Genomic DNA, 51661 nt, shown 5'->3' with positions numbered 1-51661 from the left:
CCCACTATACGAAAATCAGGGAGTAGTGTAAGAGGTCGAAGTAGAATAAGTAAAGTAGGCAACAAGAAACTAAGGAATCTATTGTTTTTATGTTCTTTTTCAGCGTGTAAGCACAATAAGGCTTGTAAAGAGATTTATGAACGATTAGTCGCTAAAGGAAAAAGTAAGAAGCTGGCATTAATAGCAGTAGGTAATAAGTTATTAAAACAGGCTTTTGCTATTGCTAAAAGTGGGAAACCTTATGATGAAAATTTTGTTTCAAGATTAGCTTAAAATGGCTTGTTTTTTAACTCAGTTCTTTGTTGTGCATAGTATTTTTTATTTTTCCCATTTGTCAGTTCTATTTCTCTGGTCATTTATGGTTAGGAAATGAATAGCTATTAATAACTGAATATTCTGATTATCTAAATCAAATTTAGATGGGTTTAAGTAAATTCTATTTTGTAACCAACCCATTGATTCAAAATCTCCAGCACCAATTACTCTATCTGCATATTCTTTTAATTCATTATTAGTTCTTCCAAGTTCAGTTAAAAACTTTTGGTACTTGCCATTATATTTTGAGGAAAGACTTTTTAATTCTAATCCAGTATCTCGATAAGTTTCTTTTCCGAAACCCCAAATTTCATTAAATGTAGATTCGGAAATCGAATCATAAAGTTCCTTTTGATTTTGATAATCAATTCTTTCTAAAAGTGAAAACAAACCATTTTCTAATAATTCTGGCAATATTTTATTAAAACACGTTTTGAAATCAGAGTTTTTATTTTCACAGATTTGGTTTTTAAAAAAATCCGTTATTTTATTCAAGTCAGAGATTTGGTCAGTTGAAAAGTTGTTTTTTAATTCAGTCGTAGAATATTGAGTTTTACAAGAGAAATTCAACTGTAAAATTGTAACTCCAAATATCAATATTAGCGTTTTTCTCATATTATGTACAACGTCTCGTATATGAAAAGTAGCGCTGAATATAAGCGGTTACTTTTTGGATTAACACAAGCTGAATTTTTAAATTTTACTATTTATATTTTTATTGTAAATCGTCAAATTTAAAAATTTGGCAACTTTCCAAAAATGCCCAAACCTTCCTGTTAGTAAAGACTTGCGCTATTTTTTATATACATTGTTGTACCACGTTTAACTTGTTTATTTCTTCATAGAACTTCCTGAATGAACGACTATTCTGTTGAGCAATTTCAGGACGTAATTTATTCGAAATTAATTTTCTGTTGGCTTTAGATTTTAAATCAACATTTTCTTTTAATTTGCTATTCAACCATTTATTTGGGTTTGGAATATCTAAATCAACATTTTGGTACTCTTCGGTAATTAAAGTTTCATCAACAATCTCGCAAGTTTTAAGTGATTCATAATCTGCACAGAGCCAGCTTTCATAAGTCTTATCTGCTACTATAACTACAATTTCATCAGGTAGAGTTAATGTTCCATTTGCTTGACTTTCTATAAATTGGTTACAGTTTTCAATTACCAATTCTTTTAATTCAATACAATTTTGAACTAAACCTTCTCTAATTGCTTCTCTATAGTCTAATGTTATAATTATTTTGTGAGGTTTACATAACTTGATTAATCTTAGTAATTCTTCCCCTGTGTTTTTAGTGATATTTCCAATTCCTTTTGCATTAGAAATTGGATAATAGGAAGGACCTAAAATTTTGCTAATTATTGCTGGATAAGTATCATATTCACAATGACCTTCTACTATTAGTGCTAATGGAACTCTCATATACTTTGTTTAAAAGGTTGTTGGTACACCTTTTAAAAGGCCTCTTGTCCATAATTCTCCAATTTCTCCCATTGAAATTTCTGCATTAGGAATAATTGAATCGATATTTGAATAATGTGTTCCTGTTTCGTCTCTTTCAGTTATGAGTAGTTCAGACTTTTCAATATTTTCTAGAACCTGTTGAGAATGTGTTGTAAGTATAACTTGTAAATTATTTAATTGTACAACTTCTCTGATATGTGAAATTAGTTCCTTAACTGCCCAAGGGTGAAGTCCGTGTTCTGGTTCTTCAATTAATATAGTTGAACCACTTTTATGAGCTTCAAGAGAAATAAGAATTGCTAAAGCTCTTAATGTTCCATCTGATGATTCCCAAGCTTCAATATTTCTACCACCAAAAACTTCCTTAAATAATAAATATTCTTTTCCTGCTCTTAGACTTTCTGAATATACATTTGAGAAATACGGTGAAATATTTGACATAGTTGTTATTACTCTTTTCCAACCTAATTTATTATCCTTTGCAAATCTTTTTACAACTGAAGGCATATTATTACCAGTCACTGAAACTTTATCCTCGGAAGAAATAGATTGTTCTTGTCTTAACTCATTAATTAATAAGTCATATCTACCATAAGAGGTTATTTCGTTTAATATTTTTCTTAAATGGGAATTAAAATTTATAATTCCTCTATCTGAAGATAGAATTGGTAGTTCAGATTTCTTTTCGTCTGATTTTAAATTATTTAATAATGATTTTATTATTTTTTTGATTTCAGTGCTGGTGAACGCTTTATCATTTCTTTGAAAAAAGCTTCTAAAACCAAGCCAACCCATAAAAAGAGAATTATTACTTTTTGTTAGTTTGAAATTAACATCATACTGAATATTATTTTTCTTATCTCTTGTAAAAACAACTTTACTATCATAATATTTAGCTAGCGTTTCGCTATCAATAGTGAGTTTTTCATCAACTTTATCTTCATTATCTAATTCTTTATCTAAATAATGACTCAATAACAATATTGAATTAGCTGTCAGTGATTCTCTTGTGATTTTTAAAGGATTTCTTTTAGTTCTAATAAACCCAATTTCATATTCTGCTGAAAGTGGTAATAAATTATGTTTTAGCCAATTTTTGGGCGGTTCCAACTCGAAATTTAATTTAATAAAGATTTCTTGGTCATAAATTGTATTGTGTTGCTTAGGTAAAATTTCTCCAAAACCACCTCTCTTATAGACCGTTTCTTGAAGGCCATATTCGGCAAGGTCAGAAATGAAATCTACTGCTTTAATAAGGTTACTTTTTCCTGTAGCATTTGCTCCAACTATGACTGTTAATTTTTGTAAATCAACAGAAGATTTAAGGATACTTCTAAAATTTCTTATTTCAATCTTCTTTATCATTTCTCAATTGGTTTTCAAAATGTGGTACAACAATTAAATAAAATGCCTATAAACCATTAATACAATAAAAAATAGCTATTATACTACTTCTCTAGGCGTTCACGCTCTCTTAGCGATTTAGTACGCTCGTTTGTTTGTAACGTAGTGTTTCCAAACTTGTAACTAAAGCCTAATTTAACGTAACGGTTATCTATGTTATGATAACTGTAATTGTTTTGGTTAGCAAATTTAGATCTTGCCCCAAGGTCTTGCTGGTTAAATAAATCGGCAAACATTAAACTAATTACTGCTTTGTTTTTTAAGGCCTTTTTACTTAAACTTAAATTAGAATATGTTATTGACTCTCCTAATAAAGTACCTTGTAAAAATTGACTATAATAAGCTACGGAAAGGTTAACAGATAGGCTGTTATCTTTTAGCATATTAAACCCAGCATTAATTTCGGAGTAGTTTGACCACTGATTAAAATTAGACGTTTGATTATTAAAATCGATATCAAAATCGTGATTAAATAGACTAGTCAAAAAGAAGACTGAATACTTGTTTGAGATATATAAATCTGCCATAAAATCAAGTCCATATTCTCTAACATTTTGAATATTGGTCGGCGAATAAATCAAAAAATTATTGGCGTTATCTTGTATAGGTAATTCGTTAATTTGATTGGATACTGTTTTGTAAAACGCCTCTATAGTAAAGGTGTTGTTAATAGACGTCCCAATGGTAGAGTATGTTGTAAACGATGGTTGTAAGTTAGGATTACCTGAAACTATAATGTTATCGTTTAAAAAGAAGTTAAACGGATTTAAACTTGTATAATTAGGGCGTTGTATATATCTTTTATACGACACATAAAGGTTAGCTTTTTCAAACGCTTGCCAAGTTACATTTAGTGTTGGAAACAACTCCAAGTAGTCTTGTGTTTGACTTAAATTAGTTGCAGGAGAAAATCCCTCTAGATTAGTATGTTCTAATCTTAAACCTGCAGACATACTCCATTTATCCCAACTTTTATCGTAATTTAAATATCCTGCATAAACAGACTCGTCATAACTAAACGCATTTGTATTAGCTGTATTTAATACTTGGTTACCTGTGGCTTGGTCTATGTCAAACTGTACAATGTCGCTGTCTGTATTTATGTTAGAGGATTTAACACCAAAGGATAGGTTAGAACTATCATTGATTGGTAGTTCGTAATCTAATTTTAAAGAAAAAATATCTGTAGATTGATTATTTCTGGTATTAAAAGCAGTACTAAAGTTTGAAGCGTTATTCTGGAAAAAATAGTCAGAATTAACATGTTGACTTCTATTAAAATCATAGGTCGTATAATGTGCATTTGCTAAAAATTTAGCTCCATTTTTTAAATTAAGCTTATAGTCTAAATCTGTACCAATATTGTACTTATCATCTTTAGATGAGTTATAAGAATTAAAATTGTAGTCATTTAACCCTTGTAAGTCGTTTACAAAAGTGCTTCCGTTTGTTTGATAATCAAAATATGGTAAATACAATACGTTTGAAGACAAGCTAAGGGTATTATTATCGTTAATATAATAATCAAAATTTAGATTTGCATTGTGTGTTTTAGACGTTGTGTTTCGGTCCAAATCTGTTCTCCAAAATTCTGTTGCAGTATTGTTTTCTTGGTAATTAATTTCGTCTAAATTATGTCTATTTATCTTATTATGATTGTAGCTGTAATTAAGATTAACGTTTATTTTATCCGTTTTATAAAACTGATTTATTCCGCCATCATATCTAGGATATACACCTTGTGTGTAATGCGTTGTAAGGCTTCCTCTGTAACCCATAATTAGGTTTTTACTCATCACAATTTTTAAGACAACACCACTAGAGGCATCGTATTTAGCAGATGGACTGGTAATAACTTCTATTTTTTGGATAGCATTTGCTGAAGACGCATTTAACAACATAGCTAACTCTGACGCTGATAAGTTTACTTTTTTATCATTTATATAAATTGTTGGGCTACTATTTTTAACCAAAATATTATCCTCTAAAACTAAAACACCTGGTGTACTTTTTAAAACATCAAGCATTGTACCTTCCACTAAAGCAGTGTTTGCAACGTTAAATATCATGCGATCCGCTTGTTTTGTAAACGTTGGTTTTTTTGCATTAACGGTTACTTCGCCTAAAGTTTCTGGTAGTGTTTTTAATATTATGGTACCTAAATTAACATCATTAGCCAATGTTATATTTTTAGTTTCGGTTTCAAAACCTAAAAACGAGATTTTTAAAACATACTCTCCAGAGGTTAATTTGTCAATATTAAATTGACCATCTTCATTAGTACTTGATCCTGATATAACTTGCGATTGATCAGAAGAATACATGATTGCGTTAGCAAATAAAATGGGTTGATTTGCATCATCTACAACATTCCCAGAAATGGTTAAATCCTGAGCATAAGTAGTCATAGATAAACAAAAAACGATAATAAAATTAAAGCGATTCATTTATAATAAGTTAAGCCTGCAATATAATAATTGTAATTAACATTAAAGTGTGGGAAAAACCGCAAATTTATATGAATTTGTATTCCTAAGAAAAAAGAAAAAAAGCCCAATAATTACTATATATTTGCAATATCTTTATTTATAAAGAGATTTGACTATGAAGAACATCAGAAATTTTTGCATAATTGCACATATTGATCACGGAAAAAGTACACTTGCCGATAGGTTACTAGACGCTACTGGCTCTGTAACAGCAAGAGAACAACAAGCCCAATTATTAGATAGTATGGATTTAGAACGCGAACGTGGTATTACCATTAAGTCGCATGCCATCCAAATGGACTACATTTATGAAGGCGAAAAATTTGTTTTAAACTTAATTGACACACCTGGTCACGTAGATTTTTCTTATGAAGTATCAAGATCAATTGCAGCTTGTGAAGGTGCTTTACTAATTGTAGATGCTGCCCAAAGCATACAAGCACAAACTATTTCTAACCTATATTTAGCATTAGAGAATGATTTAGAGATTATTCCTGTTTTAAATAAAGTAGATTTACCAAGTGCAAATCCAGAAGAAGTTACAGATGATATTGTAGATTTATTAGGTTGCAAACCAGAAGATGTTATTCATGCAAGTGGTAAAACAGGTTTTGGAGTAGAAAACATTTTAAAAGCAATTATTGAGCGTATTCCTGCACCAAAAGGTGATCCTGATGCGCCTTTACAAGCCTTAATATTTGACTCAGTTTACAATACTTTTAGAGGTATTGAAACTTATTTTAGAGTCTTTAATGGTGAAATTAAAAAAGGACAAAAAATTAAATTTGTCGCTACAGATAAAGAGTATAATGCAGACGAAGTTGGTACTTTAAAACTAACTCAGGTTGCAAAACAAAGTGTTAAAACAGGAGATGTAGGTTACCTAATTACAGGTATTAAAACTGCCAAAGAAGTAAAAGTAGGAGATACTATTACGGACTTTGCTAATCCAACAACTAATATTGTCGAAGGTTTTGAGGACGTAAAACCAATGGTTTTTGCTGGTATTTATCCAGTAGATACAGAGGATTATGAAGAGCTGAGAAACAGTATGGAAAAGCTACAACTTAATGATGCATCCTTAGTGTTTCAGGCAGAAAGCTCTGCAGCTTTAGGTTTTGGTTTCCGTTGTGGATTTTTAGGAATGTTACACATGGAAATTATCCAAGAGCGTTTAGAGCGTGAGTTTGACATGACGGTTATTACTACTGTACCTAACGTATCCTACCATGCCTACACAAATAAAAATCCTGAAGATGCATTTATAGTTAATAACCCTTCGGATTTACCAGATCCTTCAACAGTAAATCGTGTTGAAGAACCTTATATTAAAGCAACGATAATTACAAAATCAGACTTTGTTGGTAATGTAATGAGCTTATGTATTGAAAAACGAGGGATGATTATTAATCAAACCTATTTAACACCAGAACGTGTAGAATTAACTTTTGAAATGCCTCTTGCTGAAATTGTATTTGACTTTTATGACCGATTAAAAACAGTGTCTAAAGGTTACGCGTCTTTTGACTACCATCCAATAGGTATGAAGGTGTCTAAATTAGTACGATTAGACGTATTATTAAACGCACAGCCTGTAGATGCCTTGTCTGCTTTAATACACGCAGATAACGCACATAACATAGGTAAAAAGATGTGTGAGAAGTTAAAGGAATTAATTCCGCGTCAACAATTTGATATTCCTATTCAAGCTGCAATTGGAGCAAAAATCATAGCTAGAGAAACCGTTAAGGCTTTACGTAAGGATGTTACCGCAAAATGTTATGGTGGTGATATTTCGCGTAAGCGTAAACTTTTAGAGAAACAGAAAAAAGGTAAAAAACGTATGCGTCAAGTAGGTAATGTAGAAATACCTCAACAAGCATTTATGGCTGTTTTAAAGCTTAACGATTAAGTTAACTATTAGATATAAAAAAAAACCTTCATTATTAAAATGAAGGTTTTTTTATGCCTTATACTTTTAGTTAGACTGTGTCTACTTTTTCTACATCTAAAGGTTTTCCTAAATAGACTAGATAATAACCTTCACTTACGTCTTCAAAATTAGTGTTGTAAGACGATATTATGTGTAACTCTCCTTCGTCATCCTTTATAAATAATGGGACTATTTCACGGTCTTCATTTGTGGTTTTAATTAAATCCATTAGATGTGCTTTATCTATAATTTCAATTTCTTGAATACTTGGAAATTTTCTAGTCACATCTGAAAGTGTGTTAAAGTCATCTGTATGAGAAAATAAACCTTCATGTGGATTATTATTTTCATCTAACATCTCTTCTGTAGACACTAATCTAAACGCACCATTTTCTCCAAATTGCTTTGAAAATTTATTGATAGCATATTTATTAATTTCGTTGTTTCCTGTTAAAGCCATTAAATATCCAACATCATTAAGCTCGATATTATCAGTTAATGTTTCAGAATAGATATTGGTATTTATAGCTTCCAAACCAAGCTCTTTAGCTTTATTAATGTTATTTTGATTACTATCAATTAGGACCACATGTCTACCATGTGACTCTAAATAGTGCCCAATTAACCTAGATACTTTTGATGCACCTACTATTAGTATTCCGTTAGATTGCGTTAAAAACACACCAACTAACTTAGCAAAAAGTCTAGCTGTTGTTGCATTTAAAAGTACAGTACCTAAAACAATTACAAATACTAAAGGTGTAATATACTCGGCTCCTTCAACACCTTTACTAGCTAATTTTAAACCAAAAAGCGAAGCGATACCTGCAGCTACAATACCACGTGGTCCAACCCAACTAATAAACAGTTTTTCGTTTAATTTAAGCTTAGATCCATACGTACTTAAAAAGACACCAATTGGTCTAATAACTAATATTATTATAGCAAAAAGCGCTACTGTATTCCAATTATAAATTAGTAATAGCTCGCTGTAATTAATATTAGCTGCTAGTAAAATAAATAATATTGAAATTAATAATACGCTTAAAGATTCTTTAAAATATAATAAGTCTTTTAGGTATGGAGAGTTTGAGTTACCTAACACCATTCCCATGACCACTACCGCAAGTAATCCAGACTCGTGCGCAAAGACATCAGACAATACAAAAACACCTAAAACAGCTGCTAATGCAAAGACATTTAATAAATAATGAGGTACCCACTTTTTATTAATAATAAAATTTAAAGCATGTGCAAAAGTAAATCCAAAGGTAGCTCCAAATAACACAATTTTACCAAACTCTATTAATGCGGTTTTAGTAAACTCTCCACCTGCATCAACACTAATAAATTCAAATACTAATACTGCTACTAATGCTCCGATTGGATCAATTAAAATCCCTTCCCATTTTAAAACTGCAGAGATGTCTTTTTTAAGCGGAATGTTTCTTAAAATAGGTGTAATTACTGTTGGTCCTGTAACAATAATTAATCCTGAAAATAAATATGAAATCTCCCATGTTAACCCAAAAACGTAATGTGCTGCAATACCAGCACCAAAAAAGGTAACCAAAGACCCTACAGATATTAACTTGGTAATTACAGGTCCAACATTTTTAATTTCGCTCATTTTTAAGGTTAAACCTCCTTCAAAAAGAATAATACTAATGGCTAAGGATACAAAATAAAACAAACTTTCGCCAGGAAATAAACCTTCGTCACCATTCCATATTGGTTCTATCCATTTAGTTCCATCTTCACTTAAAAACTCGGCTGCAATTGGACCAACCAACAAACCAATTAATATTAAAGGTAAAATTGCTGGTATTTTTAATTTCCAAGCAACCCATTGTGCAAGTATTCCTAAAATAATGATTCCTCCTAATTCTATCATTCAATTATCGTTTTGGTGAAAATACTAATTCTAAAATTCTACTTCTATAATTTAACCCAAATTTAGAGTAAAAAGTTAAATTTTTAAGCCTAGACCACTATCTAACTCAATTTTTTTAAACTTAAAAAAATGGTATCTTACAATTTTTCATCAAAAAACTACTAACCTAATTGACAATAAAGCCCTTTAAAACCATAGGAATTGGTATCGCGTTTTCGCCCAACCTTAAAGCTAATATTTTTGAAGCTGCTAGACTCGCTTTATTTTTTGATGCTAAACTTATTATGGTTCATATTGGAGCACAATCTGATGATAAGTCAAAAACCATATATAGTATATTAAGTAGCTTTAAAAAAGATAATTTAAAGTATGAAGTCGTCTTTAAATCAGGAAACCCAGTTGCTGCTATATTAGACACTACAAATAAAAAAGATATAGACCTTTTAATTATTGGAGCTGCTAAACGTGAAAATTTATTAAAATACTATGTTGGTTCTATTGCTAGGAAAATAACTAGACAAGCCAAGTGTAGTCTACTATTATTAATTAATCCATCTATTGACAGAATTGTCTGTAGACACATAGTTGTTAATGGATTAGAAGATCCAAAAACCGAACAAACCATAGCGACTGCCTTTTATGTTGCATCAAAACTTAAAGCCGAAAAAATAACAATAGTAGAAGAAATCAAGCCCAATGAAATTGCAGTTAATGTAGATGATGATAAATCTTTAAGACATGCTAATATTGTCAGAGAACGTATTAGTAATCGTGAAACCTCAAGAATTAATCATATAATTGAAGATTTACCACAAGAACATACTAATACTATTGCCATAAAATCTCAACCTATTTTTGGAACCCAAGGGTATTCCATTGGTCATTATGCCCAAATATCTCGAGCAGATTTGTTAGTCATGAATGCGCCAACAAAAATGACGTTTTGGGATCGTTTATTTCCGCATGATATTGAACATATTTTAACTGAGCTACCAACCGATGTTTTAATTATTCAATGAGTCCAAAACAAAATAATACAACCGTCTTTTTTAAAGCATTACCTAAAAATATATTTTCTGGTTTTGTGGTAAGTCTTATTGCTTTACCTTTAGGTTTAGGCTTGGCTATGGCTAGTGATGCACCTCCAATTTCTGGCGTAATTGCTGCTGTAATTGGTGGAATTTTAGTCTCTATTTTAGGTGGTAGTCACGTTACTATCTCTGGTCCAGGTAACGGATTAGTTGGTGTGCTTTTAGGTACTATTTTAACCTTGGGTATAGAAAGTGCTTATGCTGCCATTATTTGCTCTGGAGCCTTACTATTACTTTTAGGCTTTTTAAGATTAGGCAAATTAGCAGATTTTTTTCCATCCTCTGCTATTCAAGGTATGCTAGCTGCTATTGGTCTTATTATACTAGGAAAACAGTTTCATATTATGTTAGCGCATAGGATTAAAAGGGAAGATACGGTTGATTATTTATTCGAAATCCCATTTACTATAAACGATGCTATACATTACGATAATACAGGGTTAATTTATGCTGCATTAGCTGGAGTTATTAGTTTTTTAATTATGATATTTTATTCTAAACTAAGAAACAAATACTTACAACTTATACCTGCTCCAATGTGGATTGTTATACTTTCTATTGGATTTAGTTATTACTTTGAGTTGGTTGCGCATAAAGCCAACCCAATTGCAATAAATTACATGATTTCTGGCATACCAAAATTTTCAGAAATTATATCGCAAATACCAACTGTGGATTTTAGTAAAATCGGGACATTTCCGTTTTGGACTAGTGTATTAGCTTTAACATTAATTGCTAGTATAGAGTCCTTATTAAGCATCAAAGCTGTAGATAAATTAGATCCAGAAAAAAGAAGAAGTAATGTAAACAGAGATCTTAAAGCCTTAGGATTAGCAACTATAGGAAGTGGATTTTTAGGTGGTCTTAATGTCGTAACTGTAATTGCAAGAAGCTCAGTTAACGTTAACAATGGAGGTAGTAATAGGTCTTCCAACTTTTTTCATGCTTTCTTTTTAGTTATTTTTATTGTCTTATTTAGTACGCAATTAGCACGTATACCATTACCAGCTTTAATGGCAATTTTAGTTTACACAGGATATAAACTAGCGTCTCCAGAAAATATTAAAAAAATTTTTAGAATTGGAAAAGAACAATTAATCATCTTTTTTGTTACCCTAATTGTTACATTAAAAATTGGTTTAATTTCAGGTATTTTATCAGGTGTATTAATCACGTTTATTATACATATTGTCTTAAATAAAAGTATATCACTTTTTGCCAGAAATTGGCTTAAACCAAACGTTTTAATGTTTCAAGAAGATGGTCATTATTATATTAGTGTTAAGCATTTTTGTAGCTTTTTAAATTTCTATAAATTAAAAGCTAAATTAAACGCAGTACCAGAAAACGAAGACGTTATTATTGATTTTTCGCTATGCCAATTTGTGGACCATACCGTTATGGAAAACCTTAATAACTATCAAGAGCTATTTGCAAAACGTGGTGGAAATTTTGAAGTTTTAGGCTTAGATTTACACGATACAGACTCAGAACATCCATTTGCATTGCGTCGCTTACTTCCTGTACCAAATGTTATTAAAAATAGCTTGACGCGTCGACAAACCACCATGGAGGAGTTAGCAAACGATTATAACTTAGACTACAATGCTAAAAAAGAAAAACAAACGGGCTTTTTAAACAATTTCTTATTTTTCAGGGTAAAACAAATCAACTACATCTATAACCAAACCATTAATAAAAACAATGGTTTAAAATTATTTGATATCGAGTTTTCTGAAGGAGAATTTATTGCTAAAGAAGTCGTGCGTAGTACAATGCTTCATATTAAACTAAACAAACAAATTCCAGAGTTTACTCTAGACAGAGAAGGGTTTTTAGAAAAAGTCTATGCTTTTGCAGGTTTTAAAGATATTCCTATTAAAAACCACACAGATTTTTCCAATCGCTTTTATTTATTAGGTGAAGATACGCAAGCTATACAACAGTTTTTTACAGATGAAATCACACACTTTTTTGAAAGTAATCCCTACTACCATATCGAGTCTAATGGTCAAGATTTGTTGGTCTTTGGACGCGAACGATTAGCTAGTATAAAAGAAATTAAAGCACTTTACGATTTTGGTAAACGTCTAAAAGCGGTTATTTCTTAATAAAACCTTAATATTTTAAGTGTTTAACACTTATTTAGTAATTTGCAGGTAGTTTTAATACTAATACTTTATAATGAAATTACACCCAATACAAGCTGGTCATTTTAAACTAGATGGAGGTGCCATGTTTGGTGTTGTCCCAAAATCATTATGGACCAGAACCAATCCAGCAGATGCTAATAATTTAATAGATATCGCTGCACGTTGTTTATTAATTGAAGACGGAAACCGTTTGACACTAATTGACACAGGAATGGGAACCAAACAAAGCGAAAAGTTTTATGGTCATTACAACTTATATGGAGATGATACTATTGAAAAATCTTTAAAAGCAGTAGGTTTCTCTACAGACGATATTACAGATGTGTTTTTAACGCACTTACATTTTGACCATTCTGGAGGTGCTTTTAATTATAATAAAGACCGTACAAAATTAGAATCTGCCTTTAAAAATGCTCACTTTTGGAGCAATAAAGACCATTGGAAATGGGCAACAGAACCTAACAGACGTGAAGTTGCTTCGTTTTTAAAAGAAAACATATTGCCAATGGAACAAAGTGGACGACTAAAATTTACAGACCTTCCGCAGGATGATATTTTAAAAAATTCAGCTTTAGGTTTCGATATATTTTATGCCAATGGACATACAGACAAACAAATGATACCAATGATTAATTACAAAGGTAAAACCATTTGTTTTATGGCAGACTTATTACCAACCGTTGGACATTTACCTTTACCCTTTGTAATGGGTTATGATACAAGACCATTGTTGACGTTAGACGAAAAAGAAAAATTCCTGAATCTAGCAGCAGATAACAATTATTACTTATTTTTGGAACACGATGCACACAACGAAATAATGACTGTGCAACACACAGAAAAGGGCGTGCGATTAAAAGACACCTTTACTTGTAACGATATTTTTAATTAACAATTCAAAACAATTTATAATGAAGATTACCTATAAACCAATTTTATTTTCGGCTTTTGCTGCGATAGTTTTATCTAGTTGCGGTGGAAGTGCTCCAATATTATCTACACCTATAGAAAATATTGATAACACACCAATGAAAGAGTCTGCTTTAACAGACGCAGAAGCACACAATTGGGGACACTTAGATTTAGTAAAAGATACAATTCCTGGTATGAGTGTTGATAAGGCTTACGCCGAAATTATTAAAGGTAAAAAAGGACAGCAAATAATTGTTGCTGTTATTGATTCTGGAATAGATATTACACACGAAGATTTAGATGGTGTTATCTGGACTAACCCTAAAGAAATTGCAGGAAACGGAAAAGATGATGACAATAATGGTTACATCGATGATGTTCATGGATGGAACTTTTTAGGAGATGGTTATGACGAGCAGTTAGAAATGACGCGTATTGTTGCAACTGGAGACACAAGTATCCCAAGATATGCTGAAGCAGCAGAAAAACTAGAAAAAGACTACCAACAAGCCTTAAGTGGTAAGCAACGTTACGACCAAATATATGGTCAAGTAAGCAGCGCAAATAAAGTATTAACTGCACACTTTAAAAAAGAAGATTATACACCTGCAGAAGTTAACGCAATCACTGCAGAAGAAGGATCTGAATTAGCAACAGCAGTAGCTACAGCTAAATTTATGTATGCTAACGGGATGACATCTATTCCAGAAGCTGAAAAGCAAATTAAAGGTGGTGTAGAGTATTTTACAGACCAATTAAATGCTAACTTAAACAAAGACTTTAACGGTCGTAAAACAGGAGATAATCCAAACGATTTTAACGATAAGCCAGGTTACGGAAACGGAAACGTTATGCCAGTAAAAAAATCTGAAAGTCATGGTACACACGTTGCAGGTATTATTGCTGCAGAGCGTAACAATGGTTTAGGAGCAAATGGTGTTGCTAATAATGTAAAAATTATGTCCCTTCGTGCAGTACCAAATGGTGACGAGTACGATAAAGATATTGCAAAAGCAATTAGATATGCTGTAGACAATGGCGCTAAAGTAATTAACGGTAGTTTTGGTAAAAGCTTTTCTATGCACCCAGAATGGGTAAGAGATGCTATCAAATATGCAAGTGATAAAGGTGTAATTTTTGTACATGCTGCTGGTAACGATAGTAAAGATGTAGATGTTGAAGCAAACTTCCCTGATGACAATATTGATTATGTAGAGTTATCAAACACTTACATTCGTGTTGGTGCATTAGCACCAAGTTATGGTACAAAATTAGTTGCTGGTTTTTCTAACTACGGTAAGAAAAATGTAGATGTTTTTGCTCCAGGAGCTCAAGTATATTCTACAACTCCAGAAAACGAATATGATACTAAAGGTGGTACAAGTATGGCTGCTCCTGCTGTTGCAGGTGTTGCTGCTTTAGTTTGGTCACAATATCCAAAACTAACAGGTGCACAAGTAAAACAAATTATCATGGATTCTGGTTTAGCTGTACCATCAAAAGTAATTGTTGGTGGAGATGCTAAAAACATTCAACCATTTTCTCAGCTAAGTCAATCGGCTAAAATTGTAAATGCATATAACGCTTTGGTTATGGCTTCACAAATTTCTAAATAACAATTAATAATTCAAAAAAGCCTCAACCTATTATGTTGAGGCTTTTTTATTTCAATTTAAAACAATGAAAAAATTATTTCTTTTAATTTCCGCTTTTGGTATTTTATCGTCTTGTAATTCTACCAAACAAGTTGCTAGTTCATCTAGTAACGCAACAGATTCTAAATCTACCTATTGGCAACAACATGTAGATTATAAAATGGATATTGATATGGATGTAAACACGTATCAATACAATGGTAAACAAACGTTAGTGTATACTAATAACTCGCCAGATGTTTTAAATCGTGTGTACTATCATTTATATTTTAATGCCTTCCAACCAGGTAGCGAGATGGATGTACGTTCTCGTACCATTGAAGATCCAGATAGACGTGTTGGAGATCGTATTAGTAAATTGGCTCCAAACGAGATTGGTTACATTAAAGTAAAAAGCTTAAAGCAAGATGGTAAAACATTAAGCCATGAGACTGTTGGTACAGTTCTAGAAGTTGACTTAGCAAAACCTATTCAGCCAGGAGAAAGTGTAACTTTTACAATGGATTTTGATGCACAAGTACCACAACAAATTAGACGTTCTGGTCGTGATAATGCAGAAGGTGTTGCTTTATCAATGACGCAATGGTATCCTAAATTAGCAGAATATGATTTTGAAGGATGGCATGCTGACCCATACATTGGACGTGAGTTTCATGGTGTTTGGGGAGATTTTGAAGTAAATTTAACTATTGATAAAAATTACGTTGTTGGTGGTACAGGTTACCAACAAGGCGAAGCTGAAGTAAAAGGAAACAAAAAAACGTTACGTTTTAAAGCACCTAAAGTACATGACTTTACTTGGGCTGCAGATCCAGATTACATCCACGATACTATGCAAGTTCCTAATGGTCCTATGCTGCACTTTTATTACAAAAACGATTTACCAGCAGAAAATTTACAGTTTTGGAAAGATTTACAGCCTAAAACAGTACAATTAATGCAATATCTATCTGAAAACGTTGGAAAATATCCATACGATCAATACTCTGTTATACAAGGTGGAGATGGTGGAATGGAGTACGCTATGTGTACTTTAATTACAGGAAAACGTAGTTTTGGTAGTTTAGTTGGTGTTACTGCACACGAAATGGCACATACTTGGTTTCAATTTTTATTAGCTTCCAATGAAGCTAAACATGAATGGATGGACGAAGGTTTTACAAGTTACATAAGTGATTATGCAATGGATGCTATTAACAATACTAACCTAAAAAATCCAGCTGCTGGAGCATATAATGGGTATTACTATTTAGTAAAATCAGGTAAAGAAAAACCACAGTCAACTCATGCAGATCGTTATGAAACTAATATGGCTTACGGTATTACTGCTTATAATAAAGGATCTGTATTTTTATCTCAATTAGGATATATTATTGGAGAGGATAACCTAAAGAAAACGCTTAAAAAATATTTTGATGATTTTTCTTTTAAACACCCTAGACCACTTGATATTATTAGATCTGCTGAAAAGATTTCTGGTCTAGAGCTAGATTGGTATCTAATGGACTGGACACAGACTACAAATACGATTGACTATGCTATTACATCTCTAGAAGAAAATAATAGCATTACAACCGTTAATTTAGAGCGTATAGGATTAATGCCAATGCCTTTAGATATTGAGGTAGAATATACTGATGGTACAACAGAGCAATATTACATCCCGTTACAAATGATGCGTGGTGAAAAACCAGTCGTATCAACAACTAAAATTATAAACGATTGGGCTTGGGCATATCCAACCTATAGCTTTAGTATTAGTAAGCCAAAAAGCATGATTAAATCTATAACTATAGACCCAAATCAGTTAATGGCAGATATAGATAAAACTAATAATACTGTAAAACAGTAGATAGATTTAGATTAATTTATTTTAAAAAAGCTACAACTTAAGTTGTAGCTTTTTTGCTTTTTTAAACGATATATTTGATAAACTTAGAGCAATACATTATTATGAAAAAAATTATACTGCTTACCTTATGTGTCTTAATCTTTAATTGTAAAAAAAATTCAAACGATACTACCATACCTAACAGCTACAAGACCACTAAGATTAATAAAAAAAACACGAAACCTAACACTACGCAAGCTTTTTTAGAAAATGTAAAAAATTTAGAAAAAGATATTGCAACTAATCCTATAGAAGCATTCAAAAAATCTGCAAGTACACAAGCAAAAGAAGTAATATATATAACTAATGACAATCTTAATACTAGTTTAAACCTAGCTAAAAAACATACCTATGCAGTTATTACAGTGGAAGATCATACCATAATTAAACTAAATTTAAAAGACTGTAAACCATCAAATGCTTGGGATGCTTGCATGCCAAAAGCAGAAGGTTATATTAAAAAAGGAGACCTAATTTACCAAAATGATTATTGTAATAATATCATTGGATTACCAGATAATCAAGAGCGTATCTTATACTTGTTTTAAATAGTACAAATGTTAAACTTTTAATAATTTGTATATTAGCCTTTAATTAGATTTTAAACAGGATTACTTCTTGAACCATGCAGCAGATTGATCAAAAAATCACCACAATAATTAACCATTTTAATCTTAATAATTATGCGTTTTCAAAACGTATAGGTGTGACTGGTACAACTATTGACAGTATTATAAATGGACGTTTACAAAAGGATGGTACACGTAAAAAAACTAAGCCTGGTTATGATGTATTAAACGCTATTATTAATGTGTTTGATATCAATCCAAATTATCTATTTGGAAAAAGTAAAGTTATGCTCAATCAAGATTTACCCAGTAGTCCATCATTTTCTAGTGTGCCTCAGGTAATTTCGGTAACAAGTGATAATAACGAAAATGTAATTTATGTACCTATAAAAGCAAGAGCAGGCTACTTAAATGGCTATGCTGACACCCAGTATATTCAAACCTTACCTTCTTTTTATATGCCTAATCTTGCCCATGGTACGTTTAGGTGTTTTGAGGTCCAAGGTCACTCTATGGTTAGTACATTTTTTGATGGCGATTTAGTATTTGCTAAATATGTAGAACAATTAGAGGATATTAAAAACGATCAAATTTATGTTGTAATTAGCAAAAATGATGGTATTGTTTTAAAGCGTATTATTGACACCTCTACAACGGATAAAAAACTGATTTTAAAAAGTGATAACAAGGACGGAAATTATCCTGATTTTTCAATAAACATTGAAGATATTATGGAAATTTGGCACGTAAAAATGTTTGCATCTAAACAAATAGCTCAACCTGTTGATGTCTACGATAGGTTGCATGAACTTGAAACTAAATTAGTACAATTACAAGATTCAGTATTAAAAAAAGACTTAAAAAATAACTAATAATGCATCTTACTTATAATAAACACGAAAAACTTAAAAGCCAAAAAGCAATCGAAAAATTGTTTGAACAAGGTCAATCAGTGTCTGCTTATCCATTACGTATGGTATATTTAAAAAATGATACTACTTTAAAAGTTGGTGTATCTGCAAGTAAACGTAATTTTAAAAAAGCTGTAGATAGGATTCGTGTTAAACGCTTACTTAGGGAAGGCTACAGATTAAATAAAAATCTATTAATAGACAATAATAATGACCATTTCACGCTTATGATTTTATATCTTAGTAAAGAAATGCCAGATTTTGAGGTAATTAATCAAAAAATGAAAACGTTATTATCTAAATTTAATGACCAAATTTCTAAACCATAAGGACTTTTATTTTCAAAATTCTTATTGCATTTAGTTCAAAAAAAATATCATGAAAAACATATTAAAAAAACGTCTTATAATTCCAATATTGGCTGTTACCATTTTATTTACAGGTACTGCTTTTAAAAGCGATTTTTTTGAAATAGCTAAACAAATAGAAATATTCACTACCCTTTTTAAAGAGTTGAATATGAACTATGTGGATGAAACTAATCCTGCAGAATTAATGGATAATGCTATTAAAAATATGCTTAACGACTTGGATCCATATACAAAATTTTATAACGAGCAAGATGTAGAAGCAGAGCGTATACGTCGTACAGGAGATTATACAGGAGTTGGAGCAAGGATTAAGACACTAAAAGATAAATTATTGGTTATTGAGCCCTACAAAGACTATCCAGCAGACAAAGCAGGATTAAAAGCTGGTGACGAAATTACAGCAGTAGATGGCACAATACTAGATGGTTTTGATGGTGATGCTTCAGACCTTTTAAAAGGAACACCAAACTCTACATTAGAAATTACCTATAAACGTCAAGGAAAAACAAATACAACCACTGTTACACGATCTGAAATAGAAATTGATGCTGTTCCTCACTTTTCCATGATAGACGCTAAAACAGGTTATATTGTGCTTCAAAAATTTAACGAAAAAGCCTCTTTACAAACTGGTTATGCTTTAAAAGATTTAAAAGCACAAGGTGCGACACAAATAATCTTAGATTTAAGAGGTAATCCTGGTGGCTTATTAAACGAAGCGGTTAATGTAGTTAACCTATTTGTACCAAAGGGACAATTAGTAGTTACCACAAAATCTAAAGTAAAAAAATACAATAAAACCTATTACACATCAAAAGAACCTATAGACACAAACATCCCAATTGTAGTATTAATTGATGGTCGCAGTGCATCTGCATCAGAGATTGTTTCTGGGACACTACAAGACATTGATCGTGCAGTTATAGTTGGTTCTAGAAGTTTTGGTAAAGGACTAGTACAACGTCCTAAAAAACTAACTTATGGTACACAATTAAAAGTAACAATATCAAGATATTACACACCTTCTGGAAGATGTATACAGGCTTTAGATTATTGGAACAGAGATGACAACGGTAACGCTGTAAGAGTTAAACAAGAAAATTACAATGTCTTTAAAACTAAAAATGGTCGTAAAGTGTTTGATGGTGGTGGTGTCTTTCCTGACGAAGCGTTAGAGGTGACTAAAAATACAGCAATAACAGACGCTATTTTAAATAGTCAAAGCATATTTGATTTTGCAACAACCTATTACTATAACAATAAGATAGAAGATATTTCTAAATTTAAATTAACAGATACCGACTTTAATACCTTTAAAAACTACCTAAATACATCAGGTTTTGAGTTTGAAACTGAAACTGAAAAAGCACTTAAAAAAGCAATGGAAGTTTCAAAATCTGAAAATTTAGATGACGATATTAGCAAGGATTATAAAACCTTAATAACTAATCTAGACAATTCTAAAGCTAAAGCAGTTGAGAACAATAAAAAACAATTAATTAACTTATTAACAGACGAAATCGTTAAACGTTACGTCTACAGAGAAGGATTATATGAGTACTATAAAACTCATAATGAAGAGATTAAAACTGCAACAGATATTTTATCAAACACCTCTAAATACAATAGATATTTAAACTAATTAAGCCTACACATTTTAACATATTAAATTTTTGGTATATTTAATGCTAGTTTAAAATCATGAAGCATTTATTTTTAATATTACTATTAAGTACAACATTAGGTTTTTCGCAAAGCGAATTAACACATGATGTGTATTTTAATACAGACGAATACGACGTTCCTTTAACTGAAGAAAACCGTATTTTACTATTTATTTCTAACCTAGACACTATAGCAATTCAAAAAATATCTATCTATGGTTTTACCGATGATAGAGGCTCTAATGACTATAATTTAGAGTTATCACAAAACAGAGCAAATACAATTAAAGAGTTGTTTTCCGGTTACGGAATTGACGAAAATTTAATTACCAATGTAAACGGAAAAGGTGAAATACTACTAAAAGTTTTAAACGAAGAAGAAGTCCACCAAATAAGAGGATTAAACCGTAAGGTAGAAATTATTGTTACGCCAAAACTTCCCGAAAAAAAGACCATTATTAAACCTGAAGAAGTCACTGAAAATGATACAGAAGACAGTAAAAAAACTACAGATGACATAGCTAAAGGCACAATAAAAAAAGGAGATAAAATAACACTTGATAAAATTTATTTTAAAACCAGTTATAGTTATGTAACCTCAGAGTCTAAAAAGACTTTAGAGGATTTGGCTAAAATTTTAGTCGCTAAAAAAAACATCTATTTTACAATACAAGGTCATGTATGTTGCACACAAATGAGTCGTGATGCGGTAGATAAAAAAACCAAAAAACGCAATTTATCTGTAGCCAGAGCTAAATATATTTATGATTATTTAGCTAGAAAAGGCGTTGATAAAAAACGAATGAAATACGTAGGAATGCGTCGTAAATTTCCACTTGGTGGTGCTCCAGAACTAGACAGACGTGTGGAAATTTTAGTAACTTATGTAGGTAAAGAAGATTAATTAATCTTTAATCATCGCTACGTGTGGTATACCATCTTCTAGGTACTCCTCACCTATTTCAAAAAATTCTAAACCGTTGTAAAAACGTTTTAAATAACACTGTGCAGAAATCTTAATTTTAGTTTCGTTGTAATATGCTGCAATAGCTTCTATTGAGGCTTTCATTATAGCAACACCATATTTGTGTTGACGCTCATTATTAGCAACAACTACTCTACCTATACTAGAAAATTCAAAATAATCACCTGGTTTAAAAACACGTGTGTAAGCCACCACTTTTTTGTTTTTAAAACCTATAATGTGTAGTGCTTTTTGATCTTTACCATCAATATCCTGATACACACAATCTTGTTCAACCACAAAAACTTCACTTCGTAATTGTAAAATATCATACAACTCTTGTGTTGTTAATTGGTCAAAAGTTTTAGTTTGTATGTCTAACATAATAGTAAATAATTAAAGTAAAGTTATAAATTAGACTACAAGCTTATTAAGGTTGTAGTCTAATATAGGGTTATTAACAATTAACTGGTATTTTATCGACACGGTTTTGATGACGACCACCTTCAAACTTAGTTTCTAAAAATGTGTCTACCATAGCTATAGCTTGTTGTACAGCTGTATAACGTGCAGGAATACAAATAATATTAGCATCATTATGTTGTCTTGTTAATTCTGTAATCTCTTTAGTCCAGCAAATACCAGCTCTAACTTTTTGGTGTTTGTTAGCAGTCATTGCCACACCATTTGCGCTACCGCAAATTAAAATTCCAAAATCTACAGTATTATTTGCAACATCATTTGCAACAGGATGTACAAAATCTGGATAATCTACGCTGTCTGTTTGGTCAGTACCATAGTTATTAACAGTATAACCTTTTGCTTCTAAATGTTTAACGATAGCAAACTTATAGTCTGTGCCTGCATGATCGTTACCAATTGATATTTTCATAGTAGTAGTTGTGTTATTGTTTATTAGATTTCAAAGTTAATAATTGATTACAAGTATTAATAAGTAATAGCTATTAACTTATTCATAAAAATTAAATTCGTAATTATTTAAAAATCAATCACTATTATTAAATTGTTAACTACTCAGGATTAAGTATTAATTACTTGTTAATATCTTGTGATTGTTTTTTAAAACTTTTGTTAGGATTATCCAGTTAATTTTACAAACCAAAATTGGTTATTAACAACCAAAAAAGTTAGCCCTTTTTTTTTGCATACTTATCATTAAAAAAATTACAGATACCAACATCAATTTTTAAAATACTTATCAAAAATCTGTTGTCAACAGTCGTTATTAACAGTTGTTAATAACATAAGTATTTACTTTAAAACCAAATACTTTAGATAGCTAATAACTTGTTAATAGACTCTATTATTAAACAAATCAAATCAAAATCTAAAAAAGTTATACCGCTATTAACAAGCTATAATAATCACTATTTTTTTTTTTAAATTTAAAAGAAAATAAATGATATATAGTATATATGTGAATAACTCTAAATTCAAGATTTAATATTAGTTTAATATCCATTTAATTATAATAACGTAGCTTTGTATAAACTTAATAACCAATCTTCTCCTTGTATTAAGTTATAAATAACAGAATTTCAAGTATCTTAGAGATTCAATAGATTACAAATTAAATGACAAAAAAGAAACACAGGAAACCTTCAAATAATAAGATTTCCAACCTTACAAATACAATCTTAAGTATTTTAAAAAAAGAAAGAAACCAAAGCTTTAACTATAAGCAAATAGCAGCTAAAATAGGAGTTAATGATGCTAGTAGTCGTAATCAGATTATTAAAAAATTAGCGCAACTTAAAGCTAAAGAGGAGATTATAGAAACAGATCGTGGAAAATTTAAAGCAGTTGTTAACACTGAGTATCATACTGGTATTTTTGATGCAGCACAACGTGGTAACGGTTACGTTATTTGCGATGCTTTTGAGAACGATATTTATATAGCTTCTAACAATGTTAATAAAGCACTAAATGGTGACGAAGTAGAATTATACGTTTATAAACGAAGAAAACAAGGTAAGCTTGAAGGCGAGATTACCAATATTATCAAACGTGCTAAAACTGAGTATGTTGGTATTATACAAATACACGAAAAGAAAAACTTTGCTTTTGTTGTTGTAGATGGTAATAAAATGAAAACTGACATTTTTGTGCCAATTAATAAAACTTTAAAAGCCCAAGATGGCGATAAAGTTGTGGTTACAATGGAGGATTGGCCAGACAAAGCAGATTCACCCAATGGTCGTGTAATTAAAGTTTTAGGTAAAGCAGGTGAGCATAATACAGAAATACATTCTATACTAGCAGAATATGGTTTACCATACGAGTTTCCAACTGAAGTAGAGGATTATGCAAATTCTATTGACTTAAATATTACTGCAGAAGAAATAGCAAAACGTCGTGATATGCGTAAAGATTTAACCTTTACTATAGATCCAAAAGATGCTAAAGATTTTGATGATGCACTATCATTTACAGTTTTAGATAATGGTTTATATGAAATAGGAATCCATATCGCAGATGTATCACACTACCTTAAGGAAAATACTGTTTTAGATGACGAAGCTTATGAGCGTGCAACTTCAGTATACTTAGTAGATAGAGTAGTACCTATGTTACCAGAAATTTTATCTAATGGTGCTTGTTCATTACGTCCTCATGAAGAGAAATATACGTTTTCAGCAGTATTCAAAATTAATGATAAAGCCGAAATTAAAGACCAATGGTTTGGTCGTACAGTAACGTATAGTGATGCTCGTTTTGCTTATGAAGAAGCACAGGCAATCATTGAAAATAACATTACTTTTAACAAAGCCGAAATTATTTCTAATCCAGAAAAAATAGATACAACCATTCCAAACGAAGTATCATTAACTGGTAAACAGTATAATACAACTCCAGAAATAGCACAAGCGGTTTTAAAATTAGACGAGCTAGCTAAAAAAATGCGTAATAAACGTATGCAATCAGGAGCTATTAGTTTTGATAAAGTAGAAGTTAAATTCTCTTTAGATCAAGATACAAATCCTATTGGTGTTCACTTTAAAACTAGTAAAGATGCTAACAAGTTAATAGAAGAATTTATGCTTCTGGCTAACAAAAAAGTATCAGAGTTTGTTTCTAAAATGAAACCAGAAAAAACTTTTGTTTACCGTGTTCATGACGAGCCAGATGAAAGTAAACTAGCTGCTTTACAAGGCGTAGTTGCAAAGTTTGGTCATAAACTAAACTTTAAAAGTAAAGCCGGAATTGCATCATCTTTAAACCAGTTATTAACAGATGTTCAAGGTAAAAAAGAACAAAATTTAGTAGATACTTTAGCAATTAGAACCATGTCTAAAGCAGAGTATACCACTAAAAATATAGGACATTACGGTTTGGCTTTTGGCGATTATTCTCACTTTACCTCACCAATTAGACGTTATCCAGATGTCATGGCACATAGATTGTTACAACGTTATTTAGATGGCGAAAAAAGTGCTAATCAAGAGGAATATGAAGAGAAGTGTAAACATTCTAGTAACATGGAATATTTAGCAACTAAAGCTGAACGTGACTCGATTAAATACATGCAAATTAGATTTATGCAAGACCATCAAGACGAGGAATTTGTTGGTGTAATTTCTGGTGTAACCGATTGGGGAATTTATGTAGAGATTATCTCTAATAAATGTGAAGGTATGGTTAGAATTAGAGATATTAATGACGATCATTATGATTTTGATCAAGAGCAATTTGCATTAGTTGGACGTAATACTAAAAAAGTTTATCAACTTGGAGATGAGGTCATTGTTAAAGTAAAACAAGCCGATTTAGTAAAACGTCATCTTGACTTTAACCTAATTGGTAAGCACGAAGGTTAATAGTGACTAACCTTTTTTAACCCTTAAAAATTTTAAAAAATGTATCAATTAACTTTAAGTTTTTGATACATTTTTTTTTAGCCAGTATATAGTTTTCGTTATTAACAGTAACTTTTTATTACATTTAACTACTAATATTTAAAATCAATAACCATGATATTAACAACAACAAATTCTATTGAAGGATTTAGAATAATTGAATACAAAGGGATTATAACCGGAACCTCTTTTGAGACTAAAACAAAATTTTCTTTTAAGACCGAAAAAAATAAAGAGTTAACAACAGACGTTATAAACGAAGCAAAGGAACATGCTTTTCAAGAGTTACAAACCAATGCAAGCAATTTAAATGCAAATGCAGTGGTTGGCATAAATGTTGATTTTGAAACCGTAAATGGCTCTTATTTTTTTGTTTCAGTAACAGGAACAGCAGTAAGCGTAGCGCCTCAAAAATAAATAGTTAGTCTTTTTATTTTTTTAGTGTGTTTATAAATAAAAACTAATATTACTAAAAGTGTAACACTTGCAAAAAAGAAGCCTCTTTATTAAAACAAAACCTTTTTTAAAATGAAAAATTTATTAGTTACAGTTTTCTTTTTAGCAACAACTTTAATTTTTGCTCAAAATCCAAAAAACAAAAATGTTGGTGATTTTAACGAAGTTAAAGTCTTTGACTTAATTAAAGTAAGTCTTGTAAAATCAGACGAAAATAAAGTTATGATTACTGGAGAGGATATAGATGACGTAGAGATTATAATTAAAAACAATACCTTAAAAGTACGCATGAAATTTGATCGTAGTTTTGATGGTACTAAAACTTTTGTAGCTGTGCATTACACAGATTTAAAAGTAATTGATGCTAATGAAGGAGCCATAGTTGTTGGTAACGAGTTAATAACTCAGGACAGTATAGAGCTTCGTGCACAAGAAGGTGCTTCTATAATTGTTGGATTAGACGTTAATACAGTTAATGTAAGAGCTGTTTCTGGAGGTATTGTAGAAACTAGAGGTAAAGCCAACACGCAAGACATTACGCTTAATACAGGAGGTATTTATGAAGGTCGTGATTTTGAAACAAAAAATACAACAGTAAAAGTTAGAGCAGCTGGTGAAGCAGAGGTTAAAGCAAGCGATTCTGTAGATGCACGTATTACAGCAGGTGGAACCATTGATATTTATGGAGATCCACAAATAGTAACTAAAAAGCACACGTTTGGAGGTTCTATTTCTGTAAAAAATGATTAAATAACTTAACCAGATTTATAATAAGGCTTCAAATTTAATTTGAAGCTTTTTTTATTTGTAGCTATAGTACTATGTGTTAATTAAATATTTTCTTTACTTTGTAATAAACACAATTAAAATCAATGTTTGACGATATACTTGCAGCTATCCCTTTTGGTATAATACTTTCTTTTACCGTAGGACCTGTATTTTTTGTATTGTTAGAAACTAGTGCTACTAAAGGGGTAAGAAGTGCATTAATATTTGATGCTGGTGTAATTTTAGCCGATATTTTATTTATTGTAGTCGCCTTTTTTAGTACTGAAAGGTTACTTGGTAAAATTGAAAATGACCCTAATTTTATAATATTTGGTGGTGTATTATTGGTGTTTTATGGCATAATTTCGTTTGTTAAAACATCGCGATCGTTTAGATCCATTGTTAAAGAATATCATAAAGTAGAATTTAAAAAAGGCTACGGTAAATTATTTGTCAAAGGATTTTTACTTAACTTTATTAACATTGGTGTCTTATTAGGTTGGTTAGGTTTTATAGTTTTGGCAAGTAAAATTACAACTTCGCATAACGGAGTAATTGTTTTTGTTACAACCATGTTGGTTGCCTATTTTGTGACAGATCTAGTAAAAATTATTGCAGCTAAAAGACTTAAAAATAAATTAACGCCACGTCTTATTTTTAAAACTAAAAAAATTATTGCTTTAGTTATTTTAGGATTTGGTATTTTGCTGTTAGCACAAGGTTTTTTTCCAGAAGAAAAAGAAAAAATTAAAGAAAAGCTTGAGCAAATTAATCCATTATAATTTGTTTTATGAGTACTTTTCAACCTAAAAAAAATACCTTACTTCTTCGTATTTGTATTTCAATTTTACTTTTAGGTATCTTATTTAAAATTATGCATTGGCCAAATGCATATGATTTATTGACCTTTAGTTTTAGTGGTATTTTGATATTATATCCCATTCGTTTTTATTTTAAACAAGACAAAGAAACCATGGATTATATTAAAGTTATTATGATTGTTTTGTGGTGTTTAAACTTTCTTCTTGGATTTAATCAAGTATTTGGTTTTAGTATTTTAATAATACTATTTGGTTGGTGGTTATTAACAGAAAGTGCTAATTATTTTAATAACAATAAACTTGTCCTTTCCAATATTGCACAAAAAGTATATTACGGCTTTATAGCTATTAGTATTGGTGGTATTGCTTTTGGAATTCTTTTTAAAATTCAACATTGGCCTTACGCTAATGTATTATTTACGTTAGGTGTTTTTTTGGCTTCTATATTAGTAATTGTAGACTATTTTGTAAGACGCAAAACGGAATATGTCTAAAACGCAATATCATATTTACGTTGTGGAATTGTCAAAAAAAGTATTTACTCAAAATACTAAGTTTAGAGCTGCTAATCCACAGTTTAATGGTGTTTTAGAGTGTTTATATGTTGGTATGACTAGCAAAACGCCCAAAGAGCGTTTTTTACAACATAAAACTGGCTACGTAAACAAAAAGGGACATAAGTTATCGTCTAACATTGTCCAGAAATATGGCATGTATTTAAGACCTAGTTTATACAATCATATTGGACCAATTGCAACTAGAGCAGAAGCTTTAAAAATGGAAGAAGCATTAGCTTTAGACTTACGTCGAAAAAAATATGCAGTCTGGTTTAACTAACTTGTCATTGCGAGATACGTAGCAATCTTTTCATAATTTTTAATCATAATTAGAAAAAATAAATGTTTTATCTAAGTTTTATAATTACATGATTGTTATTGTGTAACCTGCTTTTAATCTTTTAAAATTCATATAAAATAAAGACATAAAAAAAAGCGCTACTTATAAAGTAACGCTTTCTTGAGGTGTCGAGCGGATTCGAACCGCTGTAGATGGTGTTGCAGACCACTGCCTAGCCACTCGGCCACGACACCCTTAATAGGACAGCAAATATAAAAATAATTACCGTTTTACCCTATTTCTGTTAGTTTTTTCTTTTTTCTGTTAATTCTACTGTAACCATCTGTACATCACCACCAATTGGAGGATTTATTTTACTTACAGCAACCGTTGCAATAGTAATTAATGTATCTTCTTTAAAAATACGATCTAAAATACGCTTAGCAACATGCTCTAAAAGTGCACTTGGTGTCGCCATTTCTTCAACCACAACTTTGTTTAAAAATACGTAATCTACTGTATCTTCTAATTTATCAGATGTTGTACTTTTTTGTAAATCTGCTTTTACTTTTAAATTTACTAAATAGTCGCTTCCAATAGCAGTTTCTTCTTTTAAACAACCATGATATGCAGTAACGCGTATATTTTCAACTTTAATTATTCCCATTTTCTTTAAATTTTGAGCAAAAGTACCTAAAATAGTAGTTTACTAAATTTTTAAAGTGTGGTTAAATTCATTTCAACTAAAAAATAACTAATTTTACAGCTTATTATTAAGTTGATGTAATAGCAATAATCAATTACAATAAAGCAAAGCACGTATGTCTGAAGATAAAAAGTCACTCAATTTTTTAGAGCAAATTATAGAAGAAGATTTAACCAATGGTTTAGATCAAAGTAAACTACGTTTTAGATTTCCGCCAGAACCAAATGGGTATTTACATATTGGTCATACTAAAGCAATTGGTATTAGTTTTGGTTTAGGCGAAAAATATAACGCACCAGTTAACCTTAGGTTTGACGATACTAATCCAGCAAAAGAAGAGCAGGAGTATGTAGATGCTATTAAAGAGGATATCTCTTGGTTAGGTTACAAATGGGCAAACGAGGTATACTCGTCAGATTATTTTCAAATTCTATTTGATTGGGCTGTACAGTTAATAAAAGATGGTAAAGCGTATGTAGATTCTCAATCTTCTGTCGCTATGGCAGAACAAAAAGGGACACCAACACAACCAGGAGTTGATGGACCATTTAGAAATAGAACTGTAGCAGAAAATCTTGACCTTTTTATGCGCATGAAAAATGGCGAGTTTAATGAAGGGGAACATATTTTACGTGCTAAAATAGACATGCAACATCCTAACATGTTAATGCGTGATCCATTAATGTATCGTATTTTAAAGAAAGCACATCACAGGACAGGAGATGATTGGTGTATTTATCCAATGTATGACTGGACGCATGGAGAGAGTGATTATATAGAGCAAATATCACACAGTTTATGCTCACTAGAGTTTAAGCCTCACAGAGAGCTTTACGACTGGTTTAAGGAGCAAGTATATGATTATTCTAAATCAGAGTATCCAATGCAACCTAAACAACGTGAGTTTGCACGTTTAAACCTTAGTTATACTATCATGAGTAAACGTAAGTTACTTAAATTAGTAGAAGAAGGTATTGTAAACGGTTGGGATGATCCACGTATGCCTACAATTTCTGGGTTACGTCGTCGTGGTTTTACACCAACAGCTATCAGAAAATTTGTTGAAACTGTTGGAGTCGCTAAACGTGATAATATTATTGATGTTGCACTTTTAGAGTTTTGTATACGTGAGGATTTAAACAAAAAAGCACCACGTGTAATGGCAGTTTTAGACCCTTTAAAAGTGGTTATTACAAATTATCCTGAAGACAAAGAAGAATGGTTAGAAGCAGAAAATAACCAAGAAGATGATGCAGCAGGTTTTAGAAAAGTACCTTTTTCTAGAGAAATATATATAGAAAAAGAAGATTTTAAAGAGGAAGCTAGTAGTAAGTTTTTTAGACTAAAACTAGGCGGAGAAGTGCGTCTTAAAAATGCTTATATCATTAAAGCAGATAGCGTTGTTAAAGATGCTAATGGAAATATAACTGAAGTACATTGTACATACTCTGAAGACACAGAACGTCGTATTAAAGGGACTTTACATTGGGTAAGTATTAAACATGCAGTTAAAGCTGAGGTTAGAGAATACGACAGATTATTTTTAGACGAAGCACCAGATAGTCACGAGGATAAAGATTTTATGGAGTTTATTAATCCAAACTCTTTAAAAATTATAGACGCTTTTGTGGAGCCTAGTTTAAAAGAAGCTAAGGTAGGAGAGCAGTTTCAGTTTCAACGTTTAGGATATTTTAATGTGGATAACGACTCTAAAGCAGACGCTTTAGTATTTAATAAAACTGTTGGTTTACGTGATAGTTGGGCAAAACAAAAACCAGCTGCTAATGCGCAAAATAACCAACAAAAACAACCACAACAAAACAATCGTCCTGCTATAGAGCAAATAAAATCATATGGTAAAAAATATGATAGGATGAAGCCAGAACAACAAGATAAGGCTAAAGCCGAAATACAAGCACTAGCAAAAGACGTTGCTTATCAAGATTTAGAACCACTATTTGGTACAGCAGTTAAAAAAGTAGGCACTCGTGTTATTACTATGATAACCTTAGGTGTTTTACTTGATAATGGTTTAGATAAAAACGAAGCGATAACCGACTTTATTAACAAAGCGTTGGAAGACAAAAGTGAGCTTTTAGTAAACGAAGCTAAAGCGCTTAACTAACAATTTAAAAACCTATCAAATGTAAAAATTTGATAGGTTATTTTTTTTCTATTGAAACAATTCAAAGCATTTCTACTTTTTTTATTAGTTTGTATATATAATACAAACGCACAAGAGTATCCTGTTATTAGTGACATGGTAACAGATAATGCTTCTATATTTAGTACTAAACAAGCCCAACTTTTAAGAGATAAATTAACTGCTTTTGAAGTCAGAACAACACATGAAATTGTTGTACTAACCATACCAGATTTGGATGGTGAAAATATTGAGTATTATGCGTATTCTGTATTTAATCAAGAAGGTAATAACTTTGGTAAAGTAGATGTTGACAATGGTATTTTAATTTTAATAGCTATTAATGACAAGAAGGTTAGGATAGAAGTAGGAGATGGTTTAGAGCCTATTATTACAGACGCTTTTGCATCTAGAGTTATTAGACATAGGATAACACCACTTTTTAAACAAGGTCGTTTTTTTGAAGGTATTGATGATGCAACCTCAGAGCTTATTAAATTAATTGATGATCCAATTTATGCTAACGAGTTTTCTAATTTTATAAATAAAGAAGCAGTATCAACAAACGATAAGTCTACAGATGGTGTACATGTTATAACCAAGCTTATTGTATCTATTATCTTATTATTTGTTTATTTCTGGATAGGTATTTATGCGTATTACAGACTCGTTATTAAACAAAGTTTTAAAACATTTAAACTTAAATTACTATATAACGATCATAGGACTAAGTTTATAGTCTATGCTACGTTAGCATTATTAGTTATTAATAGTTTTTACGTTATTTTCCTGAAATTATTTTTAGGTTTATTGATAACAGGCTTTTTATCCATTTTTGTATTTATAGGCTATTTTGTGTTATTAAAATTAGCTTTTACTAGAGCAATACTTATTTTTAAAAGTCTTTTTACAGGACAATTAGGTGCTTTTATTTATCTGTTTTATATACCAACAACAGTATTTTTATTTGTTGCAGGATTTATATTTGGTTCAATGCCAATTGTAATGGGTTTCTTTTTTTTGCTTGATATTGTTTTTAATAAAGATATAAACAGTGTAATGGCAAACGTAGATTTTATTTATGTCTTAGGTGGTTTTATATTTGTTATTATACTGTTTCATTTTATAGCCATATATTTTGCTATTTATCAAATTAAAGGAGAATATAATAAGTCGTTTGGATTTTCATTTTTTAAGCGCGATGCTAAATTATCAATTACATTAAATCCAGGTTCTGCTAGAGGGTATTCCTCGTCAGGTGCATCAAGCTATTCCTCGTCGTCTTATTCTTCGTCAAGGTCATCATCTTCAAGCAGTAGTTATTCTGGAGGTGGAGGACGATCCTCTGGAGGAGGTGCAAGTGGTAGTTGGTAATACTTTAGGAGACTTTTACAGCATGTATTTTGTAAAGTTTTATATTAATACAGACTAATTAATTAGTTATTAGTCTTTTATTTATACTCGTGATTCACTTTAAAATTTATAAATCGGTTATAGATCTTCCTGATTATTGGGATGCTTTACCGACTAATGATTTGTTTTTAAAAACTCCTTTTTTAAAAGCCTTAGAACACTCTTGTCCAAAAAATATTAGTACTAATTATATTGGCATTTTTAAGGATAATAATTTGGTAGGAATAGCAATTATACAACGCGTTAAACTTTACCTTGATGATGTCTTTAGAAATCCTACAGATAATGCTTTAAAACGTCTTACAAAAGCTTTAATAGCTACTGTAGTTAGAGGTAATGCTTTAATTATTGGTAATTTGATGCATACTGGTCAACATGGTCTGTATTATAATACTAAAATGATTTCTCAAACCCTGTTTTTGGATACTATTTTTAAAGTTATTGACGCGTTATCAATTCAAATTAAAAAAGAAGACAATAAACGTGTTAGAATGATTTGTTTTAAAGACTATTTTGAAAGTGATAGTATCCATCAAAATCAACATTTATTTACTAAAAATAAATTGTATAAATTACAAGTCCAGCCTAATATGGTTTTAACAATTCCATCAAGTTGGAGTAGTAGTCAAGCGTATGTTGTAGCATTAAACAAAAAGTACAGAAGTCGTTATAAATCTGCTTTAAAAAAAGCATCAGATGTTATTAAAAAGGAATTAGATTTAAATGAAATAAATTTAGCTTCGGAAGCTATATATATGTTATATAAAAACGTTTCGGATAATGCTAAGGTTAATTCTTTTGTGTTGGATAAAAGGCATTTTTTCAACTTAAAAAAAGAATTAGATCAAGATTTTAGGCTGTTTGGGTATTATCTAAATGATCAATTAATAGGGTTTTATACCTTAATTTTAAACAATAACCAGTTAGAAACTTACTTTTTAGGTTATAATCCGGATTTTCAATCCAAGTACCAATTGTATTTAAATATGTTGTATGATATGTTAGATTTTGCAATTGTAAATGGGTTTAAAAAGGTGGTTTATGCTAGAACTGCTATGGAGATTAAAAGCTCAGTTGGTGCTAAGCCTACTGCTATGAGTATTTATATTAAGCATACTGACAATTTTATTTTAAATCCAACTTTAAAGTACATTGTAAACACATTAAATCCTACTTTAAAATGGGAGGAAAGACATCCATTTAAATAAGACTTTAGTAAATCTTTAGCATTATATTTTTTGTTTTGAAACGTCTTTAGGTTAATTTAGGTAAATAACTTAAAATCACACAGCTATGACTACGTCTCAAGAATTATTGACAAAAATATCTCAAAAAACAATTGAAATTAAAGAACACTATCCAGAGCTTCAAAAGTATCTAGATGAAACCAGGATTACCTTACCACATGGTGATAATAGTGCTGCTAAAGTGGATACCCAATCATTACAAAATTATTTAAATAGTTTAAATGAAATGGTTGATAAATATAAATCTAACTCATAAAAAAAAGCCTCACATTTTGTGAGGCTTTTTTAGTATAAATTAAAGGATTAGTTTTCCTTTTTCTTTGCGTTTTTCATCGCTTCTCCAATTTGATTACTTGCTGTAAAACTTGCAACCATATCGTTTAGCATTGTACTACCTGCTTGAGGTGAGTTTGGTAATAATATTAAGTTACTGTTAGTCTCACTACCAATAGCTTGTAATGTATCATAATGTTGTGTAACTACAATTAAAGCAGAGGCTTCTTGACTGTTAATACCAACACGATTTAATACATCTACAGACTCTTCTAGACCTCTAGCAATCTCACGTCTTTGGTCCGCAATACCTTGACCTTGTAAACGCTTACTTTCTGCTTCAGCTTTAGCTTTTTCAACAATTAAGATACGTGCAGCATCTCCTTCAAATTGTGCAGCAGTTTTTTCTCTGTCTGCAGCATTAATACGGTTCATTGCAGCTTTTACTTGAGCATCTGGATCTATATCTGTTACTAAGGTTTTAATAATATCAAAACCATAGTCTGACATGGCATCATTTAATTCAGTTTTTACTGCAATTGCAATATCATCTTTTCTAACAAAAACATCATCTAATTTCATTTTAGGTACTTCGGCACGTACCACATCAAATACATAACTTGTAATTTGTTCATGTGGATAATCTAATTTGTAAAAAGCATCATAAACTTTTTGACTAATTACACGATATTGTACAGATACTTTAAGACGTACAAATACATCATCTAAGGTTTTAGTTTCAATAATGACATCTAATTGTTGGATTTTTAAGCTTAATCTACCTGCTATTTTATCTACTACAGGAATCTTTAGATGTAATCCTGATTGGCGTATGCTATGGAATTTACCAAAACGCTCTACAATAACAGCTGTTTGTTGTTTTACAACAAAAAATGAGGATAAAAAGACAAATAGTACAAGGACTATTAGGATAATAAGTGTTGGATTCATGAAAAATGGATTTTAATGGTTATACTACTATGGTTACTAAATTAAGTTATATTTGCGGACAAACCCCTTAATTTACTATGAAAAAAATTCAATTCATCTTATTAGTAGCACTAACTATAGGTTTTGTTACAAAAAACTTTGGTCAACATACAAGTTATAAAATTAAAAACGGATTTTCTTTGGGTGGAGGAGTCACTCAATTTGATATCATTACAGACAATTTTGAAACTAAAAAAGGAGACGGTTGGATTGCTAACATGACTGCTACAGTGGATATACCTCAAAAATGGTTTAATGTTAGTTATGGAATGCAGCTGTCTGAAAACACTATTAGTACTTCAGGTTTTGATACACCATTATCCAGTATTGCTCAAGATGTAGAGTATAAAATTTTTACTGCTCAAGTACAGTTTTTATGGCATGCTAAACCTTTTAGAAGCTCTCATTTTACTATAGATTTTGGACCAATGTTGCAATACAATAGTGATTTAGAGCTAAGTGATGAGCAGCAAGAAGATTTTATTCTAGCAGATTTTGATACAGTTCAGGCTAAAGCTGTTAAAGATTTAAACAACTTTAATGTTAATGGTACTGTTGGTGCAACTTTAGGTATTGGTTTTTTTAAATTAAGAGCGCAATATATTTATGGTTTTACTAATATTTTAGGTGCATTAAATGATTCTGATTTTAACCAAGTTTTAGGTAGAGATTTTAAAGGAAACCAAAGTATGTTTGCCTTTACAGGAATGCTAACTTTTTAAAACAACATAAAAGACATAAAAAAAGCCATCTAATGTTAGATGGCTTTTTTTGTTTTATAGCGCTTGTATAAGCTTTTCTAGACGTTTAATGCTTTCATTTTTACCAATCATATACATGATATCAAAAACATCTGGTCCTTGTAAAGCACCAACTAAAGCTAAACGTAAAGGCATCATTACTTTACCAAAACCGATATCATTTGAAGTAATCCATCCTTTAATGTCTTTTTGAAGGGTTTCCACTTCAAAATCTTCAATGTTAGATACAACAGTTAAAACATCTGTCATTATAGCCTTAGTATCGTCTTTAAATGCTTTTTTAGAGGCTTTTTCGTCAAAACTTTCTGGAGCAACAAAAAAGTAACTGCTTAAATCCCAAAAGTCATTAACAAATGTGGCACGTTCTTTAATCAAGCCAACAACTAATGCAATATAATTTACATCAATAGTTTCTAATTGTTTGTGGTTTTTTTGAAAAGCTTCTGCTAAATGGTCGTTAGACTGCTCTTGCATGTAATGGTGATTAAACCATTTAATTTTATCTGGATCAAAACGTGCTCCTGCTTTATTTACTCTGTTTAAATCAAAAGCAGCAACTAATCCTTCTAAATCAAAAATCTCTTGTTCTGTTCCTGGATTCCAACCTAAAAAGGCTAAAAAGTTAATAACTGCATCTGCAAAATAACCTTCTTCTTTATAACCAGTAGCACTATCACCAAATTCTGGATTCCACTCTAACGGAAACACTGGAAAGCCTAATTTGTCTCCATCACGCTTACTTAATTTCCCTTTTCCTGTTGGTTTTAATATTAAAGGTAAATGTGCAAATTCCGGTTGTTCCCAACCAAAAGCTTGGTATAATTGATAGTGTAAAGCTAAGCTAGGTAACCACTCTTCACCACGTATAACATGCGTAATTTCCATTAAATGGTCATCTACAATATTTGCTAAGTGGTAGGTTGGCATACCATCGCTTTTAAATAATACTTTATCATCTAAAACATTGGTATCTATTTTAATATCACCACGAATAATATCTTTTAAATGTAGTGTTTGATCTTGTGGACTTTTAAATCTAATAACGTAATCGTCTCCAGTATCTAATTTAGCTTGGACTTGTGCCTCTGTAAGTGCTAACGAATTGCTTAATTTTAAGCGATTATGCCAATTATAGATAAATGTTTTACCTTTTGACTCATGGTCAGTTCTATGAAAATCTAATTCTTCAGAGGTATCAAAAGCATAGTATGCATTTCCGCTAGCAACTAATTGGTCTGCGTATTGTTTATATAAATCTTTACGCTCACTTTGTCTGTAAGGTCCAAATTTTTCGTTTTTACCTGGTCCTTCGTCAAAAGGAATATTACACCAATTTAAGGCATCTACAATATATTGTTCTGCACCTTCTACGTAACGATTTTGATCTGTATCCTCAATACGTAATACAAAAGTTCCGTTATGTTTTTTGGCAAATAAATAGTTAAAAAGAGCTGTACGTACACCTCCAATATGTAAAGGTCCTGTTGGACTTGGTGCAAAACGCACTCTGACTTGTTTTGACATCTTGTTTCGTTTGAGTTTGCAAAGATAGAATAGAGTAGTAGAAACAGCAAAAAAATAAGGATAAAGAACAGCTTTATACACAGGCTTTTTTTCCGCGTAAGCGATTACCTTTAACAATAACTTATAATCCTAAATATTTAGGTGTAAAAATAAAAATGTATTTTAGTCAGTTAAATAGCAATTACTTGAATAATTTTAATACTATACAGACCAAATTAGAGCAATTTATTAGAAAATATTATACTAATGAGTTGATTAAAGGTGCGCTATTATTTTTTAGTATTGGCTTGCTGTATTTTATTTTTACACTGTTAATCGAACATTTTTTATGGCTAAGTCCAACCGCTAGAACCGTTTTGTTTTGGTTGTTTATAATTGTCGAATTAACGCTGTTTGTTAGATTTATTGTCCTACCATTAGCTAGATTATTTAAACTTAAAAAAGGTATTGATTATAAAAAAGCATCTTCAATTATTGGTAATCATTTTCCAGAAGTTAACGATAAGTTACTTAATGTTTTACAATTAAAGGAAGCTGGTAGTCAATCGGAATTATTATTGGCAAGTATTGATCAAAAATCAGTAGAATTAAGCCCAATACCGTTTAAGTTAGCAGTAAATTTTAAACAAAATATAAAATATTTAAAATATGCAGCTATACCTATTTTAATATTTGTGATTGCTGCTATTTCTGGTAAGTTAAATTGGTTTAGCGACAGCTACAAAAGGGTTGTTAATTATCAAACTGCTTATGAGCCTCCTGCTCCTTTTGCTTTTTTTGTATTAAATGAAAACTTACAAACTACTCAAAATAAAGAATTTAGGTTATTAGCAACAACGCAAGGCGACGTAGTACCTGATAATGTTAAAATTACTTACAATAACGAAACTTATTTTTTGCAACAACGTCAATCCGGAACTTTTGAATACGTTTTTGAACAGCCCAATAAAGATATAACTTTTAATTTTACTGCTAATGGTGTTACAAGTAAACCATACACTTTAAAAGTTGTAGAAGTACCTACATTGGTTGGTTTTGATATGCATTTGGAGTATCCAAACTATACTAACAAACGTAACGAAACTTTAAAAGGTATTGGTAATGCAATTGTACCACAAGGAACCAAAATTACATGGCAACTTAATACTAAAGCGACGGAAAAGGTCGATTTAATAAGTACAGATACTATTGCTTTTTCTAGCATAAAATCTGGTTATTTTGAGACCTCAAAAAAGGTATATACTAATTTTGATTACAACATTAGCACCAGTAATAAGTCTATTAAACATTACGAAAACTTAGCTTACGGTATTACTATTATCAAAGATCAATATCCTGATTTAAAGTTAGAAGTTAAGGTGGATAGTTTAGATGATCAAACCCTTTATTTTAAAGGACAAGTAAGTGATGATTATGGTTTAAGTAAGCTACAATTGGTATATTATCCAAAGGATAATCCAGCTGGTAAAAAAACGCTAAACATTCCAGTCACAAAATCTAATTTTGATCAATTTATAACCAGCTTTCCTAATAACTTATCAGTAGATGCAGGTGTGTCTTATGATTTGTATTTTGAGGTATTTGATAACGACGCTGTTAATAGTATTAAAAGTACTAAAAGTACTGTGTTTAATTTTAGAAAACGTACACAGGATGAGGAAGAAGAAAAGCAATTACAAGAGCAAAATCAAACCGTTAAGGATTTAAACAAGTCTTTAGAAAAATTTGACAAACAGCAAAAGGAATTACAAGAGTTATCTAAAACGCAAAAAGAAAAAGCTGAATTGAACTTTAATGATAAGAAAAAATTTGAAAATTTTTTAAAACGTCAGAAAGAACAAGAACAAATGATGAAGCAATTCAACAAAAAGTTGAAAGATAATTTAGACGAATTTCAAAAAGATAAAAAGGAAGACGATCAGTTCAAGGAAGATTTAAAACAACGTCTTAAGGATAATGAAGAGCAACTTAAGCAGGATGAAAAATTGCTTGAAGAATTAGAAAAACTAAAAGACAAATTTAGTAAAGAGCAATTTACAAAAAAGTTGGACAATCTTGCTAAAAAGGCTAAAAGTCAAAAACGAAGTTTAGAACAATTGGTAGAGCTTACTAAACGTTATTATGTGACTAAAAAAATGGAAAAAATTAGTGACGAGCTTGATAAATTGGCAAAAGAACAAGACAAATTAGCTAATAGTAAAGAGGAAGAAAATACTAGTGACAAACAAGACGAGATCAATAAAAAATTTGAAGATTTACAAAAACAATTAGGGGATTTAGAAAAGGATAATCAAGATTTAAAAAATCCGATGGATGTACCTCGAGACAAAAATAACGAGGAAAACATTAAGGAAGAGCAGCAAGAGGCAAGTGACCAGTTACAAGAAAAAGAAGCTGCTAAGGATGAGAACCAAAAAAAAGATAAACAACAGTCAGCAAAACAAAAGCAAAAAAGTGCAGCTCAAAAAATGAAAAAAATGAGCCAAAGTATGCAGAGGCAAATGGCAGGTGCTGCGCAAGAGCAACTAGAGGAAGATATTGCTATGTTACGTCAGATCTTGGATAATTTGGTAATTTTTTCTATGGATGAAGAAGCTTTGATGAAACAATTTAAAAGCATAGAAATTAATCATAATGAGTATGCGAGTTACCTTAAAAAACAAAAAGAACTTCGTACACATTTTGAGCATGTGGATGATAGTCTTTTTGCAATTTCATTGAGACAACCAAAATTCTCAGAAGACATAAATAGAGAAATTAACGAGGTATACTATAATATAGATATGGCTTTAGAAGAATTTTCGGAAAACAAATTATATCAAGGTGTATCGTCACAACAATATGTAGTTACTTCTGCTAATAATTTGGCTGATTTTTTAAGTGGTGCTTTAGACAATATGCAAAACCAAATGGGTATGCCATCTCCAGGACAAGGTGAAGGAGGTATGCCAATGCCAGATATTATTATTAGCCAAGAAGAGTTAGCTAAAAAAATGGGTGAAGCCATGAAAAAAGGAAAAGAAGGTAAAAAGGGAGAAGAAGGTGATAAAGGTGAATCTGGTGAAAATGGAAAAGCTGGCGAAAGTGGGAAGGATGGAAAAGACGGTAAATCAGGAGAAAATGGCGATGGAGAAGGACAAGGTGAAGGTGGTAAACCAGGAGAAAACGGTCAAGGTCAAGGTGGAAGTCCACAAGGTGATAATGGATTAAATGAAGAAGGTAATGCTGAATTATTTAAAATTTATCAAGAACAGCAAATTTTGCGTCAAGCTTTAGAAGAGCGATTGGATAAAGAAGGTTTAGGCGAAAGTAGAGAAGCAAAGCAATTATTAAAAGACATGGAGCAGGTTGAGGTGGATTTAATTAACAAAGGTTTTACTAATCAAACGCTTAGTAAAATGATGAATATTCAGCATCAGTTATTAAAACTCGAAAATGCAGTATTACAACAAGGTCAAGAACAAAAGCGACAATCTGAAACTAATACAACAGTGTTTAAAAATACAACTAACAATCAAATAGATAAGGCCAAACAATATTTTAATACAACTGAGATATTGAATAAGCAAACCTTACCTTTGCAGCAAATTTATAAGCAAAAAGCACAACAGTATTTTAAACAACAAAAATGATTAGTTTTAACAACGAAACCGATTTTAAGCTTCAAGATGAAGCGAAAATCTCTAAATGGATATCTTCTATTATTTTAAAAGAAAACTGCAAGGAGGACGAGATAAACTACGTGTTTTGTGATGACGAGTATCTACATAAATTGAATGTAGAGTTTTTACAACATGATACATTGACCGATGTTATAAGTTTTGATTATTCGGTAGGAAAAACACTACAAGGTGATATTTTTATTTCTGTAGAACGTGTTGCGGATAATGCGAAAGATTTTGATGTTTCATTTGATGCAGAATTACATCGTGTAATAATTCATGGTATTTTACATTATTGTGGATATAAAGATAAGACTGAAGCTGATGCTAGCTTAATGCGCACTAAAGAAAACGAGGCATTAGCGTTATTGAAAGCAATGTAATTGTTTGTTGTATATTTGCACGCTTTTAAAAGTAGAATAATAAAAACGTTCCACGTGGAACAATCAATATAATGATACTGGGTTTTACTTGGTATTAATTCAAATTAAAATTATGTTTAACGAAGTATATGATGTAATTGTAGTTGGAGCTGGTCATGCAGGAAGTGAAGCAGCAGCATCTGCAGCTAATATGGGAAGCAAGACTTTGCTAATTACCATGAATTTACAAAACATTGCTCAAATGTCTTGTAATCCAGCAATGGGTGGAATTGCTAAAGGGCAAATTGTAAGAGAGATTGATGCGCTTGGAGGTTACTCTGGTATTGTAAGTGACACCTCTGCTATTCAATTTAAAATGCTAAACAAATCTAAAGGACCTGCAATGTGGAGTCCAAGGGTCCAAAGTGACAGAATGCGTTTTGCTGAAGATTGGCGTTTGATTTTAGAGCAAACTAAAAACCTTGATTTTTATCAAGAAATGGTTTCTGGTCTAATTGTGGAAAATGGAAAAGTTACAGGTGTGACAACATCACTTGGAGTTAAGATAAAAGCTAAAAGTGTTGTCTTAACTAATGGTACTTTTTTAAATGGTTTAATCCATATTGGAGATAAAAATTTTGGTGGAGGTAGAGCAGGAGAAAGAGCTGCAACTGGAATTACTGAACAGTTAGTTAATTTGGGTTTTGAATCTGGTAGGATGAAAACCGGAACACCACCAAGAGTGGATGGAAGGTCTTTAGATTTTTCTAAAATGGTCGAGCAACCTGGAGATGTTAATCCAGAAAAATTTTCATATTTAGACACTACAAAACCATTAACTCATCAACGTTCTTGTCACATGTCTTATACAAGTGAAAAGGTTCATGATTTATTGCGCGAAGGCTTTGATCGTTCGCCAATGTTTAATGGTCGTATTAAAAGTTTAGGACCTAGATACTGTCCTTCTATTGAAGATAAAATTAATCGTTTTGCAGATAAAAATAGACATCAATTATTTGTGGAACCTGAAGGCTGGAATACTTGCGAGTATTATATAAATGGCTTCTCAACTTCGCTTCCAGAAGATGTTCAATTTAAAGCATTACGTTCTGTAGTCGGTTTTGAAAACGTCAAGTTTTTTAGACCAGGTTATGCTATAGAATACGATTATTTTCCACCAACACAATTAAAGCATACTTTAGAAACAAAGTTGGTAGATGGCTTATATTTTGCTGGTCAAATTAACGGTACAACAGGTTATGAAGAAGCAGCGTCTCAAGGTTTAATGGCAGGTATAAATGCAGCATTAAAAGTGCAAGAACGCGATCCTTTTATACTACAAAGAGATGAAGCTTATATAGGTGTTTTGGTTGATGATTTAATAACTAAAGGAACTGAGGAACCATACAGAATGTTTACTTCAAGAGCCGAATATAGAACGTTATTACGTCAAGATAATGCAGATATAAGATTAACACCAAAAGGTTTTGATTTAGGTTTAGCTAGCGAAAAACGTTTAAGAAGAATGGAGGAGAAACATGATGCAGCTGAAAAATTTGTACAATTTTTTAGAGACACAAGTGTTACGCCAGACGAAATTAATCCTGTGTTAGAAGCAAAAGATTCTGCTGCAATTAGACAGCAAGATAAGATGTTTAAAATGTTTGCTAGACCAAATATTGGCATTGAAGATATGAAGCAAATTGATTCTGTTTCAAGTTATATTAATGATAATAATTTGGATAGTGAGGTTATTGAACAAGCCGAAATTCAAGTGAAATATTCAGGCTATATTGCAAAAGAAAAGAACAATGCAGATAAACTTACTCGTCTAGAAAATATAAAAATTCCACCTAATTTTGACTATTCAAAACTTCAGTCTATGAGTTTTGAAGCAAGAGAAAAACTTAAAAAAATACAGCCAGTAACCATCTCTCAAGCATCAAGAATTAGTGGTGTGTCGCCATCAGATATTTCTGTTTTGTTGGTGTATATGGGTAGATAAATTGGACAAAAAAACAGAACGTTCCACGTGGAACGTTCTGTTTTTTTTATTTATTGATGTGTAATATAATTGTATTCTTATCAAAAAATCAATCAAAATATAAGTAATTGTGGCTAGTCAAAATAATCAAAATGTGTTTATAGAAGTAAAAGATCACTCAGTTTCTGGAGAGGTTTTTAAATTAATTGAAAACAAAACTTATGGTTATTTGGAAACGATTCCTAAACCAACTTTAGATAAATTACCAGAATATTATAAAACTGAAGATTATATTTCTCATACAGATTCTAAAAGAAATCTATTAGAAAACGTTTATCATGCAGTCAGGGAAATAGCATTAAAGCGTAAACTAAAGTTGATTGATTCATTTCAAACTGACGATAAATATATTTTAGATTATGGTTGTGGTACAGGAGATTTTTTAAAAACTGCATTAAATAATGGATGGCATGTTGCCGGAATTGAACCAAATGAGGAAGCAAGATCAATAGCAAATCAAAAAACTAAAAACGCTGTATTAGATCTGTCACAAATAAAAACTTTAAAAACTCAAAGTTTTGATGTTATCACCTTGTGGCATGTTTTAGAACATATTCCAAATTTAGAAGAACAAATCACACTACTTAAAACGTTACTTAAACCAAACGGTGTTTTAATTATTGCTGTACCAAATTACAATAGTTACGACGCTAAACATTATAAACAATTTTGGGCAGCTTATGATGTGCCAAGACATTTATGGCATTTTAATCAAATTTCTATTTCTAATTTATTTAAGACAGTAAATTTAAAAGTTCAATTTACTAAGCCTATGCTTTTTGATTCATATTATGTCAGTCTATTATCTGAGAAATATAAATCTGGACGAATGAATATATTTAAAGCTTTTTGGATTGGTTGTGTCTCAAATTTTAAAGCAAGGTCTTCTGGGCAATATTCTTCATTGATTTATACGCTTAAAACAGCTAAAAAGTAATTTAAAAATCAGGATTAAACGATTTCAAGTCCTAACATATAAATATATTGCCTTTATTCAAAAACGTCTTAAACACGCTTATATGAGGTCATTTTTAATAACTATTTCTTATTTAGAATTAAAATTATTATAAAAAAATCTTATTCTTTTAAAATCTGTTAAAAAAAATAAAATTTGACATATTTAATTATTTACATTTGCTCAAAATCAAAATAAATTAAAATGAAAAAAATAATAGGTTTAGCAATTGTTGCATTAGTATTTACATCTTGTCAAAAGCAAAAAATTGCTTACGTTGATAATGGTCTTGTAATTAATGAAATTAAAGAGAAAGTAGATTTAGAAGCAAGATATAATGAAAAGGATGAAGCCTTTAAAAAAAAGGTAGATAGTTTCCGTCAGGTGTTTCAAGTTGAATATCAAAAAGTAGCAACGCTTTCTAAAAGTCAACAAGAATCAGAATTACAAGCTTTAAACCAAAAAGCACAAGGCTTACAACAAACTTGGCAAGCAGAACAGCAAAACTTTCAAAACGAATATCAAGTAGAAATAGATTCTTTAATATCTAAAGTTAAAGGTTTTGTAAAGGATTACGGAAAAACTAATAATTATGATTACATTTTAGGGACTGTAGAGAATTCTCCAAGTGTAATGTATGGAAAAGAAGAGAATGATTTGACTCAAAAAATCATTGAAGACTTAAATGCGGCATATAAAAAGTAAGATTTTTATAGATTTTTTTAAAAAGGCGATTAACTACTGTTAATCGCCTTTTTTGACTTATAATACTTTAAATATCAGTCTTTTTGATATAAATAGCTATATTTATTGCGCTATTAATTATTTTCAATAAAGATTATGAGAGGCTTGCTTTTGCGCTTTGCTATCTTCATTTCTATGTTTTCGTTTACTTATGCTCAGCAAACAGTACCATTTACAACGCAAAAAGCGTTTTATATTTATGGTGATGCTGCAGTAATAGGTAATAACATATTAAGTAAAGATAAACAAGAACCGTACAATGATTATCTGTTAACCAACGATGATATTGATATGGTCTATGTGGATATTGATCAGGATAAAACGACGTTTTCATCTAGTTCTGCCAATCTTAAATTACCTGATAATCAGTCTAAAATTGCATATGCAGTCTTATATTGGTCTGCAACATACAGTTATATAAAAGGTACAAGAAGAGAAGAGGATGCGCAATTTTATTTTCAAGGTAATCGACAAAAAAATAGGTCATTAATTAACAAGGTAAAACTTAAATTACCTGGAGAAAATTATCAAAATATTACAGGTAATGTGCTGTTTGATGGAGCAAAAATTCCAGCGTTTGCTTTAAATGCTCCTTACGTTTGCTTTGCAGATGTTACTAAACAATTACAAGAGGCTAAACAAGTAAATGGAGAATACACAGTTGCTAATATTAATGCAACCCAAGGATACGTAGCTGGTGGAAGTGCAGCTGGCTGGATGTTGTATGTGGTTTACGAAGCACCAACTAGCAAACCTAAGTATATTACTACTTTTAATGGTTTTTCTCATATTGGTAATCAACCAGAAATAATTTCATTGGACGAGTTTAAAACACCAGATAAAGGAGCAACTAGTACAGCAATTGTATTAGCAACTTTAGAAGGTGATTCTGCGTTGTCTGGAGATCAATGCATTGTCGCTAACCCAGTAACTAACAAAGCGTGGCAATTACAAGCTGTAAATAGGGATAAAGATAATTTCTTTAGTAGTCAAATAACTTCTGTATCCACAGCTAATACTGTTAGATATCCAAACAGTAGCAACACTTTAGGATTTGATTTGGCAACAGTTACCTTACCAAATAATGATAAGGCAGTAATAGTAAATGGAACAGAAAAAGTAGACCTTATTTTTAATACCAAACAGGATCGTTTTTACTTGTTTTTTACTGCTTTTAATACTGAAATTAGTGAATCATTTTTAAAAGAAATTCAATCAAATACACCTGTAAATGCTATTGTTTTAACGTCAGAAAAAATTAATCCAAATACTGTATCGATATCTGATAATCAGTCAGTTAAGTCTAATATTAAAACAGTAAAAGCTATTTCTAAAACGGATATTAAAACTATCGGTCAAACCGAAAATTTTAACATTACTGCACAATCCTTTGCTTTAAAACAACCAGTAATTATTAATAAGGAGCTAAAGCAAGAATTGGTTGTGCCTATGTCTAGTGAGATACTATCGTCTAAGTCACAAAATGAAGCGCTATCTAAAGGAGATGTTTTAATTTCATCTACTAATTATGTGCGCGCATTAAAAATAGAAGACAAACCTTTAGAAACACAAGCATTTAAATTGTTATTGGAAAAAAACGCAGCATTTATAGAAGGTGCAAAAGAAGGTTATTATGTTATAAATAAGTTTTTTTCCGAATCCCAAAATGCAATTAATTGGCAAAAATATTTAAAAGAAAAAGGTTACGATAGTCAGATACTTATTGATGAAACTGAACAGTTATTTTATGTTTACGTCTTTCATACTCAAAATTTTTATGATGCTTACATGCAACATAAAACATTACTTAATAACGCTCTTTTTAATCAAAATTGGGTATTTAAAGTTAATATGATTGACTATTAACTACTTAAGTATATACAAGGCCATTAAAGTTGGAATTAAGTAAATTACAATAGTTCTTGCGCCATCATAATCTTTTGCAACACGTTGGCCAAACAATAAAAGCAGTAGTGTTATAGCGCTTAAAATTGCAGCATAAAAACCAAAACTGGTATTACTATCAATTATTAACGTAAAGCAACCTATTACAGCAAACAATCCTGCAATGGTTTCTAAAATTAATATTATAGCGACATTTAAAGGTACCATATTAGCCATAAATGTTTTTGAAAAATGACCTTTTAGCCATTCCATATTACCTTTCCAATCGGTTATTTTATCGTATCCCGATTGTAAAAAAGTTATAGCTAAAAACAGTAGTAAAATTAGCTCTGTAATGTTATTAAGTACGTTATTCATAAAAGTTGGTTTTCAAAATTAGTTAGTCACTTTTAGCAGTAAAACTGGATTCCGTTATTAATAATAGATATCGTGATTTTACCAGGAGCAATTTGTTCTCCATCGGCTTGAAAGTATGTATTAGTATTGCTATTTTCTATTAAAATATTATTTGTCTTAAAGGTTTTTACTTTGTTATGAAACACTATTTTACCATTAAATAATTTAAAGATATTTTTTATAATATCCCATTTGTAAAAACGGTTAGCAAAGGTTATATCAAATAGGCCATCTTTAGGATTTGCTTTATGCGTTAATTGCATACCAGAACCAGTGTATTTACAAATCCCTATCTGTATCATAAAGCATGACTTTATGTTTATAACCTCAGAATTTGTAGTTATTTTGGTTTCAAAAAAACGATATTTAAAAAGTCCTTTTAAAGCGCCTAAAATGTAGGTTAATTGACCAAAAGTCCTGTTGTTTTTAACAATGTTTACCACTAAACCATCAAAGCCAATTCCGGTTAGGTTTAAAAAATATTTACTTGAAATGTTTTGATCTAAGTATTTAATGCAACCAACATCTTGAGTATTAATTGTTCCGTTTAAAATAGTTTGTAAAGCCTTATTTATGTTTTTTGATATACCATGTGTCTTTACCCAATCATTACCAGTTCCAACAGGTATAACGCCAAAAATGATGCTCTTGTAATTACTATTATCCTGACTAAATACACCATTAATAAAATTGTTTAATGTACCGTCACCACCAATAATTATAAATTGTTTATGGCCTTTTTTAATAGCTGTATGTGTAATTTCAATTTCGTGATTGGAATGAGTTGTAAAACGAAACTCAATATTAAAATAAAGATTTAATTTGGACTGTATAGCTAGCCAAACCTTTTTACCATGTCCATTACCAGAAACAGGATTAATGATTACAAAATAATTACGTTTTGCTGTCAATTTAGTCTTGTTTAGCGTGTAGTAATCGTGTTAGCTTAATACTTAAGTCTGTTAGTATTATTTTAGAATTTCCGTTACGTTCTATATGGTAAATAGCATCGTTTAACTCGTTAGAAATATCCATTATATTATTATTGTGAATAAAAGGAGCAAACTTAGCTATATCAAAATTTTTGCTTTTAGTTTCAAAGTAAACTAATTCTTCAGCACCATAATTTAGTAACATGGCCTGTCTGAAAAAATCTAAGCAAAAATTTAAAAACTGTTTTTGTGTTTCTCGTCCAGTTTTAGCAATGTCTTCGCTCCATCCAATTAAATCATGGATTGCACCTTTATTTCCTTTAGCTTTAAAAGCAGCACGAATCCAAAAAATAAACCACTGTTCAAATTGGTCATCTTCACTATCATGATAGACTAAATCACACGCTTTATTATAATTTCCATCCGCTTGGTGTGCTATTTTTGTAGCAGTAGCATCATCCAGATTAAATTGTTTAATAACTCCCGATTTAATATCATCTTCGGCTAATGGAGGAAAATGCAAAATTTGACAACGCGATCTTATGGTGTTAATAATCTGTTCTTCCTCTTCTGCAATTAAAATAAAAACGGTATTGTTTGGTGGCTCTTCAATTAATTTAAGCAGCTTGTTAGCAGCTTGTGTATTCATTTTTTCAGCCATCCAAATTAGCATGACTTTATAACCACCTTCGTAAGATTTTAAACTTAACGCTTTTACAATATCTAAAGCTTCATCTACACCTATTTGACCTTGTTTATTGTCAACGCCTAATAGTCTGTACCAATCAAATAAGTTTCCGTAAGGTTGTTCTTTAAGTAATTGCCTCCATTCTTCTAAAAAATAAGAAGAAACTGGATGTTTTTTAACCTTATCTGTAGTGGTAACAGGAAACGCAAAGTGTAAATCTGGGTGAGAAAAATTATTAAACTTTAAATTACAAACTTCGTTTTCTCCGGTGTTTTCACCCAAAGTGTTTTTACACAAAATATATTGTGCATAAGCAATAGCCATAGGCAAGGTTCCGGAACCCTCAGGTCCAACAAAAAGTTGAGCATGTGGTATACGACCATTATTAGCACTTGTGGTTAAGTGTTTTTTAATATGATTTAATCCTAAAATATCACTGAAAAGCATAGGCAAATATAGTTTTCCTATTATTGAAAAACTATTTTTATTAAAAATTGATTTTAGCTTAACAAATTTAAAGTATGGCAGTATTTGTATATATTTGAGGATTATTAATTGTTCTATATCTTTAAAATGAAAAAGTTATTTGGCTTACTTTTTATTATAACAGGATCTTACCATGTTATTGCGCAAGAAACTGAACAAGTAAATTCAGTCACCAATGGAGGTCTTGAATTTAAATCTTTAAACGAATTCTACATTTTTGGAGATACAGCAGTAATTGGTAATAACATTTTAAGTGAGGATGATAAAGATGCTTTTAATGATTTAACGGTTAATAACGACGATACTAAAATGCGTTATGTTGACATTGACAGAGACACCGAAACTTTTAGCTCTAGCCAAGCAACGCTAACCTTACCAGAGGACTTTAAAAAAATAGCATATGCAGGTTTATATTGGTCAGCAACCTATGCCTATGAAAAAGGAACACGTAAAGAGCAAAAAGGTAATTACGATTATCGTGGAAGTGGAGAGCGATCTGCAGTAATTAATCAGATTAAATTTAAATTACCTAATCAAGAGTATCAGGATTTAACAGGAGAAGTAATATATGATGGCTCTACAGATCCAACACACGCCATTAATGCACCTTATGTGTGTTATGCAGACGTAACATCGTTATTAAAACAAGCAGAAAACAAATCAGGCGATTATGTCGTTGCTAATGTAAAAGCTACAGAAGGCTATTTGTCTGGTGGTAGTGCAGCAGGTTGGATGTTATACGTAGTATACCAATCACCTACAGACAATCCAAGATACATATCAACCTATCATGGTTTTGCTTTAATTAATAAGCAAGAACCTTTGGATTTAGAATTTAAAAATTTTAAATCCGTAGAAAAAGGAAATGTAAAAACATCGGTAATACTATCTGCTTTGGAAGGAGATTCCGCATTAGAAGGTGATGATTTTGCAATCATAAAGCAGCGTGATGGTAGTTTCCAATCGTTAAGTAATGGAGCACGTTATCAACAAAACTTTTTCAATAGTTCAATTACTAATAATAGTATAAAAAATAGGGATCGATTACCTAATAGTGAGAATACGCTTGGATTTGATATTGCACAACTTGATATTCCTAATTATAATAATGCAATAATTAATAATAGTACAAGTCAAACAACGCTTAGATTAAAGACACAAGCAGATAGATTTTACCTATATTTTACAGCATTTCAAACAGAAATAGCTCAAAATTATTTTGACGACATTGTACAAGATAATAACCCAAGTGCAAGTCAAACAGCTAATGTATCTCCAGAGATTGTTAGATCACAACCAGAAACAGTACCAAGCTATAATACTAAAAAGAAACGTCAACCGTATAGTTACACAAAACGTGGATTAAAGTCCAAAGCATTTAAATATTTAAAAAATAAAAAAGCGACAACTATTGCAGGAATAGAAGGTGGCTATTATGTTATAGCAGGTGTCTTTGCAGAAAATATGAGAGCAAGAAAATGGACAGATTATTTAACTAATAAAGGGTATACAGCAAAAGCGTTTATTAACCCTAAAAACAGTTGGAATTACGTTTATTTATTTAGAGGAGATACCGCAGAAGAAGCCTTTAAAATGGCAGAAGATTTAAAAACAAATTACAGATATAGAGATACTTGGGTTTTAAAAGCAAACCTAAACTAAAAACATAGCAAACAAATGAAAACACTTAACGACTTTAATTTTAAAAACAAAAAAGCTTTAATTCGTGTAGACTTTAATGTTCCCTTAGATGCACAATTTAATGTTACAGATGCTACCAGAATTCAAGCAGCAAAACCAACCATAATCAAAATATTAGAAGATGGTGGAAGTTGTATTTTAATGTCTCATTTAGGAAGACCAAAAGGTGCTCAAGAGGAGTTTTCGTTAAAACACATAGCAAATAAAGTAGAAGATATTATTGGTGTCGAGACTCAGTTTGTTTCGGACTGTGTAGGTGAAGCTGCAGAAAAAGCAGCA

The 51661-nt window shown here is 30.9% G+C and carries 44 protein-coding genes and 1 tRNA gene (1 of these 45 cut by a window edge); 31 read left to right on the top strand and 14 right to left on the bottom strand.

Annotated features, from left to right (window positions below):
* A partial coding sequence (locus V6251_RS08365) for a transposase (protein WP_341587851.1) occupies positions 1-273 on the top strand: 273 nt, incomplete at its 5' end.
* A 45-nt stretch (positions 274-318) separates the two neighbouring features.
* Here the strand turns inward: V6251_RS08365 and V6251_RS08360 are convergent.
* From V6251_RS08360 to V6251_RS08345, 4 genes are all read right to left on the bottom strand, one after another.
* Entirely contained in the window at positions 319-930 is a 612-nt protein-coding gene (locus V6251_RS08360; protein ID WP_341587850.1) for a hypothetical protein, read from the bottom strand.
* Positions 931-1114: 184 nt separating this feature from the next.
* Positions 1115-1747, bottom strand: coding sequence for a hypothetical protein (locus V6251_RS08355; RefSeq protein ID WP_341587849.1), 633 nt, complete (start codon positions 1745-1747; stop codon positions 1115-1117).
* A gap of 9 nt (positions 1748-1756) precedes the next feature.
* Entirely contained in the window at positions 1757-3154 is a 1398-nt protein-coding gene (locus V6251_RS08350) for an AAA family ATPase (RefSeq protein WP_341587848.1), read from the bottom strand.
* 83 nt (positions 3155-3237) lie between these two features.
* A complete protein-coding gene (locus V6251_RS08345) occupies positions 3238-5640 on the bottom strand; it encodes an outer membrane beta-barrel family protein (protein WP_341587847.1) in 2403 nt (800 codons plus the stop codon).
* 157 nt (positions 5641-5797) lie between these two features.
* On the opposite strand from V6251_RS08345, the gene lepA reads away from it, so the two are divergent.
* Positions 5798-7594, top strand: a complete 1797-nt coding sequence (lepA, locus tag V6251_RS08340; protein ID WP_145005069.1) for a translation elongation factor 4 — start codon at positions 5798-5800, stop codon at positions 7592-7594.
* Positions 7595-7664: 70 nt separating this feature from the next.
* On the opposite strand, the gene V6251_RS08335 is transcribed toward lepA, so the two are convergent.
* Positions 7665-9509, bottom strand: a complete 1845-nt coding sequence (locus V6251_RS08335) for a cation:proton antiporter (protein ID WP_145005066.1) — start codon at positions 9507-9509, stop codon at positions 7665-7667.
* Between the two features lie 170 nt (positions 9510-9679).
* Here V6251_RS08335 and V6251_RS08330 point away from each other — a divergent pair, with 170 nt between their 5' ends.
* From V6251_RS08330 to V6251_RS08285, 10 genes are all read left to right on the top strand, one after another.
* The gene (locus V6251_RS08330) at positions 9680-10528 is read left to right on the top strand and encodes a universal stress protein (protein ID WP_341587846.1); all 849 of its coding nucleotides are present in this window, start codon (positions 9680-9682) and stop codon (positions 10526-10528) included.
* Positions 10525-12711 (top strand): SulP family inorganic anion transporter, encoded by a 2187-nt coding sequence (locus V6251_RS08325; protein WP_341587845.1) that lies wholly within the window; start codon positions 10525-10527, stop codon positions 12709-12711. Before V6251_RS08330 ends, V6251_RS08325 begins: the two co-directional genes overlap by 4 nt.
* A gap of 73 nt (positions 12712-12784) precedes the next feature.
* Positions 12785-13645 (top strand): MBL fold metallo-hydrolase, encoded by an 861-nt coding sequence (locus tag V6251_RS08320; RefSeq protein ID WP_341587844.1) that lies wholly within the window; start codon positions 12785-12787, stop codon positions 13643-13645.
* 19 nt (positions 13646-13664) lie between these two features.
* Positions 13665-15281 (top strand): S8 family peptidase, encoded by a 1617-nt coding sequence (locus V6251_RS08315; RefSeq protein ID WP_341587843.1) that lies wholly within the window; start codon positions 13665-13667, stop codon positions 15279-15281.
* 64 nt (positions 15282-15345) lie between these two features.
* Positions 15346-17172: a M1 family metallopeptidase gene (locus tag V6251_RS08310; RefSeq protein WP_341587842.1), complete on the top strand. Its 1827-nt coding sequence runs from the start codon at positions 15346-15348 to the stop codon at positions 17170-17172.
* 101 nt (positions 17173-17273) lie between these two features.
* A complete protein-coding gene (locus V6251_RS08305) occupies positions 17274-17759 on the top strand; it encodes a hypothetical protein (protein WP_341587841.1) in 486 nt (161 codons plus the stop codon).
* A gap of 77 nt (positions 17760-17836) precedes the next feature.
* Positions 17837-18652, top strand: a complete 816-nt coding sequence (locus tag V6251_RS08300; RefSeq protein ID WP_341587840.1) for a S24 family peptidase — start codon at positions 17837-17839, stop codon at positions 18650-18652.
* 2 nt (positions 18653-18654) lie between these two features.
* On the top strand, positions 18655-19020 hold the full coding sequence (gene rnpA, locus V6251_RS08295; protein ID WP_341587839.1) for a ribonuclease P protein component: 366 nt from the start codon (positions 18655-18657) through the stop codon (positions 19018-19020).
* Positions 19021-19069: 49 nt separating this feature from the next.
* Positions 19070-20704 carry a S41 family peptidase gene (locus tag V6251_RS08290; RefSeq protein ID WP_341587838.1) on the top strand — a complete coding sequence of 545 codons (1635 nt, stop codon included), beginning with the start codon at positions 19070-19072 and terminating at the stop codon, positions 20702-20704.
* A 59-nt stretch (positions 20705-20763) separates the two neighbouring features.
* Complete coding sequence (locus V6251_RS08285; protein WP_341587837.1) at positions 20764-21630, top strand: OmpA family protein; 867 nt, start codon at positions 20764-20766, stop codon at positions 21628-21630.
* Here the strand turns inward: V6251_RS08285 and V6251_RS08280 are convergent, their stop codons facing one another.
* Both V6251_RS08280 and rpiB read right to left on the bottom strand, forming a co-directional pair.
* Positions 21631-22074 carry a GNAT family N-acetyltransferase gene (locus tag V6251_RS08280; RefSeq protein ID WP_341587836.1) on the bottom strand — a complete coding sequence of 148 codons (444 nt, stop codon included), beginning with the start codon at positions 22072-22074 and terminating at the stop codon, positions 21631-21633.
* Between the two features lie 73 nt (positions 22075-22147).
* A complete protein-coding gene (gene rpiB / locus V6251_RS08275; protein WP_341587835.1) occupies positions 22148-22582 on the bottom strand; it encodes a ribose 5-phosphate isomerase B in 435 nt (144 codons plus the stop codon).
* A gap of 703 nt (positions 22583-23285) precedes the next feature.
* Here rpiB and V6251_RS08270 point away from each other — a divergent pair.
* From V6251_RS08270 to V6251_RS08245, 6 genes are all read left to right on the top strand, one after another.
* The gene (locus V6251_RS08270) at positions 23286-25529 is read left to right on the top strand and encodes a ribonuclease R family protein (RefSeq protein WP_341587834.1); all 2244 of its coding nucleotides are present in this window, start codon (positions 23286-23288) and stop codon (positions 25527-25529) included.
* Positions 25530-25682: 153 nt separating this feature from the next.
* Complete coding sequence (locus V6251_RS08265; RefSeq protein WP_145005022.1) at positions 25683-25985, top strand: YbjQ family protein; 303 nt, start codon at positions 25683-25685, stop codon at positions 25983-25985.
* A gap of 111 nt (positions 25986-26096) precedes the next feature.
* The gene (locus V6251_RS08260) at positions 26097-26774 is read left to right on the top strand and encodes a head GIN domain-containing protein (protein ID WP_341587833.1); all 678 of its coding nucleotides are present in this window, start codon (positions 26097-26099) and stop codon (positions 26772-26774) included.
* A 122-nt stretch (positions 26775-26896) separates the two neighbouring features.
* Positions 26897-27574, top strand: a complete 678-nt coding sequence (locus V6251_RS08255; protein WP_145005016.1) for a LysE family translocator — start codon at positions 26897-26899, stop codon at positions 27572-27574.
* Between the two features lie 8 nt (positions 27575-27582).
* Positions 27583-28107 (top strand): hypothetical protein, encoded by a 525-nt coding sequence (locus V6251_RS08250; protein ID WP_341587832.1) that lies wholly within the window; start codon positions 27583-27585, stop codon positions 28105-28107.
* Complete coding sequence (locus V6251_RS08245) at positions 28100-28450, top strand: ribose-5-phosphate isomerase (RefSeq protein WP_292948187.1); 351 nt, start codon at positions 28100-28102, stop codon at positions 28448-28450. Before V6251_RS08250 ends, V6251_RS08245 begins: the two co-directional genes overlap by 8 nt.
* A gap of 183 nt (positions 28451-28633) precedes the next feature.
* On the opposite strand, the gene V6251_RS08240 is transcribed toward V6251_RS08245, so the two are convergent.
* Positions 28634-28704, bottom strand: a tRNA-Cys gene (locus V6251_RS08240).
* A gap of 50 nt (positions 28705-28754) precedes the next feature.
* Positions 28755-29117: a dihydroneopterin aldolase gene (gene folB / locus V6251_RS08235; RefSeq protein ID WP_028282533.1), complete on the bottom strand. Its 363-nt coding sequence runs from the start codon at positions 29115-29117 to the stop codon at positions 28755-28757.
* 154 nt (positions 29118-29271) lie between these two features.
* On the opposite strand from folB, the gene V6251_RS08230 reads away from it, so the two are divergent.
* From V6251_RS08230 to V6251_RS08215, 4 genes are all read left to right on the top strand, one after another.
* Positions 29272-31281, top strand: coding sequence for a glutamine--tRNA ligase/YqeY domain fusion protein (locus tag V6251_RS08230; protein WP_341587831.1), 2010 nt, complete (start codon positions 29272-29274; stop codon positions 31279-31281).
* A gap of 51 nt (positions 31282-31332) precedes the next feature.
* The gene (locus tag V6251_RS08225; RefSeq protein ID WP_341587830.1) at positions 31333-32673 is read left to right on the top strand and encodes a TPM domain-containing protein; all 1341 of its coding nucleotides are present in this window, start codon (positions 31333-31335) and stop codon (positions 32671-32673) included.
* Between the two features lie 89 nt (positions 32674-32762).
* Complete coding sequence (locus V6251_RS08220; RefSeq protein WP_341587829.1) at positions 32763-33920, top strand: GNAT family N-acetyltransferase; 1158 nt, start codon at positions 32763-32765, stop codon at positions 33918-33920.
* A gap of 85 nt (positions 33921-34005) precedes the next feature.
* Complete coding sequence (locus tag V6251_RS08215) at positions 34006-34215, top strand: hypothetical protein (RefSeq protein ID WP_191099503.1); 210 nt, start codon at positions 34006-34008, stop codon at positions 34213-34215.
* Between the two features lie 47 nt (positions 34216-34262).
* On the opposite strand, the gene V6251_RS08210 is transcribed toward V6251_RS08215, so the two are convergent.
* Complete coding sequence (locus V6251_RS08210) at positions 34263-35183, bottom strand: SPFH domain-containing protein (protein ID WP_145004995.1); 921 nt, start codon at positions 35181-35183, stop codon at positions 34263-34265.
* Between the two features lie 77 nt (positions 35184-35260).
* On the opposite strand from V6251_RS08210, the gene V6251_RS08205 reads away from it, so the two are divergent.
* On the top strand, positions 35261-35944 hold the full coding sequence (locus V6251_RS08205; protein WP_341587828.1) for a hypothetical protein: 684 nt from the start codon (positions 35261-35263) through the stop codon (positions 35942-35944).
* 54 nt (positions 35945-35998) lie between these two features.
* On the opposite strand, the gene gltX is transcribed toward V6251_RS08205, so the two are convergent.
* Positions 35999-37507, bottom strand: coding sequence for a glutamate--tRNA ligase (gene gltX / locus V6251_RS08200; protein ID WP_341587827.1), 1509 nt, complete (start codon positions 37505-37507; stop codon positions 35999-36001).
* Positions 37508-37692: 185 nt separating this feature from the next.
* On the opposite strand from gltX, the gene V6251_RS08195 reads away from it, so the two are divergent.
* The 6 genes from V6251_RS08195 (at position 37693) to V6251_RS08170 (ending at position 47140) form a co-directional block, all read left to right on the top strand.
* Complete coding sequence (locus tag V6251_RS08195; protein ID WP_341587826.1) at positions 37693-41139, top strand: hypothetical protein; 3447 nt, start codon at positions 37693-37695, stop codon at positions 41137-41139.
* Entirely contained in the window at positions 41136-41552 is a 417-nt protein-coding gene (ybeY, locus tag V6251_RS08190) for an rRNA maturation RNase YbeY (protein WP_292948168.1), read from the top strand. The genes V6251_RS08195 and ybeY overlap by 4 nt, the downstream gene beginning before the upstream one ends.
* A gap of 112 nt (positions 41553-41664) precedes the next feature.
* Positions 41665-43536 carry a tRNA uridine-5-carboxymethylaminomethyl(34) synthesis enzyme MnmG gene (gene mnmG / locus V6251_RS08185; RefSeq protein WP_341587825.1) on the top strand — a complete coding sequence of 624 codons (1872 nt, stop codon included), beginning with the start codon at positions 41665-41667 and terminating at the stop codon, positions 43534-43536.
* Between the two features lie 109 nt (positions 43537-43645).
* On the top strand, positions 43646-44512 hold the full coding sequence (locus V6251_RS08180) for a class I SAM-dependent methyltransferase (RefSeq protein ID WP_341587824.1): 867 nt from the start codon (positions 43646-43648) through the stop codon (positions 44510-44512).
* Between the two features lie 222 nt (positions 44513-44734).
* The gene (locus V6251_RS08175) at positions 44735-45235 is read left to right on the top strand and encodes an OmpH family outer membrane protein (RefSeq protein ID WP_292948162.1); all 501 of its coding nucleotides are present in this window, start codon (positions 44735-44737) and stop codon (positions 45233-45235) included.
* Between the two features lie 174 nt (positions 45236-45409).
* The gene (locus tag V6251_RS08170; protein WP_341587823.1) at positions 45410-47140 is read left to right on the top strand and encodes a hypothetical protein; all 1731 of its coding nucleotides are present in this window, start codon (positions 45410-45412) and stop codon (positions 47138-47140) included.
* On the opposite strand, the gene V6251_RS08165 is transcribed toward V6251_RS08170, so the two are convergent.
* Genes V6251_RS08165 through V6251_RS08155 form a run of 3 tightly spaced genes read right to left on the bottom strand, consistent with a single transcriptional unit; the run spans position 47141 to position 49642 of the window.
* Complete coding sequence (locus V6251_RS08165; protein WP_341587822.1) at positions 47141-47536, bottom strand: DoxX family membrane protein; 396 nt, start codon at positions 47534-47536, stop codon at positions 47141-47143.
* 32 nt (positions 47537-47568) lie between these two features.
* A complete protein-coding gene (locus V6251_RS08160) occupies positions 47569-48486 on the bottom strand; it encodes a diacylglycerol/lipid kinase family protein (RefSeq protein WP_341587821.1) in 918 nt (305 codons plus the stop codon).
* A 1-nt stretch (position 48487) separates the two neighbouring features.
* Complete coding sequence (locus tag V6251_RS08155; RefSeq protein ID WP_341587820.1) at positions 48488-49642, bottom strand: DNA polymerase III subunit; 1155 nt, start codon at positions 49640-49642, stop codon at positions 48488-48490.
* A 126-nt stretch (positions 49643-49768) separates the two neighbouring features.
* On the opposite strand from V6251_RS08155, the gene V6251_RS08150 reads away from it, so the two are divergent.
* Both V6251_RS08150 and V6251_RS08145 read left to right on the top strand, forming a co-directional pair.
* Positions 49769-51343, top strand: coding sequence for an SPOR domain-containing protein (locus V6251_RS08150; protein ID WP_341587819.1), 1575 nt, complete (start codon positions 49769-49771; stop codon positions 51341-51343).
* A 15-nt stretch (positions 51344-51358) separates the two neighbouring features.
* Positions 51359-51661: the 5' end (the start) of a phosphoglycerate kinase gene (locus V6251_RS08145; protein WP_341587818.1), read on the top strand. 885 nt of this gene lie beyond the right edge of the window; the window shows 303 of its 1188 coding nt (coding positions 1-303); its start codon is at positions 51359-51361; its stop codon lies beyond the right edge, outside the window.

It is taken from the genome of Olleya sp. Ti.3.14 (genome assembly GCF_038154885.1).
GTDB lineage: Bacteria > Bacteroidota > Bacteroidia > Flavobacteriales > Flavobacteriaceae > Olleya.
Note: the sequence above shows the minus strand (reverse complement) of the source record. Positions and strands in the feature narration are given on the sequence as shown.

What these genes read in the sequence shown, in the direction of transcription:
- V6251_RS08255 (WP_145005016.1), top strand. Translation starts at nt 26,897, where the DNA reads ATGTTTGACGATATACTTGCAGCTATCCCTTTTGGTATAATACTTTCT.
- mnmG (WP_341587825.1), top strand. Translation starts at nt 41,665, where the DNA reads ATGTTTAACGAAGTATATGATGTAATTGTAGTTGGAGCTGGTCATGCA.
- rnpA (WP_341587839.1), top strand. Translation starts at nt 18,655, where the DNA reads ATGCATCTTACTTATAATAAACACGAAAAACTTAAAAGCCAAAAAGCA.
- V6251_RS08265 (WP_145005022.1), top strand. Translation starts at nt 25,683, where the DNA reads ATGATATTAACAACAACAAATTCTATTGAAGGATTTAGAATAATTGAA.
- ybeY (WP_292948168.1), top strand. Translation starts at nt 41,136, where the DNA reads ATGATTAGTTTTAACAACGAAACCGATTTTAAGCTTCAAGATGAAGCG.
- V6251_RS08205 (WP_341587828.1), top strand. Translation starts at nt 35,261, where the DNA reads ATGAAAAAAATTCAATTCATCTTATTAGTAGCACTAACTATAGGTTTT.
- V6251_RS08280 (WP_341587836.1), bottom strand. Translation starts at nt 22,074, where the DNA reads ATGTTAGACATACAAACTAAAACTTTTGACCAATTAACAACACAAGAG.
- V6251_RS08285 (WP_341587837.1), top strand. Translation starts at nt 20,764, where the DNA reads ATGAAGCATTTATTTTTAATATTACTATTAAGTACAACATTAGGTTTT.
- folB (WP_028282533.1), bottom strand. Translation starts at nt 29,117, where the DNA reads ATGGGAATAATTAAAGTTGAAAATATACGCGTTACTGCATATCATGGT.
- lepA (WP_145005069.1), top strand. Translation starts at nt 5,798, where the DNA reads ATGAAGAACATCAGAAATTTTTGCATAATTGCACATATTGATCACGGA.
- V6251_RS08260 (WP_341587833.1), top strand. Translation starts at nt 26,097, where the DNA reads ATGAAAAATTTATTAGTTACAGTTTTCTTTTTAGCAACAACTTTAATT.
- V6251_RS08175 (WP_292948162.1), top strand. Translation starts at nt 44,735, where the DNA reads ATGAAAAAAATAATAGGTTTAGCAATTGTTGCATTAGTATTTACATCT.
- V6251_RS08325 (WP_341587845.1), top strand. Translation starts at nt 10,525, where the DNA reads ATGAGTCCAAAACAAAATAATACAACCGTCTTTTTTAAAGCATTACCT.
- V6251_RS08210 (WP_145004995.1), bottom strand. Translation starts at nt 35,183, where the DNA reads ATGAATCCAACACTTATTATCCTAATAGTCCTTGTACTATTTGTCTTT.
- V6251_RS08300 (WP_341587840.1), top strand. Translation starts at nt 17,837, where the DNA reads ATGCAGCAGATTGATCAAAAAATCACCACAATAATTAACCATTTTAAT.
- V6251_RS08305 (WP_341587841.1), top strand. Translation starts at nt 17,274, where the DNA reads ATGAAAAAAATTATACTGCTTACCTTATGTGTCTTAATCTTTAATTGT.
- V6251_RS08345 (WP_341587847.1), bottom strand. Translation starts at nt 5,640, where the DNA reads ATGAATCGCTTTAATTTTATTATCGTTTTTTGTTTATCTATGACTACT.
- V6251_RS08310 (WP_341587842.1), top strand. Translation starts at nt 15,346, where the DNA reads ATGAAAAAATTATTTCTTTTAATTTCCGCTTTTGGTATTTTATCGTCT.
- V6251_RS08360 (WP_341587850.1), bottom strand. Translation starts at nt 930, where the DNA reads ATGAGAAAAACGCTAATATTGATATTTGGAGTTACAATTTTACAGTTG.
- V6251_RS08170 (WP_341587823.1), top strand. Translation starts at nt 45,410, where the DNA reads ATGTTTTCGTTTACTTATGCTCAGCAAACAGTACCATTTACAACGCAA.
- V6251_RS08350 (WP_341587848.1), bottom strand. Translation starts at nt 3,154, where the DNA reads ATGATAAAGAAGATTGAAATAAGAAATTTTAGAAGTATCCTTAAATCT.
- V6251_RS08165 (WP_341587822.1), bottom strand. Translation starts at nt 47,536, where the DNA reads ATGAATAACGTACTTAATAACATTACAGAGCTAATTTTACTACTGTTT.
- V6251_RS08250 (WP_341587832.1), top strand. Translation starts at nt 27,583, where the DNA reads ATGAGTACTTTTCAACCTAAAAAAAATACCTTACTTCTTCGTATTTGT.
- gltX (WP_341587827.1), bottom strand. Translation starts at nt 37,507, where the DNA reads ATGTCAAAACAAGTCAGAGTGCGTTTTGCACCAAGTCCAACAGGACCT.
- V6251_RS08150 (WP_341587819.1), top strand. Translation starts at nt 49,769, where the DNA reads ATGAAAAAGTTATTTGGCTTACTTTTTATTATAACAGGATCTTACCAT.
- V6251_RS08215 (WP_191099503.1), top strand. Translation starts at nt 34,006, where the DNA reads ATGACTACGTCTCAAGAATTATTGACAAAAATATCTCAAAAAACAATT.
- V6251_RS08355 (WP_341587849.1), bottom strand. Translation starts at nt 1,747, where the DNA reads ATGAGAGTTCCATTAGCACTAATAGTAGAAGGTCATTGTGAATATGAT.
- V6251_RS08230 (WP_341587831.1), top strand. Translation starts at nt 29,272, where the DNA reads ATGTCTGAAGATAAAAAGTCACTCAATTTTTTAGAGCAAATTATAGAA.
- rpiB (WP_341587835.1), bottom strand. Translation starts at nt 22,582, where the DNA reads ATGAAAATATCAATTGGTAACGATCATGCAGGCACAGACTATAAGTTT.
- V6251_RS08290 (WP_341587838.1), top strand. Translation starts at nt 19,070, where the DNA reads ATGAAAAACATATTAAAAAAACGTCTTATAATTCCAATATTGGCTGTT.
- V6251_RS08320 (WP_341587844.1), top strand. Translation starts at nt 12,785, where the DNA reads ATGAAATTACACCCAATACAAGCTGGTCATTTTAAACTAGATGGAGGT.
- V6251_RS08270 (WP_341587834.1), top strand. Translation starts at nt 23,286, where the DNA reads ATGACAAAAAAGAAACACAGGAAACCTTCAAATAATAAGATTTCCAAC.
- V6251_RS08315 (WP_341587843.1), top strand. Translation starts at nt 13,665, where the DNA reads ATGAAGATTACCTATAAACCAATTTTATTTTCGGCTTTTGCTGCGATA.
- V6251_RS08155 (WP_341587820.1), bottom strand. Translation starts at nt 49,642, where the DNA reads ATGCTTTTCAGTGATATTTTAGGATTAAATCATATTAAAAAACACTTA.
- V6251_RS08335 (WP_145005066.1), bottom strand. Translation starts at nt 9,509, where the DNA reads ATGATAGAATTAGGAGGAATCATTATTTTAGGAATACTTGCACAATGG.
- V6251_RS08245 (WP_292948187.1), top strand. Translation starts at nt 28,100, where the DNA reads ATGTCTAAAACGCAATATCATATTTACGTTGTGGAATTGTCAAAAAAA.